We start from the raw sequence: 48,894 nt of genomic DNA on the forward strand, positions 1-48,894 counted from the left end.
TCCAAGGAGCAAGCTCCTCTTCATCCGCTCGACTTGCATGTATTAGGCACGCCGCCAGCGTTCGTCCTGAGCCAGGATCAAACTCTCATAAAAGTTTGTTTAGCTCATAAAGCTGGCAATGGTTCAAAACCATTGTTACATCAAAATTATTGACGTTTCGTTTCGTTCAGTTTTCAAAGATCAAACTTGCTTTTCAGCTGCTCTCTCAAGCAACTTTTCTAGTATATCGCGCTGATTAAAGTTTGTCAATAACTTTTTTCGAGTTATTTTTCGCACCGCGTCAGAGGCGACTTTTATATAATAACAAGCTGCCGACTATATGTCAACTACTTTTTAAATTATTTTTTAGTAGAAAACTATTTGTTTGGACAGCGATTTATAATATAACACCTTTCATTTATTCTGGCAATGCTTTTTTAATAATATTTTTAGGGAAAGCGTAAGTGCCCCGAACAAAGCAACAAACAGATGTCCGAGAGCAAATACTTCGCCGAGCAGCTTAATTTAATCCTGTCTCTAAATTAACTGTGTCGCATGAGCACTATTTTCTTTGAATGGGTTGGCCTTGAGAACAGGCGCTGAACCTCGACTTTATATTCTTTTTTGCATTCTAAGAAAGGAGCATGGCGCGACCTGCGTGCCAATCACAATACGAATTTAAGTGTATTATCAGCTGCCACAGCAAAGCTACTTACTTAATTACATCATGAGAAACTTCTTTAAACATGCTTCTTGCAGCTTTGCGACGAGCTGGACAAGGCTTCCTTGAAAAATCTAAGGCGCAGGAGCACATTCATCCTTAATAAACTTCCTCATATAGTTTATGACCTCAAGCCGATGGCGCCTGGCCGACTCAATGCGCCGTCGGAACTGGATATAACGTATCCTTGGTTTAAGTGAAATTCATTTTACCTAAAATAAAAGAAGCGTCGAGGATCCCGACGCTTCCCAATTAAGATTCATACAATTCTTCGCCTGTAATTTCCTCGTCACTTGGCGTTGTTGAAATTTCTTCAAGTCCTTCGGTTTTTTCCACTTTTGCGACAGTAGCGACAGATTCTTCATCGTCCAGCCTGATTAAAATGACACCTTGGGTATTTCGGCCAAGAACTGAAATATCTTCAACAGACATCCTGATCAAAACGCCTCCAGCAGTGATGAGCATGAGATCCTCATCGCCTTTAACCGTTTCAACTGCAACGACAGTACCTGTCCTTTCTGTGATATTGCACGTAATGATTCCTTTTCCGCCGCGAGATTGGATTCTGTAATCTGCAGCTGGTGTTCGTTTACCGAAACCATTTTTAGTGACCACAAGAACATCATGATCTTCTTCAAGGATTTCCATGCCGATGACTTCATCGTCATTCGCTAGATTAATTCCTTTTACCCCTGTAGCCGTTCTTCCCATTGAACGTACGTCCGTTTCATTGAATCGAATCAAGAGACCGTTTTTCGTACCCACAACGATATCTTTGGTATTGTCGGTCAATTTGACGGAGATCAGTTCATCGTGCTCTCTAAGATTCAGTGCAATCAAACCATTTGTTCTTATGTTGGCAAATGCCGATACCGGCGTCCGTTTCACCACACCATGTTTTGTCGCAAAGAACAAATACCAATCCTCAAGAAATTCCTCAACACAGATAATAGTGTTGATCCATTCGCCTTTTTCTATGCCAAGCAGGTTTATGATCGGCAGACCTTTGGCTGTTCTGCTGAATTCAGGAATCTCATATCCCTTTGCACGATACACTTTCCCTTTGTTTGTAAAAAACAAAATCGTATCATGAGTGGATGTCGTAATCAGATGTTCGACAAAATCATCCTCATTTGTACCCATTCCCTGCACGCCGCGGCCGCCGCGTCTTTGGCTTCTGTATGTTGAAATTGGAAGACGTTTAATATAGCCGTTATGCGTAAGCGTGACAACGACATTCTCTCTTGGTATTAAGTCCTCGTCTTCCAGGTGACCGATACCGCCCGCAACAATCTCAGTCCGGCGACCATCGTCAAAGCGCTCTTTGACTTCAAGAAGCTCTTCTCTGATGATTTCAAGGATTTTTTCCTCGTCAGCCAAAATCGCCTTCAGTTCAGAAATCAGTTTGACAAGATTTTGATATTCTTCCTCAATCTTTTCTCTTTCCAGACCAGTCAAGCGCTGGAGTCTCATATCAAGAATAGCTTGTGCCTGCTTTTCACTCAGACTGAATTGCTCCATTAACCCGGCACGGGCAATGTCTGTAGTCTTTGAGCCTCTGATCAGGCTGATGATAGCATCGATATGATCCAAGGCAATCCGCAGGCCTTCAAGAATATGGGCACGCGCTTCCGCTTTGCGAAGTTCATATTCCGTACGCCTTCTGATGATGACTTTCTGATGCTCCAAATAGTAATAGAGACATTGTTTTAAATTCAAAACCTTCGGCTGGCCATCGACAAGTGCAAGCATATTGATCCCGAAGCTTGTCTGGAGTGCTGTCATTTTATATAGATTGTTTAAGATGACGTTGGCATTTGCATCCCTGCGCACTTCCATGACAATTCTCATTCCTACGCGGTCGGACTCGTCCCTCAGCTCGGTAATGCCATCGATTTTCTTTTCTCGTACAAGTTCAGCGATCCGCTCAATGAGCCTTGCTTTATTCACCTGGAATGGGAGCTCATTGACAATGATTGTTTCCCTTCCATTGGCTTTTGTTTCAATCTCCACTTTGCCCCGCATCATAATAGAACCGCGGCCTGTTTCATAGGCTCTTCTGATACCGCTTCTGCCGACAATCAGCCCGGCGGTCGGAAAATCCGGCCCTTGAATATGCTCCATCAATTCCTGAATGGTGATTTCAGGATCTCGGCTTAGTGTGATGATCGCATCAATCACTTCGCCCAGCTGATGAGGAGGAATATTAGTTGCCATACCGACAGCGATTCCTGATGAACCGTTGACAAGCAAATTCGGAAAACGAGAAGGCAGAACGGCAGGTTCTTTTTCCGACCCATCGTAATTGTCTTTGTAATCTATGGTGTCCTTATTCAGGTCTCTAACGAGTTCCATTGAAATTTTTGACATTCTTGCTTCCGTATACCGCATGGCGGCCGCTGAGTCTCCGTCAATCGAACCAAAGTTCCCGTGGCCGTCCACAAGCATATACCGGTAGCTGAAGTCTTGGGCCATCCGGACCATTGTTTCATAAACAGCCGAGTCTCCGTGAGGATGATACTTCCCGATTACTTCACCGACAATCCTAGCCGACTTTTTATATGCCTTATCACTCGTCATTCCAAGATCATTCATCGCATATAAAATCCGGCGGTGAACCGGTTTTAAACCGTCCCGGACATCGGGTAGGGCACGCGCAACGATAACGCTCATCGCATAATCAAGGAATGAAGAGCGCATTTCCTGGCTTAAATTAATTTCTTTTACGTTATCAGGCATGTCTGACATAAACTCACAACCTTCCTTCCTTCAAGAAAAGCGCAAGCGCCTTGCTCAGCCCCGACAAGCACACGATTCCCGAGGAGGCAGTTCCTCTGCCACTGGGAAGAAACTTACTTCAATCACATCGTGTGAAGCTTCCCCGAATGGGCCTTATGCTGCTTTGCGACGAGGTGAACAATTACTCCCCCAACTAAGCTATGCCTCAGGAACACATACTTCCTGATTTTGCTTCCTTACAGGCTTGAGACCTCGAGGGGCTTGGCGCTTCAGGCAGGCTCTGGCAGCGACGTCTTCAAAAGCTAACGCTTTTTCTTCGTATGTTGTAATGCTGTCGAAGCTTTCCTTGTCCTGTCATTTCGCCTGCACTAGCACGTCCTGTCCGTCGCTGGACAAAGCATATACGCTTCCTAACCTTCATCCATGAAAAATTTTATTGCTTTCTTCTTCCTTAAAAAAAGCGAGTGAAGCAGCAATCTTTTTACTGCATCACTTGCTTTCAACCGACTCGTTATATATCCAAATTCTTTACGTTCAACGCATTTTCCTCAATGAACAGGCGCCGCGGCTCCACTTTTTCCCCCATCAGCATGTCGAAAGTTTCGTCCGAATCAATGGCGTCTTCAAGCTCCACTTGCAAAAGTGTCCTGGATTCAGGGTTCATTGTTGTTTCCCATAACTGTTCTGGGTTCATTTCCCCTAGACCCTTATAACGCTGGACACCGGGAACCGGCTGTTTTGGAAGGTCCGCCAAGGCGGCCTCCAATTCGCGATCAGAATAGACGTATGTTTCTTTTTTGCCCTGGCTGATTTTAAATAGCGGCGGCTGGGCAATATATATATATCCCGCTTCAAGCAGCGGCCGCATATAGCGGTAAAACAGCGTCAGCAGCAAAGTCCGGATATGGGCGCCGTCTACGTCTGCGTCCGTCATGATGACCACTTTATGGTATCTGGCTTTGGAAATATCAAACTCTTCGCCGATTCCAGTTCCGAGCGCCGTTATGATTGCCCGAACTTCAGTATTGGAAAGGATACGGTCAAGCCTTGCCTTTTCCACGTTGATGATTTTACCTTTCAACGGCAAAATCGCTTGGAAATGGCGGTCACGCCCTTGCTTTGCGGAACCTCCGGCAGAGTCTCCTTCCACGATATATAATTCGCTGATTGCTGGATCCCTTGATGAGCAGTCCGCCAGTTTACCCGGCAGGTTGGAAACCTCCAACGCATTCTTGCGGCGGGTCAGCTCCCTCGCTTTCCTCGCCGCCATGCGCGCTCTGGCGGCCATGCTGCCTTTTTCAACAATTTTTCTGGCCAACGAAGGATTCTCTAGTAAAAACTTCTCGAAGTGTTCAGAGAAAAGGGCGTCCGTTATAGTACGTGCTTCGGAGTTCCCTAGCTTTGTCTTTGTTTGGCCTTCAAACTGCGGATCTGGATGCTTGATGGAAACGATAGCCGTCAAGCCTTCCCGGACATCCTCCCCGGACAAGTTACTGTCATTATCCTTAAATATTTGATTTTTGCGCGCATAGTCATTGATGACTCTCGTCAACGCAGCTTTGAATCCCGATTCGTGGGTTCCGCCTTCATACGTATGGATATTATTCGCAAAAGAGTAAATGTTGCTTGCATATCCATCGTTATATTGCATGGCGATTTCAATTGAGATATCTTCACGTTCTCCCTCAATGTAGATGGGTTCCTCATGCAGCACTTCTTTCGATCTGTTCAAATGCTCGACATAAGAAATGACTCCGCCTTCGTAGTGGAATTCTTTCCTTATCAGCTCTTCTTCGCGCTTATCTTCAATGACCAATTTCAGTCCTTTGTTTAAAAAGGCCAGTTCACGGGTACGAGAAGATAACGTTTCAAAATCATATTCCACTGTTTCCGTAAAAATCTCAGGATCAGGTTTGAAATGAATCGTTGTTCCTGTCCGATCGGTATCCCCAATGACTTTTAGATCAAAAAGGGGAACACCGCGTTCATATTTCTGATAATGAATTTTTCCGTTCAAATGGACATATACTTCCAATTCAGATGACAGCGCGTTAACTACAGAGGCACCCACGCCATGCAGGCCGCCCGACACTTTATAACCGCCACCGCCAAATTTACCTCCGGCATGGAGTACAGTCAAAATTACCTCTACTGCCGGTCGACCCATTTTCTCCTGGATACCAACGGGAATTCCCCGACCATTATCCTGAACACTGATACTATTATCAGGCTCAATGGTCAGGACGATTTCGTCACAATAACCCGCCATGGCTTCATCGATACTATTATCGACAATTTCCCAGACAAGGTGATGCAGCCCTTTGGCACTTGTTGAGCCGATATACATTCCAGGCCGCTTGCGAACCGCTTCGAGTCCTTCCAACACCTGGATTTGATGTTCATCATACGTTTGTTCCTTCAATGCTCTTTGTTCCATTGACATTGACGATTCACCTGCACTTTCCATCTATTTCATCATGAACCTTAACCGTTCATCGGTACGCCGCTCAGCGCTTTCTTCTTCAAAGTGGCAATCGCAATAGGTGATAGATACATATGGGACGGAGTGATGACAAGAGATTTAAAAGTGCCGTTTGCGATATCGACAAGTTCAGACTTTTTCCGATTTATCAGCTCCAGCATCTCTTCGGAGTCCTGGACAGTCTGTTTATCTAAAATAGCGATGATTTCACTGGAGCGAATCATCACATCATCACCCACATGGACATACATTGGGTTTCACCTCATTGGACTTTTGTTATACTTCCGTTTTGCACAAAAAAACTATCCGCTTCTTTGATTGTCTGATGGTCAATCCCGCTTGTCGTTGTTGTCGTAACAAACGTTTGGACTTTCCCCTGAATCGTATTCAGCAAATGCGATTGACGGTAGTCATCCAGCTCGGATAGCACATCATCCAGAAGAAGAATTGGATATTCTCCAATTTCGGAATGGATCAACTCTATTTCAGCCAGTTTTACTGAAAGGGCGGTTGTCCGCTGTTGTCCCTGCGAACCGAATGTATGCACATCACGCCCGTTCACGAAAAAATTCACGTCATCCCGATGGGGACCGACCAGGCTGATTCCACGGTCAATTTCCCTGTCTCTGATTGATGAAAGTTTTTCTTCAAATATAGTAATCATTTTGGACGAATCAAAGGCTTCTGATACGTCCAGTGAAGGTTTATATTGAATGCCCAGCGTTTCCAGTCCACGGGAAATGCCGGCATGTATTGGTTTGGCCCATCCTTCAAGCAGATGGATGAATTCAAATCTTTTTTGGATGATTTTAATAGCTACATCGATAAATTGCGCATCTAAAACATCCAAGAACGTTCGATCTGTCTGTCGTTTCGTCTGCAGTTGTTTCAAATAATGATTTCGCTGCTGTAAAATTTTTTGATATTGGCCGATATCAAAAAGATAGACCGGCGACACCTGCCCAATCTCCATATCAATAAAACGACGCCTTGTTTGAGGGCTCCCTTTTACAAGACGGAGATCTTCAGGCGCAAACATGACAACATTCATATTACCTACATAATGGCTTAATTTTCTTTGTTCAATATGGTTAAACTTTGCCTTTTTCCCTTTTTTGGAAGTAATTAACTGCAAAGGGACAGACCCATTCGTCTTTTGGACCCTACCCTCTATTTTAGCATACTCCTCATCCCAGCGTATCAAATCTTTATCATTGGACGTCCTGTGTGACTTCGCCATCCCAAGTACATAGATCGCTTCCATGACGTTGGTTTTACCCTGGGCGTTTTCTCCGACAAATACATTTACTTTATTTTCAAAAGAAAGTGAGAGTTGTTCATAATTGCGGTAATTTTCCAATTCCAGCTCTACAATATACATTGAGTCAACCCTTTATTGGACAACAATGAAATTTCCAAATCCTGTAATTTCAAGTAGATCGCCTTTGACAAGCTTCCTTCCTCTTCTTTGCTCCTGCTCCCCGTTCACAAGAACCTTATGCTCGCTTAAAAACCACTTCGCCATCCCTCCGGATTGGATGATGTCGGCAAGCTTCAAGAATTGCCCAAGCGTAATGGTATCCGTCTCGATCTTGATTTTTGTTTCCACTTTCTCACTCTTTCCTAAAAAGTAATCACTATCTTTATTTTACTAAAGATTTGCCTGTATGACAAAAATTAGAATGACCCTGGCTGCCTAAAATGAACATGTTGCCAAGAATTCCTTGCTAACAATTTTCGGAGTCAACAATCGCTCGAAAATTTTATCCACAACCTTTGATTAAAAAAGAAAAAACCCACCTAAAGGCAGGTTAAATCACAAATAAAAGAATGTGTAACTTACTTAAGCGGCAGACTTTGCTTTTCTGAATGTCTAGCTACAGCGCCTAGCCCCTCGAGGTCATAAGCCAGCAAAGAAGACTATTCATGGAAGTATGTGCTCCTGCGGCAAAGCATATCCGAGGAGGTGACTGTTCACCTCGTCGCAAAGCTGCATGAAGCATATTCGATGATGGATCACACGATGTGATTGAAGTCAGCTGCTTCCCTGTGGTGGCTGAAAAACTGCCTCCTCGGGAATCGTCTTGTGCTTGTCGGAGCTGACCAAGGCGTTTCCGCTTTTCTTTTTGTCTAGCTCCAGACGGCAGGGGCTATAGGTCGCTTCGGACAAGCCAATGAAGTCAAAGGGCGACTTCACTGGTTGTCCTCCAGCGTTTGTCGCCCCTAAGCGGCCGTCTTACGCTTTTCTCTATTTGTCTAGCTCCAGCGCCTATCGACTAGCAGACTTCGCGCCTCCTCCTACGATAAGTCAACATCGGCTCCTTCGTCGCCGTGTTTCCTTTATCTCGTTGAAGGCACTCCAGTCTGTACGTCGATGTACAGGCGCTTACGCTTTTCTTTTAAGCAGTTCTCACAGGGAGGATAAGCTGCAAAATAGATGGATCTTCCGATGAACGGATGATGAACGGTCTCATAGCTCCTGTGAAACTGATCGTAATGGCTGTTCCGTCAATAGCTCTTAGGGCCTCCATCATATATTTAGCACTGAATGAGATGGTCAATTCATCTCCTTCAAGGGATTCAATCGGCAATTCTTCCGAGACGTTACCAATTTCAGGCGTATTCGAGGAGATCTCAAGCATGTTTTCCCCTAAGGATGCTAATTTCACAACATTGTTTCTATCTTCTCTTGCTAATAGGGACGCACGGTCGATTGCATGATTAAACAGTTTTCCATCCAGAGTGATATTTGTTTTGTAATCCGTTGGGATTAGGCGTGAGGTATCTGGATAATTTCCTTCAAGCCGTCTTGTAAAAAAGTGAAGATTTTTCGTTTTAAAAAGTATCTGGTTTTCTGTGATGACAATATTTACTTGCTGATCGCTGTCATCTAAAATCTTGCTCAGTTCCAGGAGGCTTTTACCCGGAATGACTGTTTGATAACTGACATCATCAGACACGTCTATTGGCGAGGACTTCATTGCCAGCCGATGACTGTCTGTTGCTACACAAACCAAGTTTCCACCTTCAATTTGCCAGTTGACACCTGTCAAGATGGGGCGTATTTCTGAGGTGGACACTGCAAAGACCGTTTGCCTGATCATTGTTTTCAAAAGATCACTCGGAATGGAAAATACATCATCTTCAGGTACTTGAGGAAGATGCGGATATTCAGAAGGGTCGAACCCGTTTAAATTAAATTCCGCTTTTCCAGATTTGATGAGCACATGCTGCGAATCTTCCGCTGTTATTTCTACAGTATCCATTGGAAGTTTCCTTACGATATCTCCGAAAAATCTAGCATTCAGAACGATGCTTCCTGTCTGTTTCATTTCAATTATTTGATCGCCGTCTTCTTCGACAGGGATAAATGACTCAATTGAAATATCGGAGTCACTTCCTGTAAAAGTAATTCCGTTATTGTCAGCTACAATTTTGATTCCCGTCAAAATAGGTATGGTTGTTCTTGAAGAGACAGCCCTCATTACGTGTTGAACGCTGTTGATCAGCCGATTTCGCTGAATGATAAATTGCATGATTCCTTCCCTCGTTTCAGCCTTTATATAGTTATCTTTTTATAAACAAAAACCGTAGTAATAGTAGTAGGGGCTGTGGATATGTTGATAAGTATGTGAATGAATGAAAAACACAAGATATTCACATGTGGACATCATGTGCAACAGTTGAGCACACTTATTCACACTATCCCCATCACGGATTTTTTAAAGAGTCACGGATCCCGTTAACTATGTTTTGGAATTCTGTATCAGAATCCAGCATTTTTGAAATTTTATCATAGGCATGAATGACCGTCGTATGGTCACGTCCTCCAAATTCCTCCCCAATTTTAGGCAGGGAGAGATCAGTCAGTTCCCTGGATAGGAACATGGCAATCTGCCTTGGAAAAGCGATGGATTTCGTCCGCTTTTTGGCTTTGAAGTCCTCCAGTTTCACATTATACTCTGCACCGACCGCTTTTTGGATGTCCAGAACGGTGATGACCCTTGGCTTCGAACTGGGAATGATATCCTTTAGAGCTTCGGCTGCAAGGTTTGCGTTGATATCTTTATTGATCAACGAGGAATAGGCAACAACCCTGATTAATGCTCCTTCAAGCTCTCTTATATTCGTATCAATTTGATTCGCTATGTACAGCATGGCTTCATTAGGAATGTCCAGGCCGTCCGCTTTTGCTTTTTTACGTAAAATTGCGATTCTGGTCTCCAAATCAGGAGGGGTGATGTCAGTAATCAATCCCCATTCAAAGCGTGACCTGAGCCTGTCCTCCAAAGTAGGAATCTCTTTTGGAGGCCTGTCGCTTGAAATGATGATTTGCTTGCTTTCTTCATGAAGTGCATTAAATGTATGGAAAAATTCTTCCTGGGTTTGTTCTTTTCCGGCTATAAATTGAATATCGTCTATTAAAAGCACATCCACATTTCGATATTTATCCCTGAAATCGACAGCTTTATTATCCCGGATCGAGTTGATGAACTCGTTTGTAAATTTTTCGGAAGATAGATAAACCACTTTTGCCGATGGATTGTGTTCCAGTACATAATGGCCGATCGCATGCAGCAAATGGGTTTTTCCCAGCCCGACCCCTCCATAAATAAAAAGAGGATTGTATGCATTTGCGGGCGCTTCGGCGACTGCAAGCGATGCAGCATGGGCAAAGCGGTTACCCGCTCCAATGACAAAAGTATCAAAAGTATATTTAGGGTTAAGCATGTTTTGAAACGTTTCTTCTCTTTTTATTTCCTGGATGGTGTTTGACTTAGGAGCCGGCTCCTTTTGAGTTTGTTCTTCCGCATCAGGAGGGATAATGAATTTAACATTTAGATTTTCTCCGACAAGTTCATATAAAAGCTTGGAAATCAATTTTGTATAACGGCCTTCAAGCCAGTCTCTAGCAAATTCATTGGGAACAGCGACTGTCATCGTATCGCCTTGGAGCTCATAGGCTTCGGTCGATTTCAGCCATGTATCAAAACTGGGTTTACTAATCTTTTTTTCTATGTTTTCCAGTACTTTCTCCCAAAGATCAGACAGGTTTTCCAATACTTTACCTCCTTTGCTTCACTTTAATATCGGGACGTTGTTTTGTCGTTGAGGGTCTGATGAATGTGGAAAAGTATATATTATAGTAGGAATAGTCCTTTTCGACAATATCCACTAAATGTGGACAATGATATCCATAGCGGGTGAATAAACAATCCACATGTTATTCACAATCTGTGGATAAGAGCTGGATGATGGAATGCTCTCCACAGTAAAAACAATTTTATCATATCAAATAAAGCAAAGGACTGCAATGAATGGAAGACATTATCCACATGATTAAATATTGCCATAAAATTAATTATCAACAGCCGTAGAATATGTGAAAAAGTTGTCGATAATTGATGTGAATAAGCGAAAAGGGATTCACAAACAATCCACAAGGGAAAATTAATTGGTTAAGAGGTAAAGGATCGGCAGAAAAATAAAAATGAGAGGTTGACAATCATTCCGCCACATCTTTATAATTAGTGAGACTGTTTAACCTGTGATTTTTTCAAATCCTCGAGGAGGTGTGTAATAAATGAAAAGAACGTTCCAACCAAATAAACGTAAAAGAAGTAAAGTCCACGGTTTCCGTACACGGATGAGTTCAAAGACAGGCCGTAGAATTTTGGCTGCTCGCCGTCGTAAAGGAAGAAAAGTTTTATCAGCGTAGACCACTGAAACGTCTCAGTGGTCTTTTTTCTAATTAGAGAAGAAAAAAGCAGAAGCGCCATTGACTTACAGACTGAGCCTTAAATGCGGTAACGCCTTGTTCAGCCCCCGACAAGCATAAGACGATTCCCGAGGAGGCAGTTCTTCAGCCATTATAGGGAAGCTACTGACTTCAATCACATCATGGGAAGCTACCTTGAGTTGCTTCGTGCAGCTTTGCGACGAGCTGAACAAGACTCCCTCGAGTTAATTTTGGCGCAGGAGCACACTCTTCCTGAGTATCCTTCCTTGCAGGCTTATGACCTCGAGGGGCTAGGCGTTGCAGCTAGATAGAGTGGCACCGAAAAGGTGAGCCAAACATCCTCAGATAAACTGCGCTGCAGGAGAAGTCTGCTAGTCGATAGGCGCTGAAGCTGAACAATGGAAGAACTATTAAAAATGCCAGATTCCAGAGATGCAATGAAGTGATTGCGCTTTTCTCTGTTGAGGTGGATGTATGAAAAAAGCATTTAGAATTAAGGATAATGCAGAATTCCAAGCAGTATTTAAAAAAGGAAAATCAGTGGCAAACAGGCAGTTTGTCATTTATATGCTGGAGAAAAAGGAACAGACCCATTTTCGGATTGGTCTGTCCGTTAGCAAGAAGATTGGAAATGCGGTTACGAGGAATCGGATCAAGCGCTACATACGCCAAGCTTTTCATGAATTCCAGGAGCAAGTGAGCCACAATAAGGATTTTGTTATTATCGCCAGGAAACCGGCGGCCGAAATGGATTACCATTCTGTGAAAAAGAGCCTGGAACATGTCCTCCGGCTTGGAAAAAGTCTTAAGAAGATGAATCGAACGAAAAATAATCAAGATTTTAATCAACAGAAACAATGAAAAGTGTTAAAATAACCGATAGACCATATCTAGCTACCCATAAGGGTTATTTTCATACACTAGGGAGGATATGAAGTTTGAAAAAAAGAATACTACTCGTTGCTGCACTGCTTGCTCTTGTGGTAATAACAGCAGGCTGTTCGTCAATTACTGACCCTGTACCGATCACCGCTGAAAGCACTGGCTTTTGGAGTCAATATATTGTTTATCCATTATCATGGCTCATTACTACAACAGCTGAATTGTTCGGTAATAGCTACGGTTTGGGGATTGTGATCGTTACCATTTTAATACGACTTGCTATTTTGCCGCTTATGATCAAGCAAACAAAAAGTTCAAAAGCTATGCAGCTTCTTCAGCCTGAAATGCAAAAATTGAGAGAAAAATACAGCTCAAAAGACGCGCAAACTCAGCAAAAGTTACAGCAAGAAATGATGCAGCTGTTTCAAAAGCATGGGGTTAACCCGCTTGCCGGTTGTTTTCCGCTGTTAATTCAAATGCCGATCTTAATTGGTTTTTATCAGGCGATCATCAGAACTGAAGAAATAGCTACACATACATTCCTTTGGTTTGACTTAGGAGCGCCCGATCCTTTTTACATTTTGCCAGTCATTGCAGGGATTACAACCTTCTTGCAGCAAAAGCTGATGATGGCAGGCACGGAAGGCGTCAATCCGCAAATGCAGATGATGCTTTATATCATGCCGGTCATGATTTTGGTTTTTGCAATTAATTTTCCAGCAGCACTTTCCTTATATTGGGTAGTCGGTAATATATTTATGATTGTTCAAACATATTTTATAAAACCGCCGGCTGTTGGAACCGCAACGGCCAACGATGGAAAGGTGAGGGGAGCTAAAAAGTGAGACAAGTCACTGCAACCGGATCAACCGTGGAAGAAGCAGTACAATCGGCTTTGGCTCAACTAGAAGCAACAGAAGATCAAGTAGAAATCAAAGTTGTCGATGAAGGGAAAAAAGGATTATTCGGATTGTTTAGATCACGCCCGGTCGTTGTTGAAGTGACAGCGAAGCCGGGCGCTGTCGAATCAGCGGAGCAATTTTTACAAAATATCGTCAAAAATATGGGAATAGAAGCGACAATTGACATAGTGGACAAAGACGGACGCAATGTCATGTTCAATATTTCAGGAGAAAAGATGGGCCTGCTGATCGGTAAGCGAGGGCAGACTCTCAATGCTCTGCAATATTTGACCCAGCTTGTGGCAAACCGCCATTCGTCGCACTATATCCGAGTGATTCTCAATCCTGAAGATTATAGGGACAGGCGCAAAGAAACGCTCGTCCGCCTTGCCGAAAGGCTTGCATCTAGAGCAACGCAGATTGGCGAACCCGTTTCATTGGAGCCTATGCCCAACTACGAACGAAAAATCATACATACTGTACTTGCAGAAAGCGAAGATGTCGAGACGGTTTCCAAAGGGGAAGAACCCAATCGATATGTCGTTATTCAGCCAAAATGACACCTCCCGGATACGGGAGGTGTTTTTTTGTTGTGCGGAAAATCTTTGCGCGCGGTAAGTTTTTCGTAAATGGTATTTCAGATCGTCCGGATACGGAAATCACTAAAAAGGAGAGCGTATCTAAAGTTGTTTTTTGACAAGGGAGAGAGCCTCGGGATACCGAGACCTTCTATATATTTATGGTTAACTCGTCCTTCCTTACACTCCACCAACATTTTTACTAAAACGTCACTTGGCTGCATTGTTATTCACATGTGGATAAGTTAAAATAAAGAGTACGGCTTTTGGCTTGTGGATATGGCCAGATGATGTTGGACGAGATTTTTACTGTGGATTATTACGAAAGTAATTTTGTGTTAATATATTATTTTTAAAAGAAGTGGTGAGCATGTTGGATTTTGATACGATAGCAGCAATTTCGACCCCGCTTGGCGAAGGTGGAATCGCCATTGTCAGGATTAGCGGGGAAGAAGCGGTCGAAATAGCGGACAAAGTCTTTCGAAGCGCCAGCGGAAAGCGGCTGAAGGAGATGGCTTCACATACGATCCATTATGGACGGCTTATCCAGCCAAAGACAGAGGAAATGATAGAGGAAGTAATGGTGAGCCTCATGAGGGCGCCGCGGACTTATACAAAAGAAGACGTTGTGGAAATCAACTGCCACGGCGGGATGGTATCCGTCAACCGAGTGCTACAGCTTGTGTTAAACAACGGCGCGCGTCTTGCCGAACCCGGAGAATTCACAAAAAGAGCCTTCTTAAATGGAAGGATCGATTTGTCCCAGGCGGAAGCGGTCATGGATCTGATTCGTGCGAAAACGGACAAGGCAATGAATGTAGCGCTGGATCAAATGGGAGGCCGTCTATCCAAGCTGATCACCGGTTTGCGTCAGGAAATCCTTGAAACATTGGCACATGTCGAAGTGAACATCGATTATCCTGAATATGATGATGTGGAAGAGATGACGCATCGCATGCTAACGGAAAAAGCGGATCATATTCAAAAAGAGCTAAACAAATTACTAAAAACCGCTGAACAAGGTAAAATATTGCGTGAAGGATTGTCGACGGTCATTATCGGCCGTCCAAATGTCGGGAAATCATCATTGCTGAACAGTCTTGTTCAAGAAAATAAAGCCATTGTTACTGATATTCCTGGAACGACGAGGGATGTCATTGAAGAATATGTGAATGTACGTGGAGTACCTTTGCGACTGGTTGATACGGCTGGGATAAGGGAAACGGAAGATATAGTAGAAAGAATCGGTGTTGAACGATCTAGGAAAGTTCTGAAGGAAGCGGATCTGATTTTACTAGTCCTTAATTCTGCGGAACCATTCTCGCCGGAAGATGAGCAGCTGTTTGCTGCGGTCGAAGGCATGGATGTTATTGTCATTGTCAATAAGACGGATTTGCCAAAGAAAATAGATATGGAACAAGTCAAAAAAGTCGCTGGCAAGCATCGGGTTATTACTACTTCCTTGCTCCAGGAGGAAGGGATTGACGATTTGGAGCAGGCGATTGCGGATATGTTCTTCCAAGGGGAATTGGAGACCGGCGATATTACGTATGTTTCGAACAGTCGCCATATCGCTCTATTGCATCAAGCGCTCCAAGCGATCGAAGATGTGCAGGAGGGAATTGCAGTGGGCACTCCAATCGACATTGTCCAAATCGATATGACAAGAACGTGGGAACTGCTTGGAGAAATTATTGGAGACACGGTACAGGAAAGTTTGATCGATCAGTTATTCTCCCAATTTTGTTTAGGAAAATAACTTATAAGGAGGTAAACGAAATGCAGCAATATGAAGCAGGCCAATATGACATCATTGTGATTGGAGCGGGGCATGCCGGATGTGAAGCGGGCCTGGCGGCCGCTAGAATGGGAGCCGAAGTGTTGATGATCACCATCAATCTTGATATGGTCGCTTTTATGCCTTGCAACCCGTCTATCGGAGGTCCGGCAAAAGGGGTTGTTGTTCGAGAGATTGACGCGCTCGGCGGCGAGATGGGGAAAAATATCGATAAAACCGCTATACAAATTAGGATGCTGAATACCGGAAAAGGACCTGCAGTTCAGGCATTACGGGCACAGGCTGACAAGTTCCAGTATCAGCATGAAATGAAAAACACACTTGAAAATGAACCGAACCTTACACTGCATCAAGGAATGGTCGACGAACTGCTTGTGGAAGATGGAGTCTGCACAGGCGTTATTACAATGACAGGTGCGATTTACCGTTCTAAAGCGGTGGTCATCACTACAGGTACATTCCTGCGCGGTGAAATCATTTTGGGTGAACTGAAATATTCAAGCGGCCCTAACAATCAGCAGCCATCCATCAAGCTATCGGATCATCTTCGAGAGCTTGGTTTTGACATGGAGCGGTTCAAAACAGGAACGCCGCCGCGGATCAACAGCCAGACAATCGACTACAGTCTGACGGAAATTCAGCCGGGTGATGAAGAACCTAGAGCCTTTAGTTACGAAACAACGAAAATGATAACAGACCAGCTCCCTTGCTGGCTAACATATACGAATGAACATACACACAGGCTGATAGATGAAAACTTACACCGATCTCCCATGTTTTCCGGAATGATCAAAGGAACGGGTGCGCGCTATTGTCCATCCATTGAAGATAAGGTCGTCCGTTTTAGCGACAAGCCGCGCCATCAGATTTTTCTGGAGCCGGAGGGCCGCCATACAAATGAAGTGTATGTTCAAGGACTCTCAACCAGCTTGCCGGAAGAAGTTCAGCATGAATTGATCAAAACGGTTCCCGCTTTGAAAAATGCACGGATGATGAGACCGGGGTATGCGATTGAATACGATGCAATCGTACCGACACAGCTCTGGCCGACTCTCGAAACGAAAAAGATCAAAAATCTTTATACCGCAGGACAAATCAATGGTACATCCGGATACGAAGAGGCGGCCGCCCAAGGGTTGATGGCGGGCATAAACGCTGCCAGAAATATCTTTGGAAAAGAAGAAGTTATCCTGAGCCGCTCTGATGCTTACATCGGTGTCCTAATCGACGATCTTGTCACAAAAGGCACGAATGAGCCGTATCGTCTGTTGACCTCACGTGCAGAATACAGGCTGCTTCTCCGCCAGGACAATTGCGATCTGCGCTTGACGGATCTTGGGCACGAAATCGGATTAATTTCCCAGGAAAGATATGAAAAATTCACGAAGAAAAAAGCCGATATCGAAGCGGAAATCAACCGTCTGCAAAAGACGATCTTAAAACCGAATGAACAAACACAGGCAGTCATCCGTGAAGCGGGCGGCAGCGAATTGAAAGACGGGATTCGAGCATCCGATCTGTTGAAGCGTCCGGAAATGAAATACTCTCATATCGCTCAACTGATCCCTTCAGAATATGAGCTGGCCGACGATGTGATCGACCAAGTGGAAATTCAAATTAAATATGAAGGCTATATTGAAAAATCGTTGCAGCAGGTTGAAAAGTTGAAAAAGCTTGAGAATAAAAAGATTCCGGAAGATATCGATTACGATGCCATTAACGGAATTGCGACGGAAGCTCGTCAAAAACTGAACGAAGTGCGCCCGCTGTCCATTGCCCAGGCATCCCGGATTTCGGGAGTCAATCCGGCGGACATATCCATCCTTTTGGTATACATTGAGCATGGGAAAATTGCAAGAGTATCGGGAGATGAATAATTTAACTGGCTCTGTTAAATGTTGATTTCCGCTCCAGGCGGACGCTTTCCGCGGGCGGTCGGTGAGCCTCCTCGTCGCTACGGTGCTAGCCCAACGCTTTGCTTTTGGGCGCAAAAGCCATTCTGCGTGACGGCTTTTCCTGCGGGGTCTCACCTGGACACGCTTTTCCCGCAGGACCCAGAAAAAGCTTCTTCGAATAAACATCTCACGAAGGAAATGCGAATCATTTTCGAGGAGCGCCGCATTCCGCTACAATCAACGAAAGTTGCTAAGAAACATTAGTAACAAAACTAATTTAGTCAAAGCATAAGCGCTTGAAAGTACGGGCAACAAGACGGCTCTTGTGAAGGGAATTTTTTAATTGTCACAGAGAAATACGGTGCTTGGGCTAGACAACCATTATCTCTGAATATATATTTTTCAATGTTAAGAAAGGGTCAACCTATGAATATTGAGCAATTTACAGAACAACTGAAAAACAAGGGAATCGAATTAAGCGTCCGCCAGCTGGAGCAATTCGAGCGATATTACAAGCTCCTTGTCGAGTGGAACGAAAAAATGAATCTCACAGCGATCACCGAACATGATGAAGTCTATCTAAAGCACTTCTATGATTCGGTGACCGCAGCTTTTTATCTTGACCTGAATCAATCTTTGTCACTGTGCGATGTAGGGGCGGGGGCCGGATTTCCGAGCATTCCGCTGAAAATTTGTTTTCCAGAAATCAAGGTGACCATTGTAGATTCATTGAAAAAGCGGATCACTTTTTTAGATGAGCTGGCAAAAGAATTGGAGCTTGAGGATACATTTTTCTATCATGACCGAGCGGAAACTTTTGCGAAAAAAGAGGAGTTCCGAGAGCAGTTTGATATCGTTACTGCGCGTGCTGTTGCCAGAATGTCTGTTTTGAGCGAGCTATGCTTGCCGCTCGTCAAACAAGGCGGTAGATTTGTTGCATTAAAAGCGGCCAACGCCGAAGAAGAGCTTGCTGCCGGTGAAAAAGCGATCAAGATGCTTGGTGGAAAATTGGTGGATGTGCATTCTTTTCAATTGCCGATTGAAGAAAGTGAACGGAATATCGTCATTGTGGAAAAGGTTAAAAAAACACCTAATAAATATCCTCGCAAGCCGGGAACGCCGAATAAAATGCCGCTGGAATAATTTTTTAAAACATTCCATACTGGGACGAGGATTAGAAAGGCATTAATTGTCTAGCACCAGCGCTTACGCCTTTCTTTAAATTTAAAGAAAGTAAAAAAGTAGAAAAAGTTTTCTATTCAAACAAGTATAAGTAATGTCTAGCTCCAGCGCTCAGCGACTAGCAAACTTCGCGCCTCCTCCTACGATAAGTCAACATCGGCTCATTCTTCGCCGTGTTTCCTTTATCTCGTCGGAGGCACTCCAGTTTGTACGTCGCTAAACGAGCGCTTACGGCTTTCTTTAAAACAGAGCAAAAGTTCGGCAGGAAAAATAGAACAAAAAATAGTATGATGTATAAAAGGGAGTTACTATTTCAAGGTGGTGTAGAAGGATGAAACATCCTTTCTCGCGTTTTTTTGGATTGGGTGATAAAGAGCTGCCGATAGAGAATGAGACAGAGGCAGAAGTAGAGGATCTGGTAGAACGGGAAGAAGTAAGGAATATTTCTGTTCCGGCCATTATCCCGAACCGCTTCCAGCCACGGACCATTTTTGACGAATCAAAGATTGAGGAATTGGCCCGTACGATCCATACTCACGGAATCATCCAGCCGATTGTCGTAAGAGAAGCAGGGAATGAACAGTTTGAAATCATAGCAGGTGAACGAAGATTCCGTGCAGTGCAAATGCTTGGCTGGGATGAAATACCTGCTATTATTAAAAATTTGAATGATACTGAGACAGCCTCTGTCGCTTTGATTGAGAACCTCCAACGAGAGGAGCTTACTCCGATCGAGGAAGCCATTGCATATGGAAAATTGCTTGAGCTGCATAATTTGACACAGGAAGCATTAGCCCAAAGGCTTGGCAAAGGACAATCCACTGTGGCGAATAAACTGCGTCTGCTGAAACTTCCGGAGGAAATTCAGGAAGGTCTTTTGAAAAAGGAAATAACAGAACGGCATGCCCGCGCTTTGATTCCTTTAAAAGCGGCAGATAAACAAATCAAATTGATGGAAATGATCATCGAGAAGAACCTGAATGTCAAACAGACGGAAGAACAAGTGGCCAAAATGCTTTCGGACGAAAAGCCAAAGTCGGCCAAAAGACGGAAAGCAATCAGTAAAGATATGCGGATTGCCGTCAATACCATCCGCCAGTCCCTATCAATGGTGACTGACAGCGGAATCACCCTTGATTCCACAGAGGAAGACTTCGATCATTACTACCAAATCACTATTAAAATTCCAAAAAATAAAGAAGAATAGATTGTTTGTTTCATATCATCATGGGAAGCTTGAAAAACAAGTTTCCCATTTTTTTAGGATAAATGACCAATACGATAAAATATTAGTGCATTATTTGTTAAAATAGATTAGGTGTGAAGAATTTTTGCAGGAATTAAGGGGTAGGTGAATTTGTTGGGAAAGATTATTTCCATAGCCAACCAAAAAGGGGGCGTCGGAAAAACGACAACCTCGATCAATTTAGGTGCCTGTTTGGCCTATATCGGAAAAAAAGTGTTGATTGTAGATATCGATCCGCAAGGAAATGCTACGAGCGGAGCGGGAATTGATAAAGGGGATGTCAATGAATGCGTCTATGACGTACTTGTTGATGATACAGATATTAAACAAGTGATTCAGGAAACAGCAGTTGAAAACCTGTCGGTTGTTCCATCAACTATTCAATTGGCCGGTGCTGAGATAGAACTTGTGCCGACAATTTCCAGGGAAGTGCGATTAAAGCGGGCTCTGGATGAAGTTCGGGATCAATATGATTTTATTTTAATTGATTGTCCTCCATCTTTGGGACTGTTGACAATCAATTCATTGACTGCATCAGATTCTGTTTTGATCCCTGTACAATGCGAATATTATGCGTTGGAAGGACTTAGCCAGTTGCTGAATACTGTCCGTCTTGTACAAAAACATTTGAATCAGGACCTGATGATTGAGGGTGTACTGCTTACAATGCTGGATGCCCGTACAAATCTTGGGCTCCAGGTCATTCAAGAAGTGAAAAAATATTTTCAAAATAAAGTGTACCAGACTGTGATTCCAAGAAATATCAGATTAAGCGAAGCTCCGAGTCATGGGCAGCCGATCATCATTTACGATCCTAGGTCCAGAGGGGCAGAAGTCTATTTAGATCTCGCAAAGGAAGTGGCTGAAGTTGGCTAAAGGACTGGGAAAAGGCATTAATGCTTTGTTTGCGAACATAGATGTGGATGTAGGGACGGAAGAGGCGATACGTGAAATTCCTATGAACGAAATTGAACCCAATCCGTTCCAACCACGGAAAACATTTTCCGCCGAAGCGATAAATGAGCTGAAGGACTCGATTGTGGAGCATGGAATTTTACAGCCGGTCATCCTTAGAAAAGGCGGAAAAGGCTATGAAATTGTCGCCGGGGAAAGGCGTTTCCGTGCGGCAAAAGCGGCTCAATTAAAGAAGATTCCCGCTGTTGTCAGGGAATTTGATGATACGCAAATGATGGAGCTGGCTGTCTTGGAAAATCTGCAACGAGAAGACTTGACTCCAATGGAAGAAGCTGCAGCTTACCAGACTTTGATGGACAGGCTGGGCGTCACTCAGGAAGATCTGGCCAAAAGACTTGGAAAAAGCAGGCCGTATATTGCCAATCATGTCCGGCTTTTAACCCTGCCGCCAAAAATCCAACGACTGATCACCGAAGGAAAGCTGTCCATGGGACACGGTCGGACATTACTAGGTCTTAAACAGAAAAACAAGATGATTCCGTTAGCGGACCAGACGGTGAAAGAAGGCTTGAACGTTCGGCAATTGGAGAAACTGGTCCAAAGTTTGAATGAAAATGTTCCACGTGAAACAAAAAAACAGACCAAAAAGAAAGACGTTTTTATAAGGGAACGCGAAGACCGTCTAAGAGAAAAATTTGGAACGACGGTGACGATCAACCAAACAAAGAAAAAGGGGAAAATTGAAATCGAGTTTCTTTCCCCGGAGGATTTGGAGCGTATTTTGGAAATAATGGAGTTAAGCGAGTAAAGCTATCTTCATTATAGGAAGAGTCGGGTGAGTTCATGGTTTTAATGGGTACGATAATCAATGGAATCTGCATTATCATTGGTACGCTGCTTGGTAGGTTCCTTCAATCCATTCCTGAAAAAATGAAGGAAACTGTCATGTATGGAATCGGGTTGGCAGTCATTGTTTTGGGGCTGCAAATGGGATTTAAAAGTGAAAATTTTTTAATCGTCATCATCAGCCTTGTCGTTGGTGCAGTGCTTGGTGAGTGGTGGGCACTGGATGATAAGCTTGCTGCTGTTGGCCGTTGGCTGGAAAAGCGGATGGGCGGTGGTAGTACAGGCAGCATTGCCCAAGGATTTGTTACTGCCACGCTGATCTTTGTGATTGGTGCCATGGCCATCATCGGGGCGCTGGATAGCGGAATCCGAAATGATCACAATGTACTATATACGAAAGCGATCATTGACGGATTTACCGCCCTTATTTTATCGACGACACTGGGAATCGGCGTCATCTTTTCCGTTATCCCAGTTGTACTTTATCAGGGAACAATCGCTTTGTTTGCAACCCAAATCAACCGCCTCGTTCCCCAGGAATTGATGGATGTCTTCATCCTGGAAATGACAGCTACAGGGGGCATCATGATTTTTGCCATCGGTTTGAATTTAGTTGGCTTGACGAAGATCCGAGTAGCCAACCTGCTGCCAAGTATATTGGTCGTGGCGGTAATTGTGACGATAATGTATGTCTTTCAATTGAAAATAATGTAAAAGAAACAGGGATAATGACACCTGTTTCTTTTTGTATTGGGGTCAGACACCCCAAAACCTTATCTTGCGGATTTTCTTTTTGGGAAATTGAACCCAATTGATTGAAGGGTTCTTTTTTTATCATAAATTTTGTCCGTTTCGATGATAGCAGCGGCAATTTTTTTCGCCAACTTCATGACGAGATTCAAACGGGTATTTTGCAGTACGACAAATTCCATATGTCCAGCTATATTGACGATACCGGTGATAAAAACGTCTCCAACCTCTGGAAGCTTTTTATTTACGCCAGCTCCTGGTTTGAGCGGACCTGTGCCGACTTTGATTTCACCGATGCTCGCCAACCGTCCAAGACAGGCATCGATCCCGATGATGAACGGCTTTTTATAAGTTTTTTTCACATACTGCAGAATTTCATTCAAGTTCATGGCATGGACCGGGTTCTCTAATGTCCCATAGACATGGAAATATTTCATTCCAGCTTCTTGTAAAAAAGATCCGACTAACGGTCCGAGGGAATCTCCTGTCGACCTGTCCGTCCCGATGCATATGATGACGACAGGCTGATGTTTGTGATAGGTGAGTAAGTCTAAAAGTGCATCAGAGATCTTATATCCGGCAGTATCATCCTCAAAATGTACAATTGTGTCATATATCTTCTTTTGTTCCACCCCAATTCCCCCTTGTCATATATGTCTGACCGTTCCATTATTTTCTATAATCAGTATACGAAGAACCGTTGTTTTCTATACATGGAGAAAGGGAATATAAGGTTTTGAATAGCTTCATTGGAAAGGGATATGATTTATTGATAAAATAGGATTCTAGAATCAAGTCAGGAGAGCAAAATGAACGAACAGATACAAGAATTCAAAGATCTTGAAAAGAAAACAACTGGTTTTTTAGAAAAACTGACCGAACCTGACCTATGGATTAGTTATGGAATGGTAGCATTAAAAATCATCATTATCATCATCCTGTCTACCATTATCATACGCGTGGGAAGAGCTGCTATAAGCAGGATATTTAAAAGAAGGGCGAAGGCACCGCTGCAATTTTCCGAGAGGCGGGAAGCGACCCTTATCAAGCTCCTTCAAAACATCCTGACTTATTCCGTCTATTTTATTGCGATTGTCATGATCCTTTCTGCATTGACAATTGACGTGACAGGTATACTGGCCGGTGCAGGAATTTTGGGACTTGCCGTTGGTTTTGGCGCGCAAAATCTTGTCAAAGATATTATTGGCGGTTTTTTTATCATTTTTGAAGATCAATTTTCAGTTGGCGATTATGTGAGGATTGGAACGTTTGAAGGGACCGTGGATGAAATCGGACTTCGTACAACGAAAATATTAAACTGGACAGGGGAATTGTATATTATCCCAAACGGTAATATTAATGAAGTGACGAATTTTTCTTTACATAATAGTGTAGCCATTGTGGATGTTTTTCTAGGGTATCAGGCAGATTTAAAGAAAGTGGAAAACATGATTGGAGTTTTACTTGAAACGATGCCAGAAAAATATGAACAGATTATTGGGACACCTAGAGTCCTGGGGGTTCAGCAATTGGGTGCTTCGGAAATTGTACTAAGGGTCGTTGCGGAGACGTTACCATTGCAAAACTGGTTTATTGCCAGAGAGCTGCGAAAGGCAATTAAGATTAAGTTAGATGCGCATCAAGTGGAAGTCCCATACCAGCGCATTGTCATGATGAAAGGGAATGACCACCAGCCAGGTGATCATATTGGAGACCGACAAGGGGGATAAACGATGGAGAAAAAGGAATTTGACCTTCACGATGTTGTAGAAATGAAAAAGCCTCATCCATGCGGAACCAACCGTTGGCGGATCATCCGGATGGGGATGGATATCCGAATGAAATGTGAAGGATGCGGACACAGCGTCATGCTGCCGAGGCGGGAATTCACAAGAAAACTGAAAAAGATTTTGGAAAAGCATGAGGAATGACCTCATGCTTTTTTCTTTTAAAAGGAGAATCTCCATTAAGCGCCCTAACACGGAAACAGGGGTGTACTTTATTCAACTGTCCAGCTCCAACGCCCAGCAACAGGATGTAACATTCTGAACCTGGCAGCGCTTGTCGCCCCTAAGCGGCCGTCTTCCGCATTTCAAGTTTGTATATTGCTTACGGGCTCTTGCGCTTTTCTTTATCAATCCTTATAATTATGAATGGATTGGGGGCAGAGCCTGCCCCGACAAAGAGGAGTGACCAAAATGGCCCTAACAGCAGGGATTGTTGGTTTGCCTAACGTAGGTAAATCGACATTATTCAATGCAATTACAAAAGCAGGAGCGGAAGCGGCAAACTACCCGTTCTGTACGATTGACCCCAATGTCGGAATAGTAGAAGTTCCGGATGAACGTCTTCAAAAATTGACTGAGCTTGTTAAGCCGAAGAAAACAGTACCGACGGCTTTTGAATTTACTGATATTGCTGGAATCGTAAAAGGCGCAAGTAAAGGGGAAGGCCTTGGCAATAAATTCCTTTCTCATATACGTCAGGTCGATGCGATATGTCATGTCGTTCGCTGTTTTGCAGACGGGGATATCACCCACGTATCAGGTAAAGTAGATCCGATCGATGACATCGAGACAATCAACCTTGAATTGATTTTAGCGGACTTGGAAAGCGTTGAAAAGCGCATTGGCCGCGTTGAAAAAATGGCGAAGCAAAAAGATAAGGAAGCCATGGCGGAATTTGACGTACTAAGCAAGTTAAAAACGGCATTCGAATCCGACCAGCCGGCGAGAGCAGTCGATTTTTCCGATGATCAGCTTAAAATTGTCAAACAGCTTCATTTGCTGACTAGCAAGCCTGTCTTATATGTAGCGAATGTCGGAGAAGATGACTTGGCTGATCCGTCAGGAAACGAATACGTGAAAAAAGTGCAGGAGTATGCGGAGAATGATAATGCCCAGGTCATCATTATCAGTGCAAGAATCGAAGAAGAAATTGCGGTTCTTGATGATGACGAAAAAGCGATGTTCCTTGAAGAGCTAGGAATCGAGGAATCAGGCCTTGATCAATTGATCCGTGCAGCTTACCATCTGCTCGGCCTTGCCACTTATTTCACAGCTGGTGAACAGGAAGTACGGGCATGGACATTCAAAAAAGGAATGAAAGCTCCGCAATGTGCCGGTATCATCCATACCGATTTTGAAAAAGGATTTATTCGTGCTGAAACGGTTTCCTATGAAGACTTGCGTGATACGGGATCCATGGGCGCGGCCCGTGAAGCAGGAAAAGTCCGCTTGGAAGGAAAAGAATACTTGGTTCAAGATGGAGATGTCATCCATTTCCGTTTTAACGTATAAAAATAGTAAAAGTCTGCGAACGGTGCGTTTGCAGACTTTTTTCTTGTAATAATCTAAGGGAAACCCTAACCCCTTGATTACCAAGAGCCAGCCAACTGCGGTTATGGTCTAAGCACCTGTGTATCATTTAAGTTAAGGTCTCTCATCAATTTTTGGAAATGATGAGAGACTTTTTTTATATGTGTTTTCGCATCTTGATCGTTTCATGGCTACCCAATACCCTGTAATTCCAAAATTCCGGTTATTATTAAATCCTTATGGTTAAAAGAGAATTCATCCGGGGCATATGTTAAAAGGAGTCCATGGGATCAGTTCCTGCAACGAGGCTGGAACCTAGCCATATAATTGACCTGGATTTAACAAATCCATTTGGAAGTCATGAAAGAGAATATCCTCTTTCTACACTTTTTTATGGAGGGGAACATGCGCGACGGCGTGTTTTCATGTCCAGCTACCGCTTTTCTTAATATTTTAAGAAGGAAAATAGCCTGGAGCCAGCGAAATGGATGGTAAGCGCTTTCTGTCAACTAAGGAGGAGAATCATTTGAGGGAAGTTGTCATTGTTGAAGCTGTAAGGACACCGACCGGAAAAAGAAATGGAAAGTTAAGCCAAATACGTCCGGATGACCTGCTCGCCATGGTGCTAAAGGAAGTCGTTAATAGGGCTGGACTGGATGCGAGTCATGTAGAGGACGTCATTGCCGGCTGCGTTACCCAGACGAGCGAACAAGCGAATGATATTGCCAGACTCGCAGCGCTGATTGCGGGGTTTCCAATCACTGTCCCGGGAGTCACGCTTGACAGGCAGTGCGGGTCCAGCCAGCAGGCTGTCCATTTTGCATGTCAGGCCATTTTGAGTGGTGACATGGACGCTGTCATCGCCTGCGGGGTGGAAAGCATGTCACGTGTTCCGATGTTTTCCAATTTGCAGGGAGCGAAAAATAGCAGGCTGTTAACGGAAAGGTATGAAATCATCAACCAAGGGCTGTCAGCGGAACGGATTGCAGAGCAATGGGGATTTTCAAGGGCAGATCTCGATCGTTTTTCTTTAGAGAGCCATGAAAAAGCCGTCAGAGCGATGAAAGAAGGCCGGTTTGATCGTGAAATCATGGAAGTCGAAACAGGGAATGGAACTGTAAAAAAGGACGAAGGCCCGCGTGAAAATTCTTCAATGGAAAAGCTGGCATCGTTAGAACCTCCTTTTTTACCAAGCGGAAAAGTGACAGCGGGGAATGCAAGCCAAATCAGTGACGGCGCAGCTGCCATTTTGCTTATGTCCCGTGAAAAAGCGGATGAACTTGGAATGAAGCCGCGCTTCAAGGTCATCGCAAGGTCAGTGATAGGGTCTGACCCCACTTTGATGCTGACAGGACCAGTTGCTGCAACGGAAAAAGCGCTGAAAAAAGCCGGAATGCGCCTTGAGGATATCGATTTATTTGAGGTAAATGAAGCCTTCGCTTCTGTACCGCTTCAATGGCTGCAAGAAACAGGGGCAGTCCCGGAAAAATTGAACGTAAATGGAGGTGCCATCGCATTGGGGCATCCGCTTGGCGCAAGCGGAGCCAGGATAATGACCACCTTGATCCATGAATTGGAGAGACAAAATAAAAGATTTGCACTTCAGGCGATTTGTGAAGGATTCGGTATGGCGAACGCTACGATTATTGAAAGGTTAGAACAATAACATCATTAATTTTAATGGGAGTGGTTTATATGGGAGGGCCTACACTCAGAGATGTTTTTGAACAAACCGTTGCTAAGTTTCCGCATAAGGAAGGGTTGGCGGATCGAAGGCTGGGTAAAAGCTGGACATACCGGGAATGGGATCAGGAAGTGAACAAGCTTGCCAATGCATTCCGACAGGCAGGGGTGCAAAAAGGTGACAGAGTCTCCACCGTTCTATTCAACACCGCCGAATTTGCTACCATCCTTTTTGCTTGTATTAAAATTGGCGCAGTTTTCAATCCAATCAATTTCCGCCTGATGGGAAAAGAAGTGGAGTTCATTTTGCGTGATGCGGCTCCGAAGATTGTCCTGTATGAAAAAGCGACAAGCGTACCGGTGGCTTATGCGGCCAAGTCGATTCAGGATATACAATTTTGGTGTATTGATGAACCTGATTCATTTGCCAAAAGCTATTACGAGAAAATCTCCAAAATTTCAAGTGAAAGGCCGGATTGTGAGCTCGATGAAAATGACTCTTACGCCATCATGTATACATCCGGAACGACGGGGATGCCCAAAGGCGTCATGCATTCTCACCGGAATATGGTGGATCAAAGTTTGATTATGGCTGCTGTCATGAGGGTGACAAAGAATGAAAGGGGCCTGTGTGTCGCTCCGATGTTTCACTGCGCTGAGCTGCATTGCGCTTTCCTTCCGCGTCTTATGATGGGCGGTTCAAATATTATCATGCATCAATTCGATGCAAAAGAACTCGTTCTAGCAATAAAAGAAAATAAAATCACTCATTTTTTTGCGGCTCCGACGATGTGGAACATGATGTTGCGTGAAGACCTTTCTAAGGCTGACTTTTCAAGCTTGCGTGCGGGACTTTACGGAGGAGCTCCTATGGCACCTGCTCTTGTGAAAGAATTAAACAGTACGCTCGGTATTGATGTATTTCAGGCATACGGAATGACCGAAATGGGACCCGCTATCTCTGTATTATATGATGATGAGCAATTGTCAAAGTCGGGAGCAGCCGGAAAGGCTTTGGTCAATCATGAAATTCGGGTGGTGAAAGTAAAAGATGGGGCGCCGTCTGACCCTGAAGAAATATGCGCACCAGGCGAGCTGGGGGAAATCATTGTATGCGGACCGAGTACGATGATTGGATATTTCAATAATCCGGACGCTACTAAGGAAGCCTTATATAAAGGCTGGTACCATTCAGGAGATATCGGATATATGGATAATGAAGGCTTTTTATGGGTCAGTGACCGCGTAAAAGACATGATCATTTCCGGAGGAGAAAATATTTATTCGAGGGAAGTCGAAGATGTCCTGTTCGAACATCCCGGTGTTTTAGATGCAGCCGTTGTCGGCGAGCCGGATGAAATATGGGGAGAAAAAGTGGTCGCATTTGTAGTGAAAAAAGACCCTTCTTTGACCGCTGAAGAACTGGATAATTTTTGTAAGGAAAACGAACGGATTGCCCGTTACAAACGGCCGCGCCGCTATGAGTTCATGAAGGAACTTCCCAGAAATGCAAGCGGAAAGCTTCAAAAATTCCTGCTGAGGGAGCAAGCAATCCGGCCCTAAAAACTAAATTAGGAAGTTGTAATGATGGCCAGCACTATATGTTGTAATTTTCACTTGCTTTATGGGTATAAAGGATCCCTTTACTTCTCATAATAAAACAGAATCAATAGCAAACTTTTGTTGTTGGTCTTTCCTTTGAAGAAAAGGGGGTGTTCCGATGAGCACATTACGGAAAATTGCTTTGGCTCTAACTATTATTGGTGCATTAAACTGGGGATTGATCGGTTTATTCCGGTTTGACTTGGTGGCTGCCATTTTTGGAGGACAAACAGCAGGCTTGTCGCGGTTAATCTATACATTGGTCGGATTGAGCGGGCTTATTTGCTTGTCATATTTCTTTGATCGTGAGACAGCCGGCGCCGGTGCCAATGAAAGAAGAAATACTCAAACGACAGTCGGTCAGCCAAACTATGGTACCGAGTTTGCCGAAGACCCCGATCTTGATTTAGCTTACAACCCATCCAGGGATGAGTATGAAAAAAAGGAAGAAGAATAGCCAGAAGCCATGCAAGCCAAGAAGGCGAGCATGGCTTCTGGTTTTTTTTGAAAAATTTTGGGTGATAGTTGACCTTCGCGAACAAATGTTCCATAATGTATAAAAGAACATGAGTAATAAATGAAGTGCTTTGTGTTTTAAAAAGATATTTGTCTTATTGATTCATTTATGATATAATTTTCCTCTGTGAGTAATGAAAGTTGCTCCTTGCCCTCAGATGTTTGAGGGCCGCACAGACCATAAGGAGGTGGAACACTGATGAAAAAGTACGAAATCATGTACATCATTCGCCCTAATGTTGAGGAAGAAGCGAAACAAGCTGTAGTAGAGCGTTTCGATAACATTCTTACTTCAGAAGGGGCTGAGATCATCGAATCAAAGGATTGGGGCAAGCGTCGCTTGGCATATGAAATTGAGGATTTCCGCGAAGGATATTACCGCTTAATCCACACAAATGCAAATGCTGAAGCAGTTCAAGAATTTGATCGTCTTGCTAAAATCAACGATGATATCATCCGTCACATTGTAATCAAAGAAGAAGAAAAATAAATAGAAAAATGTTCCACGTGGAACATTGTTGTGAAAGTAAATCGGGAAGAGGTTGATTCTGATGATGAACCGAGTGGTATTAGTAGGCCGATTAACTAAAGACCCGGATTTGCGCTACACTCCAAACGGGGTGCCGGTTGCAAATTTCACTTTGGCTGTTAACCGTACGTTTACGAATCAACAAGGTGAACGCGAAGCTGATTTTATAAATTGCGTTATTTGGCGTCGTCCAGCGGAAAATGTGGCCAACTACCTGAAAAAAGGAAGCTTGGCAGGGGTGGATGGCCGTTTGCAAACACGCAGCTATGATGATCAGGATGGAAAACGGGTGTATGTAACTGAAGTAGTTGCAGACAGTGTCCAGTTTTTGGAACCAAGAAGTGCAGGGGGTTCACAAGATCGCGGTGGCAACTTTGGCGGCAACCAATTCAGCGGCGGACAACAAAGCCAAGGATCTTCTTATGGCGACCAAAGGAACCAGGGCTTTACTCGGACAGATGAAGATCCGTTCTCAAATGATGGACAACCGATCGACATTTCTGATGACGATCTCCCATTCTAATCAAACAGTGAAGGAGGGTTTTTAATGGCAGGTGGACGCAGAGGCGGACGTAAGCGCCGGAAAGTGTGTTTCTTTACATCGAACGGAATTACACACATCGACTACAAAGATGTAGATATGCTTAAAAAGTTTGTTTCCGAACGTGGGAAAATTCTTCCACGCCGTGTAACAGGAACAAGTGCAAAGTATCAGCGTAAATTGACTGTAGCAATCAAACGTGCTCGTCAAATGGCACTTCTTCCATTCGTATCAGGTGAATAATATAATAGTGGGGCAGTAAGGAGGAAATCCTTGCTGCTTTTTTTGTGCTTTGGATTTTCTAGTAACTCTACTGTGTAAGGAACATTTTTCATGGAGGTGAGACTAGCGCTTGTCGCCCCTAATTAGCCGCGCTCCGCTTTTCTATTGTCGACTAGCTCCAGCGCCTAGCCCCTCGAGGTCACAAGCTTGCAGGGAAGAAGATTCAGGAAGAATGTGCTCCTGCGTCAAAGCTTATTCGAGAGCCTCGTCGCAAAGCTGCACGAAGCGACTCATGGAAGTTTCACATGATGTGATTGAAGTCAGTAGCTTCCCTGTGGTGGCTGAAGTACTGCCTCCTCGGGAATCGTCTTGTGCTTATCGGGGCTGACCAAGGTGCTTGTGCTTTTCTACTGTCTAGCTCCGGGCGGCAGGGGCTCGAGGTCGCTTCGGGAAAACCAATGAAGTCAAAGAACGACTTCACTGGTTTTCTCTCCGGCGCACAGGATGTGCTAGTGCAAGCGAAGCGACAGGATGTCGCGTTCTGAGCCTGCCAGCGCTTGTCGCCCCTAATTAGCTGCCCTCCACTTTTCTATTGTCTAGCTTCAGCGCCTATCGACNTTAGCTGCCCTCCACTTTTCTATTGTCTAGCTTCAGCGCCTATCGACTAGCAGACTTCCTTCTCTGGGTGCTCCAAGGTATAGCTTATTCAGGGAGCTATGTTACCTTGTCGCAAAGCTGCTTGAAGTTTACTCGAGGAAGATTCACACGATGTTTTTCAAGGCAGCAGCTTTCCTACGATAAGTCAACATCGGCTCCTACGTCGCCGTGTTTCCTTTATCTCGTCGGAGCCCCTCCAGTCTGTACGTCGATGGGCAGGCGCTTCCGCTTTTCTATTCACCCGCAAGACTTATCCTCTGTTTTTTGTTAAAATAGATTGGTACATACTTAATGAGGTGAAAAAGTGAAAAATACCCGAATGCTCACAGAAGGGGCACTGATGCTTGGGGTCTTTACGGTTCTTTTGCTCCTTTCTGTCTTTGTTCCAATGGCAATGCTTGCCACTCAATTTTTTCTTATACTTCCCTTTCTTTTATACAGTTCGAAATATCCTATAAGAAATTCCATTGTTCTAGTCGTGGGGGCTATTTTAATGTCCATGATTGCAGGTACCGTACTTGCGGCTCCGATTGCCATTCTTTATGGCACAACAGGAACAATTATGGGTTATTGCATTCGGACGGGGAAAAGCAAGATGGTCACCTATATGGCGTCCAGTTTGACGTTCTTGGGTAATGTTGTACTTTTCTATGTGATAGCGGCACAGTTATTTGGAATGAACTTCTTAGATGAACTGATTCGAATGTTTACAACATCAGTCGATCAGTATGCTGGCTTGATGAAGGCTTTGGGACAAACTCCTGACCCGAACGTAACAAAGCAGCTCAATGATATGATTGGGTTGTTTAAAACATTGGCGCCAAGTTTATTGCTGGGCGGCGCATTTGTTTCCGTCATTTTGTTTATGGTGATCAACTTTCCTATTATTAAAAGGTTTGGGGTCGATGTTCCGAAATTCCCTCCTTTTCGAACGGTTAAATTTCCAAAAAGCATCTTATGGTATTATTTAATCACCTTGGTTGGAACGCTTTTTATTAAACCGGAAGAAGGGACATTTTTGCATATGGCCATTATCAATGCTGCTTACATATTGCAGATATTGTTGCTCATCCAGGGGCTGGCTTTTATTTTTTACTACAGTCATGTAAAAAAATGGTCGAAAGCCATACCGATTATGGCAACGGTAATGACTCTTTTACTGCCATTGTTTTTCTCTCTTGTCAGGTTATTGGGTATAATTGATTTAGGATTCGATTTAAGACAGCGAATGGCGAAAAAGTAATGAGTAGTCTGAAGAAAACATTAAAGAGTTAAGGGAGCTGAAAGGATGCCGCCGTATGTAAATAAAAAGAAGAGCCTATCTCCTGTCATAGGGATTATGGTTTTGAGCGCTGTTCTTCTTGTTATCATCAGTTTCCAATACTGGTGGGCAGGTGTAATTGGAGCTCTCTTGCTTGGAGTATTTATTATTTTATTTTTTAAATCCCAAAAGGATCGGATAAAGGAAATTGAAGGTTACATCTCTACGCTCTCCCATCGCGTAAAGAAAGTGGGAGAGGAAGCATTGCAGGAGATGCCGATTGGAGTGATGCTGATCAATGATGATTATTTCATTGAATGGAGCAACTCTTTCATCGCTTCCCGTCTGAATGAAGACACTCTTGTCGGTCGTTCTTTATACGAAATCGCAGAGCCGCTTATTCCCGCTTTACAGCAGGAAAAGGAAATTGAGATTATTTCTCTGAATGAACGCACCTATCGAGTCTTTTATAAAAATGAGGAACGCCTGCTTTATTTATTTGATGTAACGGAAGAAATCGAAACGATGAAAAGATATCAGGACGAGCGCCAGGTAATCGCTACGATCCTTCTTGATAACTATGATGATGCAACGCAAGGGATGAATGACCAGACAAAAAGTGAGTTGAACAGTACGGTCACTGCCTTGTTGAATAAGTGGGCACTTAAACACGGGATATTTTTAAAAAGAATATCATCCGATCGATTTATCATCTTATTCAATGAAAGAACGCTTCATGAGCTGGAGCAGGACAAGTTCTCCATACTGGATGATGTCAGGGAAACGACAGCAAAGCAATATGTTCCAATTACTTTAAGCATAGGCGTGGGACTTGGCGTTTCGGATTTCCCTGAACTGGGCGCGCTGTCCCAGTCGAGCCTTGACTTGGCATTGGGTCGTGGGGGAGACCAGGTGGCAATGAAACTGCCAAACGGAAAATTGAAATTCTTCGGCGGTAAAACCAACCCGATGGAAAAACGAACTCGGGTCCGTGCCCGTGTCATCTCACATGCGTTGAAAGATTTGATTGTCGGAAGTGACAAAGTCATCGTCATGGGGCATAAATTCCCCGATCTCGATGCTATCGGGTCAGCTATAGGTATAAGGAAAGCAGCAGAGATGAATAACATTGAAGGCTATATTGTCATAGACTTCAATGAAATCGATATGAGTGTCAAAAGACTTGTTGATGAATTAAAAAGTGAACCGGACCTATACTCAAGACTCATATCTCCTGAAGATGCGTTGGAAATTGCAACGGAAGACACTCTTCTGGTTGTAGTGGATACACATAAGCCGTCATTAGTCATTGAAGAAAAGTTACTGAATAAGACGGATCGGGTTGTTGTGATTGACCATCACCGAAGAAGCGAGGACTTCATCAATAAGCCTCTGCTAGTTTACATGGAACCATATGCATCATCTACAGCTGAACTTGTGACAGAGCTGCTTGAATATCAGCCGAAGGGTAAAAAGCTGCACATGCTGGAAGCGACAGCACTGTTATCCGGAATTATCGTGGATACGAAAAGCTTCACGTTAAGGACAGGTTCACGGACATTTGATGCGGCTTCCTATTTGCGGGCGCGCGGCGCGGATACGATTCTTGTGCAGGGCTTCATGAAAGAAGACATAGGATCTTATGTAAAAAGGGCAAAGCTGATAGAAACAATGGAGTTTTACGGGAACGGTGTAACTATCGCTACGGGCGATGAAAATGTGATTTATAGTCCAGTCATGATTGCTCAGGCAGCTGATACATTGCTGACCATGGATGGTGTTGCAGCATCGTTTGTAATTTCGAAGCGTTCGGAGGATGTTGTGGGAATCAGTGCACGCTCCTTGGGAGATGTGAATGTTCAGGTTATCATGGAGATGCTCGGAGGGGGCGGCCATTTAACGAACGCTGCAGCCCAGCTTCCGGATATCACCGTAGTAGAAGCGGAATTGCAGTTGAGGCAAGTGCTGGATGAATATTTTGAAGGAGGGCAAACATCGTGAAAGTAATTTTCTTAAAAGATGTAAAAGGAAGAGGAAAAAAAGGGGAAGTAAAGGATGTTGCTGTCGGTTATGCACAAAACTTCCTTTTTAAACAGGGATTGGCAGTTGAGGCCACACCTGGCAATATGGCAAATCTCAAAAACCAGCAGAAGAAAGAGCAGAAGCAGGAAGAAGAAGCGCTGCAAGAAGCTAAAAATCTGAAAGAAAAAATAGAGAAGCTTACAGTTGAAATTAAAGCGAAATCCGGAGAAGGCGGACGCCTTTTTGGCTCCATCACAAACAAGCAGGTGGCTGACGAGCTGAAAAAATCCCATAATATCAAGGTGGATCGCCGGAAAATTGAAATGGATCAGCCGATCAGGTCTCTTGGTGTGACGAAGGTGCCTGTCAAACTTCATCATGAAGTCACAGCGACTCTCAATGTCCATGTAGTGGAACAAAAATAATATATTTCTATTGAATGATTCATGATAGAATAGAATAAACGATAAAAATGTGATCTGGTTTCTGCCGGTCACATTTTTTATGGATAAAAGAAGTTTTAGATCAAAGGGAGGTGACCTGTACATTGAATGAGTTGATGATTGACCGTACGCCGCCGCAAAATATAGAAGCTGAACAGGCGGTAATCGGTGCGATTTTTCTTGATCCTGCGGCTATCATTTTGGCATCTGAGATCCTGTTGCCGGAAGATTTTTACCGCAGCGCTCATCAGAAAATATTTGAAGTCATGATCCATTTAAATGAAACAGGACATGCGGTTGATTTGGTAACTGTCACGGAACAACTGGCCGCCTCCAAGCTGCTTGAGGATGTGGGCGGAATCTCTTATTTGAGTGAGCTTTCCGTATCAGTTCCGACGGCAGCGAATATTGGCTATTATGCCAGAATTGTAGAAGAAAAGGCCTTACTTCGCCGTTTGATCAGAACGGCAACGGATATTGCTACTGAGGGTTACACACGCGAAGACGAAGTGGATGCGCTGCTTGATGAGGCTGAAAAAAATATCATGGAAGTCGCTCAGCGCAAAAATTCGGGCGCCTTTCATAATATAAAGGATGTCCTTGTCCGCGCATATGACAATATTGAAATGCTTCATACCCAAAAAGGTGAAGTGACGGGGATTGCAACAGGCTTTACGGAATTGGACCGGATGACGGCCGGTTTCCAGCGTAATGACCTGATCATTGTCGCGGCTAGGCCATCTGTTGGTAAAACAGCTTTTGCCCTGAACATCTCCCAAAATGTCGCTACAAAAACGGATGAAAATGTGGCGATCTTCAGCTTGGAGATGGGTGCAGAGCAGCTTGTCATGAGGATGCTCTGTGCGGAAGGCAATATCGATGCCCAAAATTTGAGAACCGGTTCCCTTACAGATGAGGACTGGCGGAAACTGACCATGGCCATGGGGAGCTTATCGAATTCGGGAATTTATATCGATGATACGCCGGGGATCCGAGTAAGTGAAATCCGTTCAAAATGTCGAAGACTGAAGCAGGAAAGCGGACTTGGGATGATTTTGATCGATTACTTGCAGTTGATTCAAGGAAGCGGCCGTTCTTCTAAAGAGAACCGCCAGCAGGAAGTATCGGAAATCTCCCGTTCACTCAAAGCACTCGCACGTGAATTGGAAGTTCCGGTCATCGCCTTGTCACAGCTTTCAAGGGGAGTCGAGCAGCGACAGGATAAACGGCCGATGATGTCCGACATCCGGGAATCCGGATCTATTGAGCAGGATGCTGACATTGTTGCGTTCCTGTACCGTGATGACTATTATGACAAGGAAACGGAAAATAAAAATATTATCGAGATCATTATTGCCAAACAGCGTAACGGCCCTACGGGAACGGTGCAGCTTGCTTTTGTAAAAGAATATAACAAATTCGTCAATCTGGAAAGAAGATTCGATGATGCTGACGCTCCTCCAGGAGCATAAATTATTGCACCTCTATTGCGGAGGTGCTTTTTTGTTTTTGGGGTCTGACCCCCGGTCAATTAACGCGTTAAAGTGGGCAAGATAGATTGAAGTTTTTCCTACCATCGTTTTGTGCCGGCTTACCCAATGAAGAAGGGGGATTGGCAGGACATTCTTCCATGAGAGCTAAAAAGTGATTAATGGCAAGAATTCTGTTAAACATACCACATTATAGGTTATAATATGAAAGAAACGAAAAGGTGTTTCAGAAGGCGAACAAAGACAAGTGATTCCACTAATAACGTTCGCTCTTGGCTTGGCATACGTTTAACCACTGGTAAAATGAATATGTTCGAAATCAGGGTTCAACTTGAACCGTCGGAGGTGCTTTTTGCATGTCATCAGTAGTAGTTGTGGGGACACAATGGGGAGATGAAGGAAAAGGCAAGATTACGGACTTTTTATCTGAGAACGCAGAAGTGATTGCCCGTTATCAAGGGGGAAACAATGCCGGCCATACGATTCAATTTAACAATGTTACATATAAACTGCATTTAATTCCATCGGGAATTTTTTATAAAGATAAGATCAGTGTGATTGGCAACGGAATGGTTGTTGACCCGAAAGCGCTCGTTCAAGAGCTTGAGTATTTGCATGGGCATTCAGTTTCAACGGACAATTTACGAATCAGCAACAGGGCCCATGTCATCCTGCCATATCATATTAAAATTGATGAGGTCGAAGAGGAGCGCAAGGGTGCAAATAAAATTGGCACGACTAAAAAAGGGATTGGACCAGCATATATGGATAAAGCCGCCCGTATCGGCATCCGGATCGCCGACCTCTTGGACCGTGAAGTTTTTGAAGAGAAGCTTACACGTAACCTTGATGAGAAAAACCGCCTGTTGATGCGTTTTTACGAAACAGAAGGTTTCAAACTCGAAGATATCCTGGACGAGTATTACGAATACGGAAAGCAGTTGAAAGATTACGTATGTGATACATCCGTCGTATTGAATGATGCGCTTGATGAAGGTAAACGTGTGCTTTTCGAAGGCGCACAAGGTGTCATGCTTGATATCGACCAGGGCACTTATCCATTCGTTACATCTTCTAACCCGGTTGCCGGTGGAGTAACGATCGGCTCCGGTGTAGGACCAACAAAAATTGATCATGTTGTCGGCGTCTGTAAAGCTTATACTTCCCGTGTGGGAGACGGCCCGTTCCCGACAGAATTGAAAGATACCATTGGTGACCAAATCCGTGAGGTCGGCCGTGAATACGGTACGACAACAGGACGTCCACGCCGCGTCGGCTGGTTCGACAGCGTCGTTGTGCGCCATGCACGCAGAGTCAGCGGTCTGACAGATCTTTCATTGAACTCCATCGACGTATTAACGGGAATTGAAACGTTGAAAATCTGTACAGCTTATGACTATAAGGGCACGTTGATCAATGAATATCCGGCCAACTTGAACATCCTTAAAGATTGCAAGCCTGTTTACGAGGAACTTCCGGGCTGGACGGAAGACATCACAGCTTGCAAAATGCTGGATGAACTGCCTGCCAATGCACGTCATTATCTTGCGCGTGTATCTCAATTGACAGGTGCCCTACTGTCCATCTTCTCAGTGGGACCGGACCGTTCACAGACAAACGTAGTGAAGAGTGTTTGGCGATAACAAGAAAAGCGGGGGGCGCCGTTTAACGACGTTCAGACTGGACGGTAAGGTGCCGTCACTCCCAAAATTTTACGAAAAGGCATAGAGTTTGCGGACTCTATGCCTTTTCTTTTTAGTTTCGAAGTTGAAATTTCGTATCTCGTGCAATGAATAATAAACATCTGAAACAATAGGCGATAACCCCTTTGATTGCCGTCCCAACGACTGCGATGTTTATTAAGTCCTATGGATGCCGACTTTTCTCCTAACTCAAATAGAGTCTTTTTTAGTAAAAAAGAATGGTTCCTCTCAGTTCAGCTATTCCTTTCTAAAATTCAAAGTTAGAATAAGCTTAAGACTTCAACGGAAAGGAAGAAGATGGTGAAAAGATTCCTATTTATTATACTGGCTTCCAGTCTTATTGCAGGGGGCTGCGGCAAAACGCAAGAAGCAAAAAAGGAGCCGGAACCCGAAAAGTCGGTTGAAGCGGATGCTGCCAAGGAGCCACAAAAAGAAGCCTGGTGGGAAAGAGAGCACGAGGTGTATGAACCGGCCGATCTGCCCAGGGAGTTGACCGAGGATGAGAAAGATCTAATGAAAAAGCCCGGTGAATTCAGCGGAGATCAATACGATGAGCAGGCGGCTATTGAAAAGCTCAAGGAGCTTCCGGATAATTTAACGGCGGAACAATATGCGGATGCGATACTGAAATTGACGGCAGAGGATTATCATGAGGATGTTCAGGAATTAATAAAATTTGATCCGACAATTGAATCCACCGGCAGCCGTCCGGATGAAGAGATTGAAGAACCGACTGTAAATGGTGTTCATTATGCCATTTTGCTGGATGCGAGCGGAAGCATGAATGCCCAAAATAAAGGCGGCACCAGAATGGAAGAGGCCAAGAGTGCCATCATGAGTTTCATAGATGTCCTGCCAAAGGACAGCACGGTTTCTCTACGTGTGTATGGTCACGAAGGAACGGGCAGTGATGCAGATAAAGAGCGTTCCTGCGCTTCCACCGAAACGCTTTATAACGGTGCAAACGAAGCCGGGAAGGTAAAAGCGGCGCTTGATCAGGTACAGCCTGCTGGCTGGACACCGATAGGAAAAGCGATTGCGGAAACCCGGAACGATATACCTGAAGATGCAGGATCAGCCATTGTATATGTGGTTAGTGACGGGATTGAAACTTGCGAAGGAGATCCGGTAAAAGAAGCCCAGAAACTGGCTGCAGAAGGAATTGAACCTATCATTAACATCATCGGCTTCCAGGTGGATAATGAAGCCCAACAGCTTTTACAGGAAGTGGCTAAAGCAGGCAATGGGGAGTTCACACTGGCCAATTCCAAACAGGATGTAGAGAAATATTGGAAGGAAGAGTACCAGCGCCTGATGGACGCTTGGGAGAATTGGAGAAATGAAGGTTTGAAAGAAGTGCAAGCCAAGCAGCAGGAACTGCTGAAAAAAGCGGATAGTCTAGGCCAAGCTGTCATGAAAAAATCCGATCTTGAATTCAAGCATGCTGAAGCCCTTCAGATAGCACTCTCAAAGGAAGGGATTCAAGAAGACTACGACATTACAAGCAAAGTTTGGAGTTTGCTCTATGACCGGCAGCAAATGGCATGGAATTATGGATATAAAACAAGTACGGCAGCTTGGCAAGATGCCTATGAAGGCGGAAACAAGGTCTGGCAGGAAATTTACCACGAAGGCAATAACAAATGGCAGGAATATTATCATAAACAATAAAGACACGCATAGAATAGCTTAAACAGTCTAGGCATTTAAATTGTAAACATTATGTGACATTATCAAGAAATAGGTTTAATTCCATATAAAATGGTGTCGACTATTGTTGCACAAGAAAATCCTATATGATAACATTCTATTTATTATATAACCCATCAAAAAGCATTGCGACGACATAGACTCTCGCAGTGCTTTTTTTACTATTGTAGAATCAAAAAAAAGTGCGTTTTAGTCTCTGAATGGGGTCTAAGCCAAATTAACCAAAGCCCTCGGGCCATGTCGAGCTGCACCGGTTATTATTATTTATGGGATAGTAAAAACTGTATTGTTTTTCCAGATTAGATTGGTCCTTGCGGGCTTTGAGCCCCTTTGGACCAGTCTCTTTTTTTATGATAAGATAGTTAGATTAAGAGAGAAAAAACTAACCTGATTAACATATATGATGATTATTTGGAAATGGGAGGAGAAAGGGCTGTGGAAAAGAAGATTTTAGTTGTTGATGACGAGAAGCCGATCGCCGATATCCTGCAGTTTAACCTAAAGAAAGAGGGGTTCACGGTACAATGTGCCTACGATGGCGATGAAGCGCTGGAACTTGTCGAAGAGATGCAGCCTGATATGGTTTTACTTGATATCATGCTTCCAAACCGGGATGGAATGGAAGTTTGCCGGGAAATCCGCAAGAAGTACGAAATGCCGATCATTATGCTGACTGCCAAGGATTCCGAGATCGACAAAGTCTTAGGGCTGGAGCTTGGGGCAGATGATTATGTGACGAAGCCTTTCAGCACAAGGGAATTGATTGCCCGGGTAAAAGCGAATCTTCGTCGCCATGCGCAAATTGCCGATCAGCTGACTGAAGATGAAAATGATGAAATCACCATCGGATCTTTGACTATTCATCCGAATGCCTATGTGGTGTCTAAAAATGGAGAAACCATTGAGCTGACACACCGCGAATTTGAACTTCTCCATTACCTTGCAAAGCACAGCGGTCAAGTGATGACCCGCGAGCATCTGCTGCAGACGGTATGGGGTTATGATTACTTTGGGGATGTCAGGACCGTGGATGTAACAGTACGGCGACTTAGGGAAAAAATAGAAGATAATCCAAGCCATCCTACTTGGATTGTTACACGAAGAGGAGTCGGCTACTATTTACGCGTACCTGAACAGGAGTAGGCCCATATGGAAAAAGTAGGATTTTTTCGATCGATTCATGTTAAGTTCGTTACAATCTATTTGTTGCTTATTTTAATCGCCATGCAAATCATTGGCGTTTATTTCGTAAATAAACTGGAAGATCAGTTAATTGAGAATTTCAAGCAGTCCATTGAGGGCAGGCTGCCTTTGCTCGAATACAGCCTGGGCGAGGAAATGATGAAGGACCGGACGGATGAAAGCATTCCGCCGCTGGAAGATGAAGTGCGCAAGCTGCTATTGGACTTTTCGGCTCAAGATATTTCGGAAGTCCGCGTCATTAATAATAGAAGCTTGTTTATCGGGACATCCGAGCGGAACAACCAGAGTATTGTCGGACAAAAAACAACTGATGTCATGGTCAAAAGAATTTTGGCCGGAGGAAAAAAAGAAGACAATATATTTGTTGATAAACCGTCCGGGAACCGCGTTTGGATTTTGGCTACGCCAATAAAAATAAACGGGGAAGTGGCAGGTGCCATCTACCTTGTTGCCAAAATCGAAACAGTTTTTGACCAATTGGAAGAAATCAATCAGATTTTCATCACCGCTACATTGATCGCCATGTTTATTACAGCGGTGCTCGGTATTCTGGTGGCCAGAACGATCACTAGGCCGATCTCGGATATGAAGAGACAGGCAGTTGCGATGGCAAAGGGGAATTTTTCCAGAAAGGTTCGCGTATACGGAGATGACGAAATCGGCCAGTTGGCCATCTCGTTTAATCACTTGACACGAAAAGTGCAGGAAGCCCAGGCAATGACGGAAGGGGAACGCCGCAAGCTTTCCTCAGTCCTTTCGAATATGACGGACGGCGTCGTTGCGACCGACCGAAAAGGAAGGGTCATTCTAATCAATGAGCAGGCTTCCCAGATGCTGAATGTTTCACGTGAAACAATGATTTCCCAGCCGGTTACTGACCTGCTGCTTCTTGATGAACAATACAGTTTTGAAGATTTATTGGATCAGCAGGAGCCGATTATTCTGGATTACAGCACGGATGATTCGCCTTTTATTTTGCGGGCCAATTTTTCAGTCATCCAAAGGGATACAGGCTTTGTCAATGGGCTGGTCGTCGTTCTTCATGACATAACGGAAGAGGAAAAGATTGAAGCGGAACGCCGTGAGTTTGTTGCAAATGTATCACACGAACTCAGAACACCGCTGACAACGATGCGCAGCTATCTTGAGGCGCTCGCTGACGGAGCGATCGAGGATAAAGAGCTGGCCCCGCGCTTCTTGAATGTGACACAGAATGAAACCGAGCGGATGATCCGACTTGTAAATGATCTCTTGAAACTGTCAAAAATGGACAGCAAGGATTATGAAATTAACAGGGCATGGGTGGACTTCGTTACATTTTTCAACCATATTATTGACCGCTTTGAAATGACGAAAGAGCGCCAGATCATTTTCAAACGTGTATTTCCGGACAAGGCGGTATTTGTCCAAATTGATGAAGACAAGTTAACACAGGTTATAGACAATATCATATCCAACGCACTTAAATATTCTCCAGAAGGCGGCAAAGTGACCTTCAGGCTGAAATTGCTTGATGACATGATTGAAATCAGCATCAGCGACCAAGGCTTGGGTATTCCAAAAGAAAACTTGGAAAAGGTGTTTGAACGTTTTTACAGAGTGGATAAAGCCCGTACGAGACGCCTTGGGGGTACAGGTCTGGGACTTGCTATTGCAAAAGAGATGATCGGTGCCCACGGGGGAGACATTTGGGCGAGGAGCGTGGAAGGAAAAGGAACGACAATTATTTTTACGCTCCCTTACGATCCGGAACAAGAGGATGATTGGTCGTGAGATACGAAACAATTAAATCAGTGCTGCTTGTATTCCTAGTCATTACCAGCGGTGTCTTAACCTGGAATTTGTGGATCTTTCAGCCGACATATGAATTTAATGATAAAAAGCATGTGCATGAAGTTTCCATCTCAGATCCGAAAGATATAGGCGATGTCATCAGGCCGGTCAAACTTCTGCTTCACATGAACAGCAATCACTACGGCATAGTGGACGAAAAGAAAGTGGATGAGACGCTGCAAGAGCTCAGCGGCTGGACTTTTTACGACCTGGGTGAGGAAAGGATATTTTCACGGGACCAAATCAAGGGCTTGGCGCAGAATGAAAAAACGCTTGAACTCATATTTCCTGACCTTGTCCCATTTGATTTATATAAGGGAATTTTGAGGCTGGAAGCGGAAAAGTTACCGCAGGGATCGTTCGACCGGCTGTTCATTTTGTGGGAAGATCGCGAACATGAGGATGGAACAGCATACTTCTTGGACAGCAAAGAAGGAAAAGTATATGAGAGCCATGTCAACAGTGATCATCTCAAAGCTCTTTTTAACCGATTGAAAAATCAAGAGAGTCAATTTGATAAGTTTGAACCGTATGAACTTCCTGACGGCAGGTTGAAGTATCTCCCTGCCAAAGAGACCATTATGTTCAAATATAAATATTATGCGGATTACATCGAACCGGAGAAGTTCCGTGATGCTCTGTTCAAAGATCCTTTATTAGTAAGGAATGACAATGGTGAAAAATTTAAGGATAGCACAAGTCGTATGGATGTGGATGAATCAACCAATACGATTTTCTATGTGAATCCGAGCCAAGCAGCGGATGCAAAAACCAATCAAGTTGATCCGGATCTGCTGAAGAAAAGTATCGAATTCATTAATGAGCATGCCGGCTGGACGGATAACTACAAATATTTCAGTATAGATCCATCGACACAGAAGACGACCTTTCAATTGTTCTTGAAAGGCTATCCGGTATTCAACCGTGAAGGAATGTCCGAAATTAAGCTGTATTGGGGTAAGGAAGAGGTCTATCAATACCGCAGGCCTTATTTCGGCTTGGATGTTCCGCTGCCTCATCCGGCAAAGATCAATATGCCTTCAGGGGAAGAAGTGATGGATACATTGCTGGCGGACCCGAATATTGACATTACTAAGCTACAAGAATTGATTCTTGGTTACAGGATATATAAGGACCCGGAAACCAATAAAGTAATCGTTCTGGAGCCTTCCTGGTTCTATCTTTATGACGGCAGCTGGGAGCGCTATGTTATGGAGGATGTTAGGGGGAATTTACGTGGATTGGGGTAGGCTGAAGACTATTTTTATTATCGCATTCTTAATCCTCGACATTTTCCTTCTGACTCAATTGATGAATAAACAAAAGGATTACAAGCTTGAAGTCAAGACCGATGTCTCTTTGGAGGAAAACTTGAACAATGCAGGCATCGATTACAGCAACATTCCTAAAGATCCGGTCAGGGACCAATATATGAGTGCCAATACGAAAATGTTCACCGATAAAGAGGTAGAAAAGCTGAAGGACCAGGACCCTACTATCGTAGACGGAACTATCATCTACTCCGAATTGAGACATCCAGTCAAAGTGGAAGAAAATATCAATATTCAAGAGCTTGAGCAATTTGTAAAACATGCCGTTTTATTTGGTGACAGGTACAGCTTTGGACAATATGACAAAGAAGCCGGCACAATCACTTTTTACCAAACATATAAAGAAAAATTGCTTTTTAAAAATAGAAGTGCCCACCTTGTGTTTAAGGTGGACAAGAACATGGAAATACATTCGTATGAACAGACGATGCTTGAAATGTTCGAACCCATTAGTGAAAGAGAGGAAGTATTGCCGGCGATACGGGCTGTGGAAGCCATTTACCGGAATAGTTTGATGAAGCCGGACAGCAAGGTTGTCCGGGCTGAACTGGGCTATTATACGGTTGTCAATATGGAGGCTTCCCAGGTGCTGACACCGACATGGCATGTGGTGATTGAGCATGATGGAGAGAGAGAATCGATGCTTGTGAATGCATTTGAAGGACAGATTATCCAGGAGAGCAAGGGAAACGGGAAAACGGTAATGGAGTGAAATGAATGTCGATGCAATTTAGTGTACTTGCAAGCGGGAGCTCGGGAAACGCTTTTTATATAGAGACGAAGGAACACTCCTTTCTTGTGGATGCAGGGCTGAGCTGCAAAAAGATGGGCGAATTGATGGAGAAGATCGACCGGGATCCTGCCAAGCTTGATGGGATTTTCGTTACACATGAACACAGCGACCATATTAAAGGGCTTGGGGTCATGGCAAGAAAGTATAAGCTCCCCATTTTTGCGAATGAACGCACGTGGAAGGCGATGGACGGGCTTGTCGGAGAGATTGCTGTTGATCAAAAATTCACTTTTGATATGGAAACTGTGAAATCCTTTGGCAGTCTCGACGTCGAATCATTTGGCGTATCGCATGACGCGGTAGAGCCGATGTTTTATATTTTCAGGAGCGGTGAAAAGAAGCTCGTTGTGGTCACTGACACGGGATATGTCAGTGACCGAATGAAAGGGCAGATAGCAGATGCTGATGTCTATATTTTTGAAAGCAACCATGACACCGAGATGCTGAGAATGGGGAGATACCCATGGAATATAAAACGGAGAATATTGAGCGATGTCGGACACGTTTCGAATGAAGATGCCGCGCTTGCAATGAGCGAAGTCATCGGTGACCGGACAAAGCGGATTTATTTGGCACATTTAAGCCGGGATAACAATATGAAAGATTTGGCCCGGATGAGTGTGACCCAGACACTTGCAACAAGAGGAATTGAAATCGGAACCCAGTTCGATCTCTTTGATACGGATCCGTACATACCTACGGAACTGACGGCTGTTTAAAAAGGTTTAATTATTAGGTTTTAAAGGAAAAAAGAAATGGAGATAAACGGTAAAAGGCCGCTTGTTTTCATTTCTTTTTTTATGTTTTACTGTAGGTGGTGGCTGAGGAACTCCCTCATCCAAATTCGCTTTGAGGCTTTTTTATGTCCTTTCACGCTAAGCAGATTATAATTATGATATAGAAGGGAAACTTATCTTCATGGATGTTTTATGAAAGGAATGGTGAGCAGTGGGATTATACGATGATCACAGTCCGAACCGTTTTAAAAAACGAGGCGGCAGAGGGGGATTCTTTACCGGACTGATTGGTGGTATTATTGGGGCATTGATTATTGCCATACTTTTTCCTTCCGTATTTGGAGGGACCAGCAAGAATGAAAATCCGAACAACGCAGTCATCCAGCAAAATGAGGGAGAGACAACAAAACAGCAGGTTTCGCTGGAAGTGACGACGGATGTGACAAAAGCGGTAGCCAAAGCCGGTAAAGGTGTAGTTGGCATCACGAATATCCAGACAGCCAACTTCTGGTCGACCGGACAGGAAGGCCAGCAAGCGGTAGGAGTCGGTTCCGGCGTTATTTATAAAAAAGAAGGGGACAAGGCCTACATCGTAACAAATCATCACGTTGTAGAAGATGCCACCCAGTTGGAAGTGACTCTTTCTGATGGAAAAAAAGTTTCGGGCACTCTTCAGGGAAGCGATGTTTGGACTGACCTGGCCGTTGTAGAAATCAATTCAAAAGATATTGGAAAGGGATATGTAACTGAATTTGGAGACTCTGATTCTTTACATATCGGAGAACCTGTCATGGCGATCGGAAACCCTCTTGGATTGGAATTTTCCGGTTCTGTGACGCAAGGTATCGTCTCCGGAGTAAATCGGACCGTTCCGGTGGATATCAATAAAGATGGCATTCCAGACTGGAATGCGGAAGTCATTCAAACGGATGCGGCCATCAACCCGGGAAACAGCGGGGGGGCTTTAGTTAATATTGCCGGCCAGGTGGTGGGCATCAACTCGATGAAAATTGCCCAGTCAGCTGTTGAGGGAATCGGCTTTTCTATACCGATCAATTATGTCATTCCTATCATTGAAGACCTTGAAAAATACGGAGAAGTGAAGCGTCCGGCTATGGGTGTCACGCTGCGCGATGTCGCCGAAATCTCAGCCTACCATCAGGAGCAGACGTTAAAACTTCCAAATGACGTAACGAGCGGAATTATGATTGAGAAAGTAGTTACCAACTCGCCGGCAGCAAAAGCTGGATTAAGAGAACTGGATGTTATTGTCGCACTTGACGGTGAAAAAGTCGATGATGTCATTGCACTGCGGAAATACTTGTACAATGAAAAGCAAGTCGGCGACTCGATGAAAGTAACCTATTACAGAGGCGGCAAAAAGCAAGAGGCAGATGTCCATTTGACAGACGAAACAAGATTATAAATCGAAAGCGGGAAGGCCAGGGGCGGCTTTCCCGCTTCTTTATTGATTATGGTAAAATGGATGTGGATAAGTTTGGGATTTAATTTTTGATAAAACGCACGGTGGATTTACCGCTATTTGTGTAATTTAGAGTAGGACTCGTTTATCATGGGATGAAACCGTGAATTTGAAGAAACCTAAAAGTAAATTAATTGAAAAGAGGATAAAGCATGATCTATTGCTGCAAAGAGCACGTCGAATTGGCGTTGGATATCATCGTAGATGAACACGAAACAGCTCCTATATTGGAGGAGCTGGAAACAGCAAGTGAGTTACCCACACCCTGTGAATTTTGTAAAAATGCAGCGGAATATATGGTGGGGAACTGATATTCCCACACCAAATGTGGATGGTCAATGTGGATATGTGGATAAGTACTGTGGATAAACTGTTTGTTACGTGTTTGTAACATGTGTGTAATTAAAAAGGAAGGACAACGCAACATGAATATTACTATCATTTCCGTCGGAAAAATAAAAGAAAAACATATGAAACAAGGCATTGATGAATACCTCAAACGCCTTACAGCCTACACAAAAATCAAAATTCTTGAACTCCCCGATGAAAAAGCTCCAGAAAACCTAAGCCAAACCCAAATGCAACAGATCAAGAAAAAAGAGGGCGACCGAATCCTTGAAAAAATCCATCCTGACGCCTACGTCATCGCCTTGGCTATCGAAGGTAAACAAGCGAGCAGCGAACAATTCGCCGAGCACCTGGGCCGCTTGTCGGCATCTGGTAAAAACAGCGTTGTTTTCGTTATTGGTGGCTCTTTGGGGTTGAGTGACGATGTAATGAAAAGGGCGGATGAAGCTTTGTCTTTCTCGAAAATGACCTTCCCGCATCAGTTGATGAGGTTGATCCTGGTGGAGCAGGTGTATCGGGCTTTCCGTATTTTGCGGGGGGAACCGTACCATAAGTAAGTGAGGTTTTGTTTTAAAATGTGTATGGAAAAGTAATCAAAATTACTCTGTTTATTTTACGATTATATCTTAATACCAAGATAGTGAATGAAATCATTCATACGTAGGGGTTAAAGGAGATAGCATCAGTACCCACATGCAATGTGGAGTGCTTTTCAGAAATATCTCAGTACTGAAAAGGCAGGGAAATATGAAGTGACCCCGAAAAGTTAGACATATTTTTTTTTAAGCAACTTTCAAGGTCTGAACTCGGTATTC

The 48,894-nt window shown here is 43.9% G+C and carries 42 protein-coding genes and 1 rRNA gene; 34 read left to right on the plus strand and 9 right to left on the minus strand.

The genetic code is table 11. From position 1 onward, the window contains the following. The 8 genes from D4T97_RS19545 to dnaA all read right to left on the minus strand — a co-directional run. Positions 1–93 (minus strand): 16S ribosomal RNA (locus tag D4T97_RS19545); the annotation flags it as partial. An 859-nt stretch (positions 94–952) separates the two neighbouring features. Beyond that, positions 953–3,448 (minus strand): DNA gyrase subunit A, encoded by a 2,496-nt coding sequence (gene gyrA, locus D4T97_RS19550; protein ID WP_126052464.1) that lies wholly within the window; start codon positions 3,446–3,448, stop codon positions 953–955. 502 nt (positions 3,449–3,950) lie between these two features. Further along, on the minus strand, positions 3,951–5,882 hold the full coding sequence (gyrB, locus tag D4T97_RS19555) for a DNA topoisomerase (ATP-hydrolyzing) subunit B (protein ID WP_126052465.1): 1,932 nt from the start codon (positions 5,880–5,882) through the stop codon (positions 3,951–3,953). 41 nt (positions 5,883–5,923) lie between these two features. Next, positions 5,924–6,172: an extracellular matrix regulator RemB gene (remB, locus tag D4T97_RS19560; RefSeq protein ID WP_126052466.1), complete on the minus strand. Its 249-nt coding sequence runs from the start codon at positions 6,170–6,172 to the stop codon at positions 5,924–5,926. A gap of 11 nt (positions 6,173–6,183) precedes the next feature. Then, the gene (gene recF, locus D4T97_RS19565; RefSeq protein WP_126052467.1) at positions 6,184–7,302 is read right to left on the minus strand and encodes a DNA replication/repair protein RecF; all 1,119 of its coding nucleotides are present in this window, start codon (positions 7,300–7,302) and stop codon (positions 6,184–6,186) included. A 12-nt stretch (positions 7,303–7,314) separates the two neighbouring features. Further along, positions 7,315–7,530 (minus strand): S4 domain-containing protein YaaA, encoded by a 216-nt coding sequence (gene yaaA / locus D4T97_RS19570; RefSeq protein WP_126052468.1) that lies wholly within the window; start codon positions 7,528–7,530, stop codon positions 7,315–7,317. Positions 7,531–8,320: 790 nt separating this feature from the next. Then, entirely contained in the window at positions 8,321–9,457 is a 1,137-nt protein-coding gene (gene dnaN / locus D4T97_RS19575) for a DNA polymerase III subunit beta (RefSeq protein ID WP_126052469.1), read from the minus strand. A gap of 175 nt (positions 9,458–9,632) precedes the next feature. Then, positions 9,633–10,982, minus strand: coding sequence for a chromosomal replication initiator protein DnaA (dnaA, locus tag D4T97_RS19580; protein WP_126052470.1), 1,350 nt, complete (start codon positions 10,980–10,982; stop codon positions 9,633–9,635). Between the two features lie 523 nt (positions 10,983–11,505). Here dnaA and rpmH point away from each other — a divergent pair. From rpmH to D4T97_RS19635, 11 genes are all read left to right on the plus strand, one after another. Further along, positions 11,506–11,640: a 50S ribosomal protein L34 gene (gene rpmH, locus D4T97_RS19585; protein WP_126052471.1), complete on the plus strand. Its 135-nt coding sequence runs from the start codon at positions 11,506–11,508 to the stop codon at positions 11,638–11,640. 495 nt (positions 11,641–12,135) lie between these two features. Beyond that, the gene (rnpA, locus tag D4T97_RS19590) at positions 12,136–12,522 is read left to right on the plus strand and encodes a ribonuclease P protein component (protein WP_126052472.1); all 387 of its coding nucleotides are present in this window, start codon (positions 12,136–12,138) and stop codon (positions 12,520–12,522) included. 77 nt (positions 12,523–12,599) lie between these two features. Then, complete coding sequence (gene spoIIIJ / locus D4T97_RS19595) at positions 12,600–13,388, plus strand: YidC family membrane integrase SpoIIIJ (protein WP_126052473.1); 789 nt, start codon at positions 12,600–12,602, stop codon at positions 13,386–13,388. Next, positions 13,385–14,005, plus strand: coding sequence for an RNA-binding cell elongation regulator Jag/EloR (gene jag / locus D4T97_RS19600; protein WP_126052474.1), 621 nt, complete (start codon positions 13,385–13,387; stop codon positions 14,003–14,005). The genes spoIIIJ and jag overlap by 4 nt, the downstream gene beginning before the upstream one ends. A gap of 388 nt (positions 14,006–14,393) precedes the next feature. After that, on the plus strand, positions 14,394–15,782 hold the full coding sequence (gene mnmE / locus D4T97_RS19605; RefSeq protein ID WP_126052475.1) for a tRNA uridine-5-carboxymethylaminomethyl(34) synthesis GTPase MnmE: 1,389 nt from the start codon (positions 14,394–14,396) through the stop codon (positions 15,780–15,782). 20 nt (positions 15,783–15,802) lie between these two features. After that, positions 15,803–17,698, plus strand: a complete 1,896-nt coding sequence (gene mnmG, locus D4T97_RS19610; RefSeq protein WP_126052476.1) for a tRNA uridine-5-carboxymethylaminomethyl(34) synthesis enzyme MnmG — start codon at positions 15,803–15,805, stop codon at positions 17,696–17,698. Positions 17,699–18,142: 444 nt separating this feature from the next. Continuing rightward, positions 18,143–18,859: a 16S rRNA (guanine(527)-N(7))-methyltransferase RsmG gene (gene rsmG / locus D4T97_RS19615; protein ID WP_126052477.1), complete on the plus strand. Its 717-nt coding sequence runs from the start codon at positions 18,143–18,145 to the stop codon at positions 18,857–18,859. A 370-nt stretch (positions 18,860–19,229) separates the two neighbouring features. Next, positions 19,230–20,105 carry a nucleoid occlusion protein gene (gene noc / locus D4T97_RS19620; RefSeq protein WP_126052478.1) on the plus strand — a complete coding sequence of 292 codons (876 nt, stop codon included), beginning with the start codon at positions 19,230–19,232 and terminating at the stop codon, positions 20,103–20,105. Positions 20,106–20,258: 153 nt separating this feature from the next. Further along, positions 20,259–21,020, plus strand: coding sequence for a ParA family protein (locus D4T97_RS19625; protein WP_126052504.1), 762 nt, complete (start codon positions 20,259–20,261; stop codon positions 21,018–21,020). After that, on the plus strand, positions 21,013–21,867 hold the full coding sequence (locus D4T97_RS19630) for a ParB/RepB/Spo0J family partition protein (RefSeq protein ID WP_126052479.1): 855 nt from the start codon (positions 21,013–21,015) through the stop codon (positions 21,865–21,867). Before D4T97_RS19625 ends, D4T97_RS19630 begins: the two co-directional genes overlap by 8 nt. A 35-nt stretch (positions 21,868–21,902) precedes the next feature. Beyond that, entirely contained in the window at positions 21,903–22,619 is a 717-nt protein-coding gene (locus D4T97_RS19635) for a DUF554 domain-containing protein (protein ID WP_126052480.1), read from the plus strand. Between the two features lie 59 nt (positions 22,620–22,678). Here the strand turns inward: D4T97_RS19635 and yyaC are convergent, their stop codons facing one another. Beyond that, positions 22,679–23,287, minus strand: coding sequence for a spore protease YyaC (gene yyaC, locus D4T97_RS19640; RefSeq protein ID WP_126052481.1), 609 nt, complete (start codon positions 23,285–23,287; stop codon positions 22,679–22,681). A 177-nt stretch (positions 23,288–23,464) separates the two neighbouring features. On the opposite strand from yyaC, the gene D4T97_RS19645 reads away from it, so the two are divergent. The 23 genes from D4T97_RS19645 (at position 23,465) to rlmH (ending at position 48,636) form a co-directional block, all read left to right on the plus strand. Beyond that, a complete protein-coding gene (locus D4T97_RS19645) occupies positions 23,465–24,385 on the plus strand; it encodes a mechanosensitive ion channel family protein (protein WP_126052482.1) in 921 nt (306 codons plus the stop codon). Positions 24,386–24,388: 3 nt separating this feature from the next. Next, complete coding sequence (locus D4T97_RS19650; protein WP_126052483.1) at positions 24,389–24,586, plus strand: DUF951 domain-containing protein; 198 nt, start codon at positions 24,389–24,391, stop codon at positions 24,584–24,586. A 267-nt stretch (positions 24,587–24,853) separates the two neighbouring features. Next, positions 24,854–25,954, plus strand: coding sequence for a redox-regulated ATPase YchF (ychF, locus tag D4T97_RS19655; protein ID WP_126052484.1), 1,101 nt, complete (start codon positions 24,854–24,856; stop codon positions 25,952–25,954). Positions 25,955–26,498: 544 nt separating this feature from the next. After that, positions 26,499–27,638, plus strand: a complete 1,140-nt coding sequence (locus tag D4T97_RS19660; protein ID WP_126052485.1) for a thiolase family protein — start codon at positions 26,499–26,501, stop codon at positions 27,636–27,638. A 29-nt stretch (positions 27,639–27,667) separates the two neighbouring features. Continuing rightward, positions 27,668–29,218 (plus strand): fatty acid--CoA ligase, encoded by a 1,551-nt coding sequence (locus D4T97_RS19665; RefSeq protein ID WP_126052486.1) that lies wholly within the window; start codon positions 27,668–27,670, stop codon positions 29,216–29,218. 157 nt (positions 29,219–29,375) lie between these two features. Next, positions 29,376–29,714 carry a DUF378 domain-containing protein gene (locus D4T97_RS19670; RefSeq protein WP_126052487.1) on the plus strand — a complete coding sequence of 113 codons (339 nt, stop codon included), beginning with the start codon at positions 29,376–29,378 and terminating at the stop codon, positions 29,712–29,714. A gap of 258 nt (positions 29,715–29,972) precedes the next feature. Further along, the gene (rpsF, locus tag D4T97_RS19675; protein WP_126052488.1) at positions 29,973–30,263 is read left to right on the plus strand and encodes a 30S ribosomal protein S6; all 291 of its coding nucleotides are present in this window, start codon (positions 29,973–29,975) and stop codon (positions 30,261–30,263) included. 61 nt (positions 30,264–30,324) lie between these two features. After that, positions 30,325–30,825 carry a single-stranded DNA-binding protein gene (gene ssb, locus D4T97_RS19680; protein ID WP_126052489.1) on the plus strand — a complete coding sequence of 167 codons (501 nt, stop codon included), beginning with the start codon at positions 30,325–30,327 and terminating at the stop codon, positions 30,823–30,825. A gap of 24 nt (positions 30,826–30,849) precedes the next feature. Then, positions 30,850–31,086, plus strand: a complete 237-nt coding sequence (rpsR, locus tag D4T97_RS19685; protein ID WP_126052490.1) for a 30S ribosomal protein S18 — start codon at positions 30,850–30,852, stop codon at positions 31,084–31,086. Between the two features lie 940 nt (positions 31,087–32,026). Beyond that, positions 32,027–32,965 carry a YybS family protein gene (locus D4T97_RS19690; protein ID WP_126052491.1) on the plus strand — a complete coding sequence of 313 codons (939 nt, stop codon included), beginning with the start codon at positions 32,027–32,029 and terminating at the stop codon, positions 32,963–32,965. A 45-nt stretch (positions 32,966–33,010) separates the two neighbouring features. Continuing rightward, a complete protein-coding gene (locus D4T97_RS19695; RefSeq protein WP_126052492.1) occupies positions 33,011–34,984 on the plus strand; it encodes a DHH family phosphoesterase in 1,974 nt (657 codons plus the stop codon). After that, a complete protein-coding gene (gene rplI / locus D4T97_RS19700; RefSeq protein ID WP_126052493.1) occupies positions 34,981–35,430 on the plus strand; it encodes a 50S ribosomal protein L9 in 450 nt (149 codons plus the stop codon). The genes D4T97_RS19695 and rplI overlap by 4 nt, the downstream gene beginning before the upstream one ends. Positions 35,431–35,564: 134 nt before the next feature. Next, complete coding sequence (dnaB, locus tag D4T97_RS19705) at positions 35,565–36,920, plus strand: replicative DNA helicase (protein ID WP_408021631.1); 1,356 nt, start codon at positions 35,565–35,567, stop codon at positions 36,918–36,920. Positions 36,921–37,294: 374 nt separating this feature from the next. Further along, on the plus strand, positions 37,295–38,581 hold the full coding sequence (locus D4T97_RS19710) for an adenylosuccinate synthase (protein ID WP_126052495.1): 1,287 nt from the start codon (positions 37,295–37,297) through the stop codon (positions 38,579–38,581). Positions 38,582–38,941: 360 nt separating this feature from the next. Beyond that, the gene (locus D4T97_RS19715; protein ID WP_164525656.1) at positions 38,942–40,312 is read left to right on the plus strand and encodes a vWA domain-containing protein; all 1,371 of its coding nucleotides are present in this window, start codon (positions 38,942–38,944) and stop codon (positions 40,310–40,312) included. Between the two features lie 456 nt (positions 40,313–40,768). After that, on the plus strand, positions 40,769–41,494 hold the full coding sequence (gene yycF / locus D4T97_RS19720) for a response regulator YycF (protein WP_126052505.1): 726 nt from the start codon (positions 40,769–40,771) through the stop codon (positions 41,492–41,494). A 6-nt stretch (positions 41,495–41,500) separates the two neighbouring features. Then, positions 41,501–43,327: a cell wall metabolism sensor histidine kinase WalK gene (gene walK, locus D4T97_RS19725; RefSeq protein ID WP_126052497.1), complete on the plus strand. Its 1,827-nt coding sequence runs from the start codon at positions 41,501–41,503 to the stop codon at positions 43,325–43,327. Next, complete coding sequence (locus tag D4T97_RS19730; RefSeq protein ID WP_164525658.1) at positions 43,324–44,637, plus strand: YycH family regulatory protein; 1,314 nt, start codon at positions 43,324–43,326, stop codon at positions 44,635–44,637. Before walK ends, D4T97_RS19730 begins: the two co-directional genes overlap by 4 nt. Then, positions 44,624–45,430 carry a two-component system regulatory protein YycI gene (locus tag D4T97_RS19735; RefSeq protein WP_164525659.1) on the plus strand — a complete coding sequence of 269 codons (807 nt, stop codon included), beginning with the start codon at positions 44,624–44,626 and terminating at the stop codon, positions 45,428–45,430. Before D4T97_RS19730 ends, D4T97_RS19735 begins: the two co-directional genes overlap by 14 nt. Positions 45,431–45,435: 5 nt before the next feature. Continuing rightward, entirely contained in the window at positions 45,436–46,230 is a 795-nt protein-coding gene (locus D4T97_RS19740) for an MBL fold metallo-hydrolase (protein WP_126052500.1), read from the plus strand. A gap of 229 nt (positions 46,231–46,459) precedes the next feature. After that, positions 46,460–47,674, plus strand: coding sequence for a S1C family serine protease (locus D4T97_RS19745; RefSeq protein ID WP_126052501.1), 1,215 nt, complete (start codon positions 46,460–46,462; stop codon positions 47,672–47,674). 209 nt (positions 47,675–47,883) lie between these two features. After that, complete coding sequence (locus D4T97_RS19750) at positions 47,884–48,042, plus strand: CxxH/CxxC protein (protein ID WP_126052502.1); 159 nt, start codon at positions 47,884–47,886, stop codon at positions 48,040–48,042. Between the two features lie 114 nt (positions 48,043–48,156). Then, positions 48,157–48,636, plus strand: a complete 480-nt coding sequence (gene rlmH / locus D4T97_RS19755; protein ID WP_126052503.1) for a 23S rRNA (pseudouridine(1915)-N(3))-methyltransferase RlmH — start codon at positions 48,157–48,159, stop codon at positions 48,634–48,636. Positions 48,637–48,894: the final 258 nt, after the last annotated feature.

Source organism: Siminovitchia acidinfaciens (assembly GCF_003605385.1).
In the GTDB taxonomy this organism is placed as follows: Bacteria; Bacillota; Bacilli; order Bacillales; family Bacillaceae_C; genus Siminovitchia; species Siminovitchia acidinfaciens.

Coding starts and splice junctions, on each gene's coding strand:
- gyrA (WP_126052464.1), bottom strand. CDS start 3,448: ATGTCAGACATGCCTGATAACGTAAAAGAAATTAATTTAAGCCAGGAA.
- gyrB (WP_126052465.1), bottom strand. CDS start 5,882: ATGTCAATGGAACAAAGAGCATTGAAGGAACAAACGTATGATGAACAT.
- remB (WP_126052466.1), bottom strand. CDS start 6,172: ATGTATGTCCATGTGGGTGATGATGTGATGATTCGCTCCAGTGAAATC.
- recF (WP_126052467.1), bottom strand. CDS start 7,302: ATGTATATTGTAGAGCTGGAATTGGAAAATTACCGCAATTATGAACAA.
- dnaN (WP_126052469.1), bottom strand. CDS start 9,457: ATGCAATTTATCATTCAGCGAAATCGGCTGATCAACAGCGTTCAACAC.
- rpmH (WP_126052471.1), top strand. CDS start 11,506: ATGAAAAGAACGTTCCAACCAAATAAACGTAAAAGAAGTAAAGTCCAC.
- rnpA (WP_126052472.1), top strand. CDS start 12,136: ATGAAAAAAGCATTTAGAATTAAGGATAATGCAGAATTCCAAGCAGTA.
- mnmE (WP_126052475.1), top strand. CDS start 14,394: ATGTTGGATTTTGATACGATAGCAGCAATTTCGACCCCGCTTGGCGAA.
- mnmG (WP_126052476.1), top strand. CDS start 15,803: ATGCAGCAATATGAAGCAGGCCAATATGACATCATTGTGATTGGAGCG.
- rsmG (WP_126052477.1), top strand. CDS start 18,143: ATGAATATTGAGCAATTTACAGAACAACTGAAAAACAAGGGAATCGAA.
- noc (WP_126052478.1), top strand. CDS start 19,230: ATGAAACATCCTTTCTCGCGTTTTTTTGGATTGGGTGATAAAGAGCTG.
- D4T97_RS19635 (WP_126052480.1), top strand. CDS start 21,903: ATGGTTTTAATGGGTACGATAATCAATGGAATCTGCATTATCATTGGT.
- D4T97_RS19645 (WP_126052482.1), top strand. CDS start 23,465: ATGAACGAACAGATACAAGAATTCAAAGATCTTGAAAAGAAAACAACT.
- D4T97_RS19650 (WP_126052483.1), top strand. CDS start 24,389: ATGGAGAAAAAGGAATTTGACCTTCACGATGTTGTAGAAATGAAAAAG.
- ychF (WP_126052484.1), top strand. CDS start 24,854: ATGGCCCTAACAGCAGGGATTGTTGGTTTGCCTAACGTAGGTAAATCG.
- D4T97_RS19665 (WP_126052486.1), top strand. CDS start 27,668: ATGGGAGGGCCTACACTCAGAGATGTTTTTGAACAAACCGTTGCTAAG.
- D4T97_RS19670 (WP_126052487.1), top strand. CDS start 29,376: ATGAGCACATTACGGAAAATTGCTTTGGCTCTAACTATTATTGGTGCA.
- rpsF (WP_126052488.1), top strand. CDS start 29,973: ATGAAAAAGTACGAAATCATGTACATCATTCGCCCTAATGTTGAGGAA.
- ssb (WP_126052489.1), top strand. CDS start 30,325: ATGATGAACCGAGTGGTATTAGTAGGCCGATTAACTAAAGACCCGGAT.
- rpsR (WP_126052490.1), top strand. CDS start 30,850: ATGGCAGGTGGACGCAGAGGCGGACGTAAGCGCCGGAAAGTGTGTTTC.
- D4T97_RS19695 (WP_126052492.1), top strand. CDS start 33,011: ATGCCGCCGTATGTAAATAAAAAGAAGAGCCTATCTCCTGTCATAGGG.
- dnaB (WP_408021631.1), top strand. CDS start 35,565: ATGATTGACCGTACGCCGCCGCAAAATATAGAAGCTGAACAGGCGGTA.
- D4T97_RS19710 (WP_126052495.1), top strand. CDS start 37,295: ATGTCATCAGTAGTAGTTGTGGGGACACAATGGGGAGATGAAGGAAAA.
- yycF (WP_126052505.1), top strand. CDS start 40,769: ATGGGAGGAGAAAGGGCTGTGGAAAAGAAGATTTTAGTTGTTGATGAC.
- walK (WP_126052497.1), top strand. CDS start 41,501: ATGGAAAAAGTAGGATTTTTTCGATCGATTCATGTTAAGTTCGTTACA.
- D4T97_RS19740 (WP_126052500.1), top strand. CDS start 45,436: ATGTCGATGCAATTTAGTGTACTTGCAAGCGGGAGCTCGGGAAACGCT.
- D4T97_RS19750 (WP_126052502.1), top strand. CDS start 47,884: ATGATCTATTGCTGCAAAGAGCACGTCGAATTGGCGTTGGATATCATC.
- rlmH (WP_126052503.1), top strand. CDS start 48,157: ATGAATATTACTATCATTTCCGTCGGAAAAATAAAAGAAAAACATATG.